Origin of the sequence: Actinomyces glycerinitolerans, from assembly GCF_900098745.1 — a bacterium.
GTDB classification, from domain to species: Bacteria; Actinomycetota; Actinomycetes; order Actinomycetales; family Actinomycetaceae; genus Actinomyces; species Actinomyces glycerinitolerans.
The window spans coordinates 1-57,545 of record NZ_FQTT01000011.1 but is presented as its reverse complement, the minus strand read 5'-3'; the positions used below and the strand labels follow the sequence as shown (position 1 = coordinate 57,545).

Genomic DNA, 57,545 nt, shown 5'->3' with positions numbered 1-57,545 from the left:
CTGCGACCCGGCGTTGTGATCTGGTCTGTGCGGTCCGGGGAAGTTGCGCGTCCGCGCGACGGCTTCCGTTCGGCCCGTGGTCGGCGGGCTGCTCGCCTCGCAAGTGGTGCGTGACCGCTCGAAGGGACTTGCCTACCGGCCGACGCATAAGCAACACCGCTGGCGGTGAAGGGTATTCCCACGACCGGGGGACGGAGTGGGCATGAACCGCACGGAACTCCGCGGTGGCGGGAACAATGCTCACCGGATCCGGTACAGCGCCGCAGCCATGTGCTGCTCTGCGTGGTACCCCCTCAGGGACTCGAACCCTGGACACCCTGATTAAGAGTCAGGTGCTCTAACCAACTGAGCTAAGGAGGCTTAGCCGGTCAGGCGCTTCCGCCTGGCGACGAGAAAGACTTTACGCGTCCGGCGCCGCCGAGTCCAACCGAAATGGGCTCAAAACGCCGTTGTGTGCGTGAAGTCTCAGGGCTGTCAGCTGCGTCTCGGCGCCCCGCCGTCCCCGGACGGAGCGGCGAGCAGGGCCGCGAACTGATCGGTGGCGGTGATCAGTGTGGAGAGGGTCTCCGGTTCGGCGAAGGAGTGACCGGCTGCGGCCGAGACGTGCAGCTCGGCCTGTGGCCACGCCCGGTGCAGGGCCCAGGCGGTTCCCATCGGGCAGACGACGTCGTAGCGGCCCTGGACGATCACGCCCGGAATGCCGTTCTCGGCCAGCACATGCGCGTCGGCGATCAGCTGCCCGTCGTCCATCCAGCCGGCATGGTGGAAGTAGTGGTTCTCGATGCGCGCGAAGGTGGTGGCGAAGGCCGGGTCCTGCACCTCGTCGATGTAGGCCTGGTCGCGCAGCAGCGTGGAGGTGGCCGCCTCCCAGGTGGTCCAGGCGCGGGCGGCGGGGCCGTGCACCGCCGGATCCGGGTCGGTCAGCAGCTCGTGGTAGCGGTCGATGAAACCGCCCGGGGCGGCGCCCTCGCCGGCTCCGGCCGCATACGCCTCCCACTCGTCGGGCCAGATCATGTCCGCGCCGTCGCCCTCGTAGAACCAGTCGAGCTCGCGCTTGCGCAGCGTGAAAATGCCGCGCAGTACCAGTGCCAGTACGTGGCGCGGGTGCCGTTCGGCGTAGGCCAGCGCCAGCGTGGAGCCCCAGGAGCCGCCGAATACCAGCCAGGACTCGATGCCCAGGTGCTCGCGCAGTCGCTCCATGTCGGCCACCAGGTGCCAGGTGGTGTTCGTGCTCAGGTCGGCATTCGGCTCCCAGGCGTGCGGCAGGGAGCGGCCGCAGCCGCGCTGGTCGAACAGGATGATGCGGTAGCGCGCGGGGTCGAAGCAGCGGCGGTGCTCGGGGGAGCAGCCGCCGCCGGGCCCGCCGTGGACGAATACCGCGGGAATGCCGTCCGGGTTGCCGCAGGCCTCCCAGTAGATGCGCTGCCCGTCGCCGACGTCGAGCAGACCCGAGTCGTAGGGCTCAATGGGCGGATAGAAGGTGCGTTGCCGGTCTGCCGTAGAGAGGGCCGGTGCGGCGGTGTCGTGCATGGGCTCATTGTGCTTGATCGCCGTCGTGACTGTTCCACGCGGACCCTCGGCGGGCGGTACCGTAGACACGTGAACGCCCCGATCGTGACTCTTGCGACCTCAGCCGACTACGCGGACCTCGATGAAGACGACCGCGGGCTGCCCGACGCGCTGCGCGAGCGCGGCATCGAGCCCCGGATCGCGGTGTGGAACGACCCCGGCGTGAACTGGGCCGACGCCGGCGTGGTGGTGCTGCGCTCCGTGCGTGACTACGCCAAGAACCGCAACTACACGGACTTCCTCGCCTGGGCCCACTCAATCAGGCGGCTGATCAACCACGCCGACGTCGTCGACTGGAACTCGGACAAGCACTACCTCAAGCGCATGGCCGAGCTGGGTGTCCCCATGATCCCCACCACCTGGCTGGAGCCGGACGCCGGCTACTCCAAGCACCAGGTCCACACCCGCTTCCCGGCGCACGGCGACTTCGTGGTCAAGCCCGCCATCTCCTCCGGCGGTCGCGGCACCGGCCGCTACACCGCCACCGACGCCAAGTCCCGCGCCGACGCCATCAACGACACCATGCACCACCTCGGTCGCGGCCGCAGCGTCATGGTGCAGCGCTACCTGGAGGAGGTCGACCGCAAGGGCGAGGTGTCCCTGGTGTACTTCAACGGCGTGCTGTCACACGCGGTGGAGAAGGCGCCCATGCTGCACCCGTCCTTCCGCTCCGTGGACGAAGTGCACGAGGAGATTGTCACCGCCCGCGAGCCCAGCGAGCAGGAATGGCTGTGGGGCGAGCGGGTCCGCAAGGCCATCCACACGATCATTAAGGAGCGTTCGGGTCGGGACATTCAGCTGCTGTTCAACCGGGTCGACGTCGTCGGCGACGGACAGGGCGGCTTCTACCTGATGGAGGTCTCCCTCATCGACGCCGGCCTCTACCTCGGTTCTGCGCCCGCCGCCCTGGACAACTTCGCCGACGCCATCGCCCAGCGCGTCTTCTGGTAGGGCTGGGGCTGCCGCGCAGGTGGCTCACGGCCCATGGCCCGACGGCAATCAACTGTGTGGGGTTGATTGAGGTTGAATCAACCGAAAATGGTTGTGTTTTGGGGATGCTGATGGGAGCATGCAGGCATGTACGTGCTCACAGTGGACCAGGTTGCGAGCCGAGCGGGCGCGGATGAAATCCCGGACCTCATCCGCTTGCTCGCTGACGTTCCTGCACTGGCTCCCTTCGAGCGGACAGTCGGAGACGAGGCACAGGGGGTGCTCGAAGACGCGGCCGCGGCCGTTGCATGTGCACGTCGTCTCCTGGCGGCCGGCGGATGGCACATCGGTCTGGGGATCGGTACCGGTGCGCTAGGTGAGCACGGGTCGCGCTCGGGAGGCGGAGCAGCATTCATCGCCGCACGGCAAGCCGTGGAGGAATCCAAGTCGTCTCGTGTGTCGCTCGCAGTCCGTACCGGTGCCGCCGATCGGGAGGCACGTACGGCGACGGCCGATGTCGAGGCGGTGCTGCGGCTTCTCGGCGTGCTGATCGGTTCCCGCACCAGGGCTCAGCGCTCGGCCCTGGCCCTTCTTGACGCCGGGCTCAGCGGCAAGGACGCGGCGAAGCGGCTGGGGGTAAGCGGCCAGGCCGTCTCCAAGCATCGGGTCTCATCGCACTACGACGAGGAAGTCGCTGCCGTGCCGGCCATCGAGCGGCTCCTCGACCGGGCGCACCGGCTGTCAATGGGGCTGGAGACATCGGCAGATATGGCGGGTGACGTATGACTCAGGCCTTGGCGAGTGTGGTTGTAGTCCTTTCCTGTTTTCTTCTCTCCATTTTCGGTGGTTGGGGGATCGTCGCACTGGTCTTGCGCTGGGCGCGCGTGCCCGAGCTGCCGCCGTCACGGGAACCTACGCCCGCAGGTTCGACTGCGCCGGTCTTGTCTCCGAGAGACGACTCCGAGTCCCCGGTTCTTCGCGGTGGCACCTGGATCGGAGTGCTTGAGCGCCTGGCGACGACGGGTGCCCTCCTGTCCGGGCATGCGACGCTGATTGCCGTGGTCGTTGCGGTAAAGGGGCTTGGGCGCTGGGCGGATCTGAAGGACAACCCCGGGTCGACGGAACGATTCATCATCGGCACGCTCGCCTCCCTGACATGGGCCGGCATATGCGGGATCATCGGCGCGGCGCTGCTGGGGTAGCACCGGACGGGTTCCGGCGGGCACGGGTCAGGGATGACTCAGGGTCGTCTCCTGCGTGAGGATGAGGCGCTGGCGGTTTGCGTCGGGTAGACATGGGCTCATGCGCACACTGCTCAACATCATCTGGGTGGTTTTCGGCGGTTTCTGGCTGTGGCTGGAGTACATGTTCTTCGGCATCATCGCGTGCCTGTTGATCGTGACGATCCCCGCCGGCATCGCCTCCTTCCGCATCGCCTCTTACGCCCTGTGGCCCTTCGGCCGGGAGGTTGTGGAGATGCCGCATGCCGGGGTGATGAGCGGGTTGTCCAACGTCATTTGGTTCCTTGTCGCCGGGATCTGGCTCGCCATCGGGCACATCACCACGGCGGCCGCGCAGGCCGTCACCATCGTCGGCATCCCGCTGGCCGTCGCCAACCTGAAGATGATCCCGGTGACCTGCTTCCCCTTCGGCAAGCAGATCGTGCCCGGCCGCGGCATCATCTGAGCCGCCCCGCCTGTTGTAGTCGCCTCGGGTGCGCGATCCTGCCCGCCGCAGCCTTGTCCGCCGAGGACACCCAGTAGTAGCCGACTCTTCGGCGCTCGGGCCGGAGTTCTCAGGTGGGGATCACGCCGGCTGGCGGCGCGGTTCGCACCGGGTGGGACTGCCTTCGATCTCTTCGAGGGCTTCTGCGCGATCACGGAGCCTGCGCAATCCGCGCAACACGGCTGTGCGATGCTTGCGGCTGACTATCCACCCCGGGAGCCGCTGCTCCATGCCCCTGCCCACGTCTGTGTCACGTTTACGGCGCAAGTCCGCCGCCAGATAGTCCATGAGGTACTCGGCATGAGCCCGATTGGCGACCCACAGGGAATGGCCGGCGCACGAGTCTGTAAGGAAGAAGGGCAGACCGTAAAGGGCGTCGTACCCGTCGGAGACCCGAGTGGAGACGGAGACGCCGGTCAGCTCCTGACGGGCGCCGCAGGCGCAAGTGCGTGATGGGCGGGAATGGGCGGACAGCCGAATCCTTGTCTTCTCGCGCCGACCGTCATAGAACTCGGCTTGCAGGACGCGGGCGAAATCCTGACATTGCAACGGGCCGCCTACATCACCGAGGCCACAGCACACAGCGACTTCGGTCTCCCGCCCCTGACACAGACCCTGGCCGAGCTGCAGGAGGAGCTCTCCGACCCCGCCGTAACGGCGCGCGGTATCCGAGATCGCGGCCGTCTCATCGCGGCCATGCGCCTGCGCCACAAAGGCGACGCGGTTGAACTCGGGCGCCTCATCGTCGCTCCCGACCGCCAGGGACAGGGCCTGGGCACCCTCCTGCTGCGCCATGCCGAGGCGGTCTTCCCGGATGCGCGTGAGATACGGCTGTTCACCGGCGAGCACAGCGCCGCCAACATCCGACTCTACGAGCGGCTCGGCTACCGCGAGGCTGGGAGAACGACCGCAGGTTCCTACCAACTCGTCCACTTCACCAAGCCGCTCACCCGAGCCGGCCGGCGGAGGGCCTCCTGAGCGTCCGGTGCCGCCTGGCAGCCGGCGGCGCTCAGCTCTGCGGGCCGACACGCAGCAGGTGCACAACGGCGGCATCGGCCTGGTCGCATTCGGCCAGGTCCACCAGGGCTGTCAGCCGCCAGTCGTGGTCGCCCGCCGAGTCCTCCAGGATCTGGGTGGCCAACCACACGCGCCGCCCCGAGCCGGCCAGCGCCTCGCGCAGCCGCTCCGACACCCCGGCCGCCGCCAGGGCCGCATCATCCGGTGCCTCATCCAGGGGCGCCAGCGCCACCGCCCGGGCAGGCGTATCCGTGCTGATCCAGTCGTACTCGTCCCAGTAGCGGCCCAGCGCCTCATCCCAGCGGTCCTCGCCCCAGCCGGAGGCGGCATCCAGCCGTCCCAGCCCCTCGACGTCGTCGCGCGCCATGAGCTCCACGCGGCGGAACATCTCCCGGCGCACCGCCACTCGGAAGGCGTGCAGGTTGCGGGTGAACGGCAGCCTGCCGTCGGCGTCGGCCCCGAAGGCCCGCTCGGCCCCGGCCGCCCCGTCGGCGGCCTCCCGCTCCAACAGCGCCGCGCCCTCCTGGGCGTGACCGGCCTGGGCGGCACCCAGCGCCTCCCATTCGTCCAACAGGGAGGAGTCCACGGCGCGCACCAGGTCGCCCAGCCAGTCGGTCAGTTGCTCCACCTCCTCGGTGCGGTGCTCCTCGGGCACCACCTGCCGCAGCGCCCGGTAGGCGTCGGTCAGATAGCGCAGCACCACCCCCTCGCTGCGGCCCAGGTCGTAGCGGGAGATCAGGTCGGAGAAGGTCATGGCGCTCTCCACCATGTCCCGCACCACCGACTTCGGGCTCAGCTCGTACTCGGCCGCCCACGGGTTGGACTGCTTATACATCTCCAGCGCCGGAGCCAGCAGGTCCGCCAGCGGCTGTGGCCAGGTGATGTCCTCCAGGGCCGCCATGCGCTCCTCGTAGTCCATCCCCTCGGCCTTCATGGCGGCCACCGCCTCGCCGCGGGCCTGCCGCTGCTGGGCGTACAGCAGCGGCCGTGGATCGTCCAGGGTCGACTCCACCACCGAGACCACGTCGAGCGTGTGCTCGGGCGAGTCCAGATTCAGCAGATCCATGGCCGCCAGCGCGAACGGGGCCAGCGGCTGGTTCAGGGCGAACTCGTCGGGCAGGTCCACGGCCAGGCGCAGCCGGGGGGCGGCCGTCGGCGGCGGCCTGGGCGGAGGAGACGTGCTCCAGCACCCCGGCGGTGCGCAGGGACAGGTAGATCTCAATCGCCCGGCGCACGTGCCTGCGTCGGGCCGCCTCCGGCTCGTGCACGCGCTCCAGCAGCTGCGCCATGGCCCGCACCGGATCGCCGTCGCGCTCCATCAGGTTCAGCACCATGGTGGTGGTGACCTGGAACTGGCTGGTCAGCGTCTCCGGGGCGGCGTCGCGCAGCCGCTCGAAGGTCTTGTCCGTCCAGTTGACCCGACCCTCGGGCGCCTGCTTGCGCACGATCCGGCGGCGCTTGCGCGGGTCGTCGCCGGCCTTGGCCAGGGCGCGGGCGTTCTCGATCACGTGCTCGGGCGCCTGCACGATCACATACCCGTGGGTGTCGAAGCCGGCGCGCCCGGCCCGCCCGGCGATCTGGTGGAACTCTCGGGCGGTCAGGTGCCGCTCCTTGGCGCCGTCGAACTTCACCAGGCTGGTCAAAACCACCGAGCGGATGGGCACGTTGATGCCCACGCCCAGGGTGTCCGTGCCGCAGATCACCGACAACAGGCCGGTACGGGCCAGGCGCTCCACCAGCCGCCGGTAGCGGGGCAGCATGCCGGCGTGGTGCACGCCGATGCCGGAGCGCAGCAGCCGCGACAGGGTGCGCCCGAAACCGGGCCCGAAGCGGAAGTCGCCGATGGCCGCCGCCAACTCCTCCTTACGCTTCTTCACCCCAAGGTCCACACTCAGCAGCGCGGAGGCCCGCTCCACCGCCTCCTTCTGCGAGAAGTGCACCAAGTACACGGGCGCCTTGTCCTGCCCCACCAGCCGCTGCAGCAGGTCGCCGATCGGCTCAATCGCATACTCCCACTCCAAGGGCACCGGCCGCACGGCGTCGTCGACGACGGCGACCTCCCGGCCCGTGCGCTCGCGCAGGTCCCGTACGAAGAAGGACACGTCCCCGAGCGTGGCCGACATCAGCACCATTTGCGCCTGCGGCAGCTCCAGCAGCGGCACCTGCCAGGCCCAGCCGCGCTGCGGGTCGGCGTAATAATGGAACTCGTCCATCACCACCGTGTCCACGTCCAGCGCCTCGCCCTCGCGCAGGGACTGGTTGGCCAGGATCTCCGCCGTGCAGCAGATGATGGGAGCGGCCGCATTGATTGAGGTATCGCCGGTGACCATGCCGACGTTGTCCGCCCCGAACAGGCCCACCAGCTCGAAGAACTTCTCACTGACCAGCGCCTTTAGCGGGGCCGTGTAGTAGGAGCGGCCGCCACGCGCCAGGGAGGCGGTGTGCGCGGCCAGGGCGATCATCGACTTGCCCGAGCCGGTGGGGGTGGCAGCGATGACGTGCCGACCGGACAGGATCTGGCTCAGGGCCTCATCCTGATGCGGGTACAGCGGCCGCCCGGTGGACTCCGCCCACTCGGCGAAGGCCAGGTAGACCTCCTCTGGCTCCGGGACGCGCTCCGGGTCGTCGGCGGGGATGAGGGCGTCGAGCATGACGTTGAGCGCGGGCGCGGTAGAGGCGGGCATGCGGCCATCGTCTCACGGTGCCCCGCCGGTTCCGGGACGGCCGCCCCGGTTGACGCTCCTTGACGGTCTCCCGGCTGACGGATACGGATGTGGCAGGCTTGCAGGACACCATCACCCACACGATTGGACCGGATATGGACCCCGCAGCCGAGTAGAAGCATTTCTGGCGGATTATGCCGCCGCCCACGCGCGGGTGAAGCCGCTGTTCTATCCGCCGGATGACGAGGAGATGACCGCCGGCCGGCACTCCGCCGGTCCCGGGGGAGCCCGCAAGCGGAGCAGGGAAGGCGGCGAGAAGCGCTCTGAACCCGATCCCTTTGACGCCTGGAGCCAGGCTTTGCACGCCGTCGAAGCGGCCCACCGGACCGAGCGGTCCTGGGTTAAGCGCGTGCGCGGTTTCTCCTCGGAAAGCGACTACAGTCCACAGACCTGCAAGGTGGAGCGGGCCGAGGAGTACGGGAACTGGGCCCGGGTGCGGGTGGCGCGCACCGGCGGCCGGGGCTGGCCCATTGTTGAAGTCGTCCTGCGCAACGACTCGCGGGACTGGCTGATAGACAGGATCGACGAGTACCACGAGGATCCCGGCCAGCCCCTGGTGCCGCAGGAGCTTCGCGACAGCTGGCTGCACGCGCCGGACGGGACGGCACCCTATGAGGACATTAGTCTCAGCCCGGACGCGGACGGCCCCAACCCCGGCGCACTGTTCCACGACGGCTGGTCCCGCGTGCCCGTGGACACGTTCGAGCTGGCGGAACAGGTGGATGAAATCGAAGGCCCCCTGTGGCAGCAGGCGATCGCCGAGGCCCAGCGCCGGGCACAGGTACTGGCGGTCAGGGTGCAGACCATCGGGGGCTTTCCGCACGCGGGCGTGTTCGCGGTGGGCGACGCCGGCTCGGGCGCGAACATGATGTACGCGTGTGCGTTGCGCGTGCCGCCGGGGGATGCCACCGCCCAGGCGCTGCTGGCGACGATTGAGACCGACACCGGCTCCTACGAGCGAGTCGCCGCCGTCCGGGTGCTGCTCGCCGACGCCGAGGCCGTGCACTGGCGTGCGGCCGCGCTCCTCCCAGGGTGCGGGACCGCTGTGGGCGTGGACTCGGGCACCGCCGCGATCGTCGACGCCGCCGCATACATACGTCTGACGCGGCGGCAGTGGTGGAATGCCTGGAATCCGTTCCCGGAGCGCCGTTGGGAGGATATGACGATGTTCGACTATGGCGCCGGGCCCATCGGGGTCATGACGAGCTCCGGATGGGGGGACGGCACCTACGCCGTCTACTGGGGTTCGACCGCGATGATCGTCCGGTGCAGCTCATGATCGACTACGGAGTCGTCCGGGAGGCGGTGGCGCCGCCGCTCGCACAGTCGCAGCCCTGAGTCCCAAGTCGACGGCTCGACCACCCTGGCAATGCCGACGGCGTATGAACATGTGGACGGATGTCGGGTCGCGGCGGGGTTTGTGCGATGATGCCGCGCGTTCCCGTCTCCCCACGCGGAAGGTCGCAAGCCCATGGAAGCTCTCGCCGACAGTCTGCTTTCGATCGCCGACTGGATCACCGCCCACATCACCATGTGGGTGCTGGTCGGCACCGGCCTGTTCCTGACGATCCGCACCCGCGCCGTCCAGGTGCGCCACCTGCCCAACATGTTCCGGGCGGTGAGCTCCTCGCGCGCCGGCGCTCACGGCGGCATCTCCTCCTTCCAGGCCTTCGCCATCTCCCTGGCCGCGCGCGTGGGGGTGGGCAACATCTTCGGCGTGGCCGCCGCCCTGCTCATGGGCGGGCCCGGCGCCGTGTTCTGGATGTGGGTGGTGGCCCTGGTGGGCATGGCCACCGCCTTCTTCGAGGCCACCCTCGCCCAGATCTTCAAGGTCCGCGCCGACGACGGTTCCTTCCGCGGCGGTCCCGCCTACTACATGCGATCCGGCGTGGGCAGCCCCGCGTTGGCCGGCGTCTACGCCGTCATCACCCTGGTCACCTGCGGCTTCATCATCACCTCCGTGCAGTCCAACGCCGTGGCCGGCACGCTTCTAGGCGCGATCGGCGACGACGGCTCCGCCATCGAGGGCTTCGGCGGCTTCTCCGCCGCCCAGCTGGTCATCGCCGCCCTGGTCTTCGTGTTCACCGCCATGGTGATCTTCGGCGGCATCCGCACCGTCGCCCGCGTGACCGAGTGGATGGCCCCGATCATGGCGGGCATCTACATCGTCCTGGTGTTCATCATCTGCCTGATGCACCTGGGCCGCTTCGTGGAGGTGCTCGGCCTGATCATCTCCTCCGCCTTCGCCCCCCAGCCGCTGGTCGGTGGCCTGGGCGGCGGCATCCTCGCCGCCGTCGTCAACGGCACCAAGCGCGGCCTGTTCTCCAACGAGGCCGGCCAGGGCACCGCCCCGAACGCGGCCGCCACCGCCACCGTCGCCCACCCGGTGCAGCAGGGCCTGATCCAGTCCCTGGGCGTGTTCATCGACACGATCGTGGTGTGCACCGCCACCGCCTTCGTCATCCTCATCGCCGGACCCGAGGTCTGGGGCGCCAACGGCGCCAACCCCTCCACCCTGACGATCATGGCCGTCTCCCACGAGTTGGGCGGCTGGACCATCCTGCCCATCGCGGTCCTGATCTTCGTACTCGCCTACTCGTCGATCATCGCCGCCTACGTGTACTCCGACACCAACATGTCCTTCCTGACCGGCGGCAAGACCTGGGCCACCTGGACGGTGCGCGTGGTCTCAGTCGTCTCCGCCACCGCCGGCGCCGTGCTGTCGCTCGACGTCGTCTGGAACGCCGTCGACATCGCCATGGCCGTGATGACCGTGACCAACCTCGTCGCCCTGATCCTGCTGTCCAAGTGGGGGGTGGGCGCCCTGCGCGACTGGGAGGCCCAGCGCCGCGCCGGGGTTGAAGAGCCCGTCTTCGTTGGACACGACAACCCCCACCTGCCGGCCGACGTGCCCGGCGACGTTTGGAACTGACCGCCTACCGCCACCCAGCCACCGCCCCCTAGAGCCCCACCCGCAAGGAGCCCCGATGTCTCAACCCGCCATGAGCCTCGCGAACCTGGAGAACACCCTCAACCAGGTAGACGACATCTTCTACACCTACTTCCTGGCCGCCCTGCTGATCGCCGTCGGCATCTACGTCACCATCCGCACCCGCGCCGTGCAGCTGCGGCATTTCGGCTCCATGCTGCGGGCCGTGGCCTCCTCCCGGTCCGGCGCCCAGGGCGGCATCTCCTCCTTCCAGGCCTTCGCCGTCGGCCTGGCCGCCCGCGTCGGGATCGGCAACATCGCCGGGGTGGCGCTCGCCGTCGTCGCCGGCGGCCCCGGCGCCCTGTTCTGGATGTGGGTGGTCGCCCTGATCGGCATGGCCACCAGCTTCACCGAGTCAACCCTGGCCCAGATCTTCAAGGAGCGCGGCCGCGACTTCACCTTCCGCGGCGGGCCCGCCTACTACATCAAGAACGGACTCGGCTCCAAGACCTGGGGCGCCATCTTCGCCGCCATGTGCATCGTCAGCGTCGGGGTCACGGTGGTGATGGTGCAGACCAACTCCCTGGCCGGCGTCGTCAACGCCACCGTGTCCACGGTTGAGCCCTGGATGGTCGGCGTGGCCCTGGTGCTGCTGACCGGTCCGGTGGTGCTCGGCGGGCTGAAGTCCGTGGCCCGCGTTACCGAGGTCGTTGCACCCCTGATGGCCCTGGCCTACGTGCTGGTCACCATCGTGGTGATCCTGATGAACCTCGGTGAGATTCCCACGGTCTTCTGGGAGATCTTCCGCGGCGCCTTCGGCCGGGACCAGGCCCTGTTCGGCACCGCGGGCGGCATGCTTGCGGCCGTTCTCAACGGCGTGCGCCGCGGCCTGTTCTCCAACGAGGCCGGCCTGGGTACCGTCCCCAACGCCGCCGGCACCGCCACCACCAGCCACCCCGTCCGCCAGGGCCTGATCCAGTCCTTCGGCGTGTTCGTGGACACCGGCCTGGTGTGCACCGCCACCGGCCTGCTGATCCTGCTGGCCACCGACACCTACCAGCCCGGCAACGAGGGACTCGTCGGCGCCGTCCTCACCCAGCAGGCCGTCGCCGAGCACCTGGGGCAGTGGACCACCTGGCCGATCGTGGTGCTGATCTTCGTGCTGGTCTTCTCCACCGTGCTCGGCTGCTACTCCTACTCCCAGGTCAACGTCAACTACCTGGGCGGCGAGCGGCGCGCCGAGCAGGCCTTCGGCATTCTGCTCACCGCCGCCGCCTTTGCCGGCACCGTCCTGACCCTGCCGATCGTGTGGGCCCTGACCGACATCGCCCTGGGCCTGCTGGGCGTGATCAACCTGGTGGTGATCGTGCGCCTGTTCCCGTGGGTGCGCGGCGCCCTGCGCGACTACGAGGCCCAGCGCGCCGTCGGCGTCATCCCGGTGTTCGTCGGCCACGGCAACCCGCTGATGCCGGGGGACACCCTGCCCGGCGTGTGGGAGGATCCCATCGCCACCGTCGACGGCCGGCTCGACGCCGTCGACGACGCCCGACTGACGGGGAACTGACCCATGGACACCCTGAACGAACTACTCACCGGCGCCTCCAATCTGCTGTTCGGCACGATCCTGATCTGGCTGCTGCTGGGCGCGGGCGCCTGGTTCACCATCCGCACCCGCGGCCTGCAACTGCGGCACCTCGGCTCCATGATGCGCTCGGTGGCCGGCTCCCGGTCCGGCGCTCGCGGCGGCATCTCCTCCTTCCAGGCCTTCGCCGTGGGGCTCGCCTGCCGCGTGGGCACCGGCAACATCGTCGGCGTCGCACTCGCCCTGGTCCTGGGCGGTCCCGGGGCCGTGTTCTGGATGTGGGTGGTGGCCCTGCTCGGCACCGCCACCGCCTTCGTGGAGGCCTCCCTGGGGCAGCTGTTCAAGGTGCGCCGCGGCGACGGCACCTACCGGGGCGGCCCCGCCTACTACATGGCCCGCGGCATGCGCCTGCCGGTGCTCGGCGGCGTGTTCGCCGTCGTCTTCATGGTGGCCAACGGCCTGGCCATGCCCATGGTGCAGGCCAACGCCATGACCGCGGCGCTGGGCGCCTCCACCGGCCTCAACCCCTGGTGGGGCGCGGCCATCGTCACCGTGCTGGTCGCCCCCGTGCTGCTGGGCGGGCTGCGCTCGGTGGTACGGGTGACCGAGTGGCTGGCCCCGATCATGGCGGCCCTGTACCTGCTGCTGGTGCTGGTCATCATCGTCACCCACCCGCTGCAGGCCGCCGAGGCGATAGGCGACATCTTCGCCGCCGCCTTCAACCTGCGTGCCGGCCTGGCCGGCACCGCCGGCGGCATCACCGCGGCACTGCTCAACGGCGTGCGCCGCGGCCTGTTCTCCAACGAGGCCGGCCTGGGCGGGGCGGCCTGCGCCGCCGGCTCGGCGACGGTCGCCCACCCGGCTCAGCAGGGCTTCGTGCAGGTCTTCGGCGTGCTGGTGGACACCCTGTTCGTGTGCACCGCCACCGCCCTGGCCATCCTGATCGCGGGCCGTTCCGACGGCGCCGTATACACTCCCGGCGTCACCGGCCTCAAAGATCCAAACGTCTCCGGCACCCTGACCCAGACCGCGATCGGGGCCACGCTGGGGGACTGGACCAGCTGGCCGATGACGCTGCTGGTGTTCGTGCTCGCCTACTCCACCATCCTGGGCGCCTTCTCCTACGCGGAGGTGTGCCTGGACTACCTCACCCGCACGCCCTGGGTGACGACGGCGCTGCGCGCGGCCGCCGTCGCCTGCGCCTTCATCGGCGGTGGGATCGCCCTGACCACCGTGTGGACGCTGGCGGACGTGCTGCTCGGCATCGGCGCCGTCCTGAACCTGATCGCCCTGGTGGCGCTGACCCCGTGGGCGGTCGGCGTGCTGCGCGACTGGGAGGACCAGCGCGCCCGGGTCGTCGCCGGGGTGCAGAGCGCCGCGGACGTCCGCTTCGTCGCCGTCGACAACCCCTACCTGCCCAGGCCGCTGCCCGGTGACGTATGGGATGACGACGCCGTGAGATCGCCAACATTACAGGCGGATGACGCCGTGAACTAAATACAGTGAGGACCGTTCCGCCTCATCCGCAGGCTTCGGCGCCTGCGGTTCCGGGACGGCTCAAACCGTCAAGGGGCGGTCCGCGCGACCAGCCCCCGCGCCCTCCCGCCGGCGCATCCCGACTACGTCCGGAGACCCATGAATCCCACCGTTCTGCCGACCGCCGGCTTCTTCGACGGCCCCGCCAAGGTACTGGAGAACATCTCCGATCATCTCTACGGCGACCTGCTGGCCTGGCTGCTGATCGCCGCCGGCCTGTACTTCACCTGGCGCACGCGCGCGCTGCAGCTGCGACTGTTCGGGCAGATGCTGCGAACCATCACCTCCTCCCGCGGCGCCGTCGGCGAGGGCATGTCCTCCTTCCAGGCCTTCACCGTGGGGCTGGCATCCCGCGTGGGCACCGGCAACATCGTCGGCGTGGCCATCGCCATCACCATGGGCGGGCCGGGCGCCGTGTTTTGGATGTGGTTGGTGGCCCTGGTGGGCATGGCGACCGGATTCGTGGAGTCCACCCTCGCCCAGCTGTTCAAGGTCGCTCACCCCGATGGCACCTTCCGCGGTGGCCCCGCCTACTACATCCACAAGGGCCTGGGCTCCAAGACCTGGGCGAGCATCTTCGCCGTGGTGATCACCTTCGTGTTCGGCTTCGCCTACGAGGCCACTCAGGCCAACGCGATCTCCAACGTGCTCAAGGGCACCTTCAACATCGAGCCCTGGGTCACCGCCATCGTGCTGGTGCTGATCACGACGCCCGTCGTCTTCAAGGGCATCAAGCGGGTTGCCGCCATCACCGAGTGGTTGGCCCCGCTCATGGCTCTGATCTACGTGATCATCGCCGTAGTGATCCTGGTGCTGAACGCCGGCGCCATTCCGGGCGCCCTGCTGTCCGTGTTCGAGGGCGCCTTCGGGGCGAACCAGGCATTCTGGGGGCTCAGCGGCGGCTTCATGGCGGCGGCCCTGAACGGCATTAAGCGCGGCCTGTTCTCCAACGAGGCCGGTGAGGGCTCTGTGCCGAACGCGGCCGCCACCGCCACGGTGCACCACCCGGTGCAGCAGGGCTTCATCCAGTCCATGGGCGTGTTCGTGGACACCATCGTGGTTTGCACCGCCACCGCGCTGATCATCCTGCTGTCGGGCGTCTACGACCCGGCCACCGCCGACGTTGACGCCGCCGGCACGCTGACCGTCAACTCCGTCAGCAATGTGCTCGGCCCCTGGGCCCAGTACCTCATGGCCGTGGTGGTGTTCGTCTTCGCCTACTCCTCGCTGCTGGGCAACTACGCCTACGCGGAGGTCAACATGGACTTCCTACGTGGCATGGGGCGCCGCCACTACGGGGTGCGCGCCATGATTGTGGTCGCCGCTGCACTGGGTGCGGTCGCCTCGCTGACCTTCGTGTGGAACCTGTCCGACGTCGTCATGGGACTGATGGCGATCATCAACATCATTGCGGTCCTCAGCCTGGGCAAGTGGGCCTTCGGGGCGCTGCGCGACTGGGAGCAGCAGCAGGCGGAGCTGCAGGCCGGGCTGCGGGACAAGATCTACTTCGTGGCCACCGACAACCCCTTCCTGCCCGCGGAGCTGCCGGGCGACATCTGGACCGAGGAGTCCGCGGTCCAGCGCGACCTGGACGCGGTCGAAGTCTCTGCCGAATAGGCGGGCGGATTCGGCCGGCCCGCGCGGCGCGACGGTGCTCGCGGGCCCGTGCGGTACCGCCGCACTCGTCCGCCCGCGCGGCGCGACGGTGCTCGTCCGCCCGCGCGGCGTCAATCATCTAGGGTCATGCCATGAAGATCGCACGCTTTTCCACGGGAGACGAGCTCCGCTACGGCATTGTTGACGGCCTGCCCACCGATGAGGCGGCCCCCTCGGGCGAGTCCGCCGGCCGCCTGCTGGTGCTCAAGGGCGACCCGCTGTACACTGTCCCCGAGGCGACCGGCGAGGTGGTGCCCCTGAACGAGGCGCGCCTGGTCTCCCCGGTGATCCCACGCTCCAAGGTGGTGGGCATAGGCAAGAACTACGCGGCCCATGCCGCCGAAATGGGCGGGGAGGCCCCGGCCGACCCGATCGTCTTTCTCAAGCCCAACACGGCCGTCATCGGCCCGGACATGCCCATCGTGCTGCCCGACTGGTCGCGCGAGGTCCATTACGAGGCCGAGCTCGCCGTGGTCATCAAGACGGTCGTCAAGGACGCCTCCCCGCGCGATGCCGCCGCCGCGGTGCTCGGCTACACGGTCGCCAACGACGTCTCCGCCCGCGACTGCCAGCGCCAGGACAGCACCTGGACACGAGCCAAGGCATTCGACACCTCCTGCCCGCTCGGGCCCTGGATCGAGATTCCGGAGCCCGCGGGCGAACGCTCCGCCTTCGACCCCGCCGACGCCGTGGTGCGTGCCCGCGTGGATGGGCGGGTCGTGCAGGAGGGCAACACCGCCGACATGATCCATTCGGTTCCCGAACTGATCGCCTACGTCTCGCGCATTTTCACGCTGCTTCCCGGCGACGTCGTACTCACGGGCACGCCCGCCGGCGTCGGTGAGATCCACGCCGGCCAGCGGGTCGAGGTCGAGGTCGAGGGAATCGGCTCCTTCGGCAACCCGGTCGTGCGGCGCTGAAGCGGGCGTCCCGCCTCAGGAGCGCAGGCGGGCGACGGCGTCGACCAGGCGCTGGAGCGCCTGCCGCATGATTCCGCGCCCGGTGGCCAGGTTGAGCCGGCAGAACGACTCGTAGCCGGCCCCGAAGGCGGCCCCGTCGTTCATGACGACCCCCGGCTCGCGGCGGAAGTAGTCGGCCGGGGTCACGCCGTCGGGCAGCTCCAGGCCGGAGCAGTCCAGCCAGGCCAGGTAGGTGCCGGACGGGACCGTGAGCTCGAGGCCGTCAACCTCGGCGAGTGTCTCGGCCACCAGCCGCCCATTGTCGCGGATGTATCCGCGCGCGCAGGCGTTCCACTCCTGCCCGTCGCGCAGTGCGGCCACGGTCGCCTGCGCGCCGAGCAGCGACGCCTCATTGGCCAGGTGCTTGGACAGGGGGCTGTCATTCCAGGCCCGTCGGGCTCCGGCGGAGGCGATCAGCTGCGCGCACTTGAGGCCGGGCGTGTTCCAGCCCTTGGAGGCGGCGGTGGCGGTGAAGGTCAAGTCCGGGTCGGTGCCCGGGCGTGAGGCGTAGGGGACGTGCACGGCCTGCGGGTCCAGGATCAGCGAGTTGTGGATCTCATCGGCGAAGACCGGCACCCGGTAGCGGGCGGACAGCGCGGCGACGGCGTCCAGCTCGGCGGGCGACAGCACCCGCCCCACCGGGTTCCAGGGGTTGCACAGCACCAGCAGGCCGGCGCCGGCGGCCATCGCCGCCTCGATACCGTCCAGGTCCAGCGCCCAGGTCGTGCCCGCGGCGGCGTCGGCGGCCGCGGTGCGCAGGGACGGCACCTGCACGCATTCGCGTCCGTACAGGCCAGGGTAGGAAAGGAAGGGCATGTAGGCCGGGGTCGGCACGATCACGGCGCTGCCCGGTCGGGTGTGGTGGGCGATCACCGCGCCCAGGGCGGACAGCACGTCCGGCAGCAGGCTCACGTCCTGCGCATCCACCCGCCAGCCGAAGGCCTCACCCTGGATGCGGGCTGTTTCCTCACGGACGGACTCGGCAACCTGCGGGGGCAGGTAGCCGTAGGAGCCGTCCGTCACCGCGCGCTGGAGGACGGCGGTAACCGAGGGCGCCGTGCCCAGGTCCATCTCCGCCACCCAGGCGCCGATCACGTCACCGGGGTACATGGTCCACTTCAGTGAGCCGCGCCGCCGCATCACCTCGGGCGTCAGGGCATCGAAGGCGGCCGTGGTGGCGGCGGCATTGAATACGGGCGGGACGGCGTCGGGCGCAGGGCTGGCGGTACTCATGCGGGCAGTCTATGAAGACCGCCCGCTGCGGTGGTGTGACGGGCAGTGGCAGCAGCGGCGTCGGCGGGCGCGCGTGCGAGCCGGGCGTGGCGTGAACCATCGCCGGCAGCGCCGTAGGCGGCCGCGTGTGGGAGCCGGGCGCGCGGGCGGCTAGGGTTGGCCCATCATGAGTGACGACACCGCCAAGGCCCCCGCCTTCACCCCGCCCGCCCCCGGATCCTCACCGATCCGCGTCCGCTTCTGCCCCTCGCCCACGGGCACGCCCCACGTCGGGATGGTGCGCACCTGCCTGTTCAACTGGGCGTACGCGCGGCACACCGGCGGCACCTTCGTGCTGCGCATCGAGGACACCGACGCCGCCCGCGACTCCGAGGAGTCCTTCGAGGCGATCCTCGACTCGCTGCGCTGGCTCGGCCTGGACTGGGACGAGGGAGTGGCCAAGGGTGGCCCGCACGCCCCCTACCGCCAGTCTCAGCGCACCGAGCTGTACCGGCAGGTCGCCGACGAGCTCCTGCAGGCCGGCTACCTGTACGAGTCCTTCTCCACACCCGCCGAGATTGAGGCGCGCCACCGCGCCAACGGCGAGGACCCCAAGCTCGGCTACGACGGCTATGACCGCGACCTGACCGAGGCGCAGAAGGCGGCCTTCCGCGCCGAGGGGCGCCGGCCCGTGCTGCGCATGCGGATGCCGGACGAGGACATCACCTTCAACGACCTGGTGCGCGGCCCGGTCACCTTCAAGGCGGGCTCCGTGCCCGACTACGTGGTGGTGCGTGCCGGCGGCGACCCGCTGTACACGCTCGTCAACCCCGTTGATGACGCCGCCATGGGCATCACCCACGTGCTGCGCGGGGAGGACCTGCTGTCCTCCACGCCCCGCCAGGTGGTCCTGTATCGCGCCCTGATGGCGATCGGGCGCGCGCAGCGGGTACCCGAGTTCGCCCACCTGCCCTACGTGATGGGGGAGGGGAACAAGAAACTGTCCAAGCGCGACCCGGAGTCGAACCTGCTCATTCACCGCTTCCGCGGCATGGCACCGGAGGGGCTGCTCAACTACCTGGCCCTGCTGGGCTGGTCCCTGTCAAAGGACGAGGACGTGTTCACCCCCGACCAGTTGGTGGCGGCCTTCGACATCCGCGACGTCAACCCCAACCCGGCGCGCTTCGATCCGAAGAAGTGTGAGGCCATCAACGCCGAGCACCTGCGCCGTCTGGAGGGCGAGGACTTCCGCAACCGGCTGGTGCCCTACCTGGCGGATGTCTACCCCGACCCGGCCGATCCCGACTGGACGGCCCGTCCCCTGGTCAGCGCCACTTCCTTCGCCGAGTTGACGCAGCGCGAGCAGGAGATCCTCACCGCGGCGGCCCCACTGATCCAGACCCGTATCCAGCTGCTGCGCGAGTCCCGCGACATGCTCGGCTTCCTGCTGGTTGACGACGCCGACCTGGAGCTCGAGGAGCGGGCCGTGTCCCGGCTGAAGGACTCGGCCCCGCAGGTGCTGGACACCGCCATCGCCACGCTCGAGACGCTGCCCGGGCCGTGGCGCACCGAGGTGCTGGAGCAGGCCCTGCGTGCCGCCATCGTTGACGGCATGGGGATCAAGCCGCGTCTGGCCTTCGGGCCGCTGCGCGTGGCCGTCACCGGCCGGCAGGTCTCCCCGCCGCTGTTTGAGTCCATGGAGATCCTGGGGGCGGAGTCCTCCCTGGCGCGCCTGCGCGCCCTGCGTGCCCGCCTGGGCTGACTGGGCTGGAACCCGCGGAGCCCGCACGTACACGAGTTCTTGGCGTTGACACGAGTTTTAGAGGTTTGCACGTGCGCAGCGCCCGCAAACCTCTAAAACTCGTGTACGCGACGTGAACGCGTGTACTTGCAGGCTCTTCAGTCCCATAGTCCCCGGCGTCGTCGGGCATTGGCGGCGACGGCGGGCGGGAACATGCTCAGGACGTCCTGACAGAGTCGGGCCGCGTCGCGCAGGTGTTCGGCGGTGAACCGTTTGAAGGTCCAACCGGATGACTCCTGGATGAGATCCTGGCGGACCTTTTCATCCCAGGTCGTCCCCGTAACGGTGTATTTTTCGCGGCCGTCGTACTCCGCGGCGATCCGCAGCGCAGGCCAGGCGAGATCGAGGAAGAAGTGGCGCCCCTGGCTAGGAATGTCGACCCGCTGCTGTAGCGCCGCGGAGGGTAGCCCGAGGGCCTCGACCTGCCAGCGCACCACGCTCTCACCTGGGGACTCCGAGAAGGGGCTGGCGATTCGGGCGACCGCCCGCGCACGGACGGCGCCCTTCCGACCGGCCTGTTCCTCCACCGCCTGCAGAAACCTGTTGCGAACCTCCTGCCAGCGATGCTGCGATCCAGCAGGGTCGCGACGATCCGGACGGACCAGGGCGCGCATGGCCGAGTCCACGATGGTGATGGATTGGCACGCCGGCAGATCGAAAGCACAGTCGACCGCGGTGCGCATGAGGTCGGTCACCATGATGCCCTGGATCATGACCAATTGCTCGCTCGGGATCTGCAGTCTGCGTCTGCGCAGGTGCACCGCTCGCACAGCTGCACCCCTCGGCGCTAGGCGGGGAGTTCTTCCGCGGCGGAATTCCATCGCAGGCAGGACGATGGTAGGTGCCGAGGGACGTCTGGGAACGGCGGTCCAAACATCTGGTTCGGCATCGCGCACCCACAGACCGTGTACCAGCGCGGCGGACTCGTGAGTGAGGGCAGTGGCGGATCGGCGCGTCTCCCATGCGCCCCGACAACGCGCCAGGCTGACCTCGCGTTTTTGCCGCCACACCTCGGCCTGTTCGGAGGGGCTGAAGTACACGCCACGCATGAGGCGCATGAGGCCGGGGCGGCTCGGCAGATGTGGCAAGTTACTTACCGCCGACAGGATGACCGGTGGGAGAGACGGCGGCGTCGGATAAGCGTCCATGCGCCGATCCTGCGGTCGGGGTGTGCGCAGTGCCACCAGGGGCGGCGAGTTCTGTGGACAAGGGGTGCACGAACCGCACCTGTGGACGCCGGTGAAGAGACCGGCGACCGGCCGATGCTCCGGCCCGTAGTCGACATACACGAGTTCTCGGCATTGACACGAGTTTTAGAGGTTTGCACGTGTACAGCGCCTGCAAACCTCTAAAACTCGTGTTCATGAGCCAAACACGTGTGCGTGCGGGCGGGCGCCGGGGCGGTGTGGCGCCATGGACTACGTACCGGACGCTGTGACCCGGCGCGGTGTGGCGCCATGGACTACGCACCGGACGCTGTGACCCGGGGCGGGGCGCACGCGCTGGGCGTGGCTGCCCGCCGTGGTGGCGAACAGGTCCGGGCCGGGGCGGGGCGCACGCACAGGGTGTGGCTGCACTCACGGCGATCTGACTTGGCGTTGGCGGGGAGGCCGTGTAGATTACCGATCGCTGCCCGGGCGTAAGCCGCGCGGGTGCACCAATCTCTTGGGGTATGGTGTAATTGGCAACACAGGTGATTCTGGTTCATCCATTCTAGGTTCGAGTCCTGGTACCCCAGCCGAGTGCTGAAAGCCGCCAACCAGCCCATCGTATTGATGGGCAGAGTACGGCCTCAGTACCTCGAACAATTCAATACGCACGCCCCGTTCGTCTAGCGGCCCAGGACACCGCCCTCTCACGGCGGCAGCGCCGGTTCAAATCCGGCACGGGGTACGAGCCACGGCTCCTCGCGGAGTCAGTTGGCAGGCCCCGTTCGTCTAGCGGCCCAGGACACCGCCCTCTCACGGCGGCAGCGCCGGTTCAAATCCGGCACGGGGTACCACCGAGCGCCGAGGATCCCCTCCGGAAGTCAAGCTCCCGAGGTCGGTGCCGTTCCCGACCCGGCCCACGTGGCCGGTTTTTTGTTTATCCTCCACGCAATACCGGCGATAACCAAGCCCTGCGGCGCAGGGCCTTGGCGCGGCGGGCGCCCCCGCATCCGGCACCGACACCCCGACAACTCCGTGCGGGAGGCCCCCGATGGCTCACCCCGGCCGGGCGAGTGGCTACACTCGCCGCCGTGACCAACTTCCCCAAGCTCAGCGCCCCCGGCCCGCTCCAGGACGGAGCGATGCGCATCACCCCCCTGGGTGGCCTCGGCGAGGTCGGGCGCAACATGACCGTCTTCGAGGTCGACGGCAAGCTGCTCATCGTCGACTGCGGCGTGCTCTTCCCCGAGGAGGACCAGCCCGGCGTCGACCTGATCCTGCCCGACTTCACCTACATCGAGGACCGCCTCGACGACGTGGTCGCCATGGTGCTCACCCACGGCCACGAGGACCACATCGGCGGCGTGCCCTACCTGCTGCGTCTGCGCGAGGACATTCCCCTGATCGGTTCCGACCTCACCCTCGCCTTCGTGGCGGCCAAGCTCTCCGAGCACCGCATCCACCCGGTGCTGCGCGTGGTCTCCGAACACGAGGAGGTCTCCTACGGGCCCTTCGACCTGGAGTTCGTGGCCGTCAACCACTCCATTCCGGACGCCATGGCGGCGATGATCCGCACCGACGCCGGCTCGGTGCTGATTACCGGAGACTTCAAGATCGACTCCCTGCCCATCGACGGGCGCATCACCGACCTGCGCTCCTTCGCCCGCTTCGGCGACGAGGGCGTGGACCTGTTCTGCGTGGATTCCACCAACGCCGAGGTCCCCGGCATGATCGGCCATGAGAACCAGATCGGCCCGGTCCTGGACGGCGTCTTCGCCGACTCCGAGCAGCAGATCATCGTCGCCTCCTTCGCCAGCCACGTGCATCGCGTCCAGCAGGTGCTCGACGCCGCCGCCCTGCACGGCCGCCGCGTCGCCTTCATCGGCCGCTCCATGGTGCGCAACATGGGCATCGCCGCCGAGCGCGGCTACCTGAAGGTACCCGAGGGGGTGCTGGTCAACGCCCGCGACCTCAGCTCCCTGCCGCCCGAGGAACGCGTGCTGATGGTCACCGGTTCCCAGGGCGAGCCCATGGCCGCCCTGTCCCGCATGGCCCACGGCGAGCACCGCTCCGTCACCGTGGAGCCCGGAGACACGGTGATCTTCGCCTCCTCCCTGATTCCCGGCAACGAGAACTCCGTATATCGGGTCATCAATCAGCTCATGCGCCTGGGGGCCCGCGTGGTCCACCAGGGCAACGCCAAGGTGCACGTGTCCGGCCACGCCTCCTCCGAGGAACTGCTGCACGTGTACAACATCGTCGGCCCCCGCAATGTCATGCCGATTCACGGCGAGATCCGCCACCTGGTGGCCAACGGGGCCCTGGCGGTCAAGACCGGCGTCGACCCCAAGCGGGTGATGCTGTGCGAGGACGGCGTCGTGGTCGACCTGGTCGACGGCAAGGCCCGCATCGCCGGCTCCGTGCCCTGCGGCTACGTCTACGTGGACGGCTCCTCGGTCGGCGAGATCGACGAGACCGAGCTCAAGGACCGGCGCATCCTCGCCGAGGAGGGCTTCGTGTCCGTCTACGCCGTCGTCGAGACCTCCACCGGCACGATCCTGGCCGGCCCGGACATTCAGGCGCGGGGCGTGGCGGAGGACGACTCCGTGTTCGACGAGGTCCTGCCCGACGTCACCAACGCGCTCGCCGATGCCCTGGACAAGGGCAACGCCGACGCCCACTCCCTCCAACAGGCCATGCGCCGCACCCTGGGCCGGTGGATCGGCCGCCGGCTGCGGCGCCGGCCCATGATCGTCCCGGTGGTCATCGAAGCATGAGCGCGCTCCGCAGCACCCTGATCAACCAGGGCGACGGTCAGCGGGCCATGCGCCGCCCCGCCTGCTTCATCTCCACCGGCTCCGTGCTGATCGACCTGCCGCTGCACGTCGAGCGCGTCCCCGCGCCGGGCGGCGCCGTCACCGCCACCTCGTCCGGCCCCACGGTCGGCGGCGGCTACACGGTCGTCTCCGCCGTCGCGCGCCAGGGGCTGCCCGCCGCCCTGGCCGCCACCCTGGGCACCGGCCCCAACTCCGCCCAGGTGCGCGAGACGATGATGCACGACGGCGTGGAACTGCTGGTGGACGAGTTGGTGGGCGACATCGGCACCTGCACCACCCTGATCGAGCCCAGCGGGAGGCGCACCTTCATCACCACCGAGGGGGTGGAGGCCGAACCCCAGCTGGAGGACCTGCAACGCATCGAGCTGCGCGAGGGCGACTGGGTTTACGCCACCGGCTACGACCTGGTGCACCGCTCCAGCCGGGACGTGCTCACCTCCTGGCTGCTGAGTCTGCCCGAAGACGTCGGGCTGGTCGTCGACCTCGGCCCCGTGCAGCCGGAGATCCCCGACCACGTGCTGTTGCCCGTCCTGCGCCGCACCACCCTGCTGACCGGGAATCACTTCGAAACCACCCAGCTGACCGCCCGCCTGGGCAGCCCCGAGGCGCTGCGCCGTGCCTGCCCCGACGGCCTGCTGGTGCGTCGCACCGGCGTGCACGGCTGCGTCATGTGGCCCGTGGGCGGCGACCGCATCGAGGTGCCCGGGTTTGCCCGCGACGTGGTGGACACCACCGGCGCCGGCGACACCCACACGGGCGTGCTGGTGGTCGGCCTCATGGACGGGCTCGACGTCGTCGCCGCCGCCCGCCGGGCCAACGCCGCCGCCGCTGAGGCCGTCAGCCGGGTCGGGCCGGCCCGCGCCCCGCGGCGAGACGAGATAGACGCGTTCCTGCGCGCCTAGCCCGGCGTGGCAGGCCCGCCGCCCGCCGAGCGCACGGGTAGCGTTAACGACACCATGGCCAATTCTCGCACCAAGACTTCGCCGCCCCCCGCTCAGCCCGCCGGCGGACGCTACCGCCGTACCGGCTGGGCGTTCGTCGTGCTGGCGCTCGCCGTCGTGATCGGACTGCGCGAGTGGTTCGGCATCTCCGGCGCCGCCGGCGGCGTGCTGCACCACATCGCCGCCGGGCCGCTGGGCGTGCTCGGAATCGCCGTGCCCGTGCTGCTGGCGGTCCTGGGCGTGGCCATGCTGCGTGCCCGCAGCTTCGCCGGCACGCCCGTGCGCGTGGCGGTCGGCTGCCTGGGGGTGCTCACCGGTGTGGCCGGCATCATCCACGTGACCTCCGGCAACCCCGCCCTCGACCACGGGATCGCCCCCCTGGAGCAGGCCGGCGGCCTGCTCGGCTGGGTGGTCGGCTACCCGCTGGCCACCCTGTTCAGTGCGGTCGGCGCGGTGATCCTGTTCGTCCTGCTGATCGTCTTCTCCGCCCTGGTCATTTCCGGCAAGACGGTCGCGGAGATCCGTGAGCGCCTGAACGAACGCCGCGCCGGCGTCGACGACGCCGGCCAGACCGCCCCCAACCTCGCCACTCGCACCCTGGGGCGGGTGCGCCGCGCCGTCGCCGGTGCGGACGAGGAGGCCCCCACCACCCGCTTGGACGCATACGACGGCGACGAGGCCTTCCGCAGCGCCATCGAGACCGACAAGCGCCCGCGTGGCAGCGGGCGGCGCAAGCGCACCAGCGCCCCCGCCGAGCTGCCCGCCGCGCCGACGCTGGCCGGCGACGACTCCGCCACCAGCGTGCTGCCCGATCCGCCCGTCGACGTGCCCCTGGACGACGACGTCCCCGCCGCCCCCGCACGCCGGCCCAAGGCGGTCAAGGCCGCCAAGGGCAACAGCAAGTCCGGCAAGTCCGCGAAGTCCGCCGGCTCCAAGCCGAATGCCGTCCCCGCGCCCCGGAGTGAGCCCGACGCCGTCACCCAGGAGACCCCCGCCGTCGCCGAACAGGACGAACAGGACTTCGCCGACGCCATCGCCCTGGGGCAGATGCAGCTGCCCGACGGCTCCACCTACCGCCTGCCCGACGAGTCCCTGCTCGAGCCCGGCCACGGACACGCCACCCGCACCGACGCCAACGACGCCATCGTCAACAAGCTGCAGGACGTGTTCACCGAGTTCGGCGTGGACGCCACCGTCACCGGCTACACGCGCGGCCCACAGGTGACCCGCTACGAGGTCCACCTGGGGCGCGGCGTGAACGTCTCCCGGGTCACCAGCCAGGAGAAGAACATCGCCTACGCGGTCGGCTCCGACGAGATCCGCCTGCTCACGCCCATCCCCGGCAAGAGCGCCATCGGCGTGGAGATCCCCAACTCCGACCGCGAGATGGTCAAGCTCGGCGACGTGCTGCGCTCCCAGGCCGCCAAGAAGCAGACCCACCCGCTGGTGGTGGGCCTGGGCAAGGACGTCGAGGGCGACTACGTGGTCACCAACCTGGCCAAGACCCCGCACCTGCTGGTCGCAGGGCAGACCGGCTCCGGTAAGTCCTCCTTCGTCAACTCCATGATCACCTCCATCATGATGCGGGCCACACCGGAGGAGGTCCGCATGGTGCTGGTGGACCCCAAGCGCGTGGAACTGACCATCTACGAGGGCATCCCGCACCTGATCACCCCGATCATCACCTCCCCGAAGAAGGCCGCCGAGGCCCTGGAGTGGGTGGTGCGGGAGATGGACGCCCGCTACGACGACCTGGCCTCCTTCGGCTTCAAGCACATCGACGACTTCAACAAGGCGGTGCGCGCCGGCGAGGTGCAGCCCCTGCCCGGATCCCAACGGGTGATCGCCCCCTACCCCTACCTGCTGGTGGTGGTCGACGAGTTGGCGGACCTGATGATGACCGCGCCCAAGGACGTCGAGGCCTCCATCCAGCGCATCACCCAGCTGGCCCGCGCCGCCGGTATCCACCTGGTGCTGGCCACGCAGCGGCCCGTCGCCCAGGTGGTCACCGGACTGATCAAGTCCAACGTGCCCTCCCGCCTGGCCTTCGCCACCGCCTCCCACCTCGACTCGCGCGTCATCCTGGACCAGAACGGCGCCGAGACCCTCACCGGCCAGGGTGACGCCCTCTACCTCGGTCCGGGTGCCTCCACCCCGGTGCGCGTGCAGGGCTCCTGGGTGACCGAGTCGGAGATCCGCGCGGTCGTCGAGCACGTCAAGGGGCAGTTGCAGCCCGACTACCGCGAGGACGTGATCGTCCCGGAGGTCAAGAAGCAGATCGACGAGGAGATCGGCGACGACATGGACCTGCTGCTGCAGGCCGCCGAGCTGATCATCACCAGCCAGTTCGGCTCCACCTCCATGCTTCAGCGCAAGCTGCGAGTCGGCTTCGCCAAGGCCGGCCGACTCATGGACCTGCTCGAGACCCGCGAGGTGGTGGGGCCCTCGGAGGGCTCCAAGGCCCGCGAGGTGCTGGTCCAGCCCGAGCAGCTGGAGGAGACCCTCGCCTGGATCAAGGGCGAGGGCGCCGCCCCCGGCGGCGAGGCGGATGCGGAGGCGGCCGCGCCCGCCGCGGACGCTGACGGCAGCGCCGACGCCACGACGACGACGCTGCCCACCGACCGCTACGGCTCCGACCCCCTGGAGGCCGACCGGGGCCTGAGCGAGTCGGAGTCCTGGGACGACCTGGCCGCCGAGGAGGACTCCGAGGACGCCTGGAGCCTGACCGGCCGCGGCGCCTCCTGGTGAGGTGTGCGGCGGGGATCATCTAGGCTGGAGGGCGATGAACACCACACCCGGCGAACCGGCCACCGCCCCGCAGGCGAGCGCGCCCCCATTGTTGAACATCGCCAACGTCTTGACGGTGCTGCGGCTGATCCTGGTCCCCGTCTTCATCTGGCTGATGCTCCAGCCGGGTGACGGCATGCGGCTGGCGGCCACGATCGTGTTCGTCGTGGCGGCGATAACGGACAAGCTGGACGGTCAGCTGGCCCGCTCCCGGGGCCTGATCACCAGCTTCGGGAAGATCGCCGACCCCATCGCCGACAAGGCGCTGACCCTGTCCGCATTCATCCTGCTGTCCGTGGCCGGGCACCTGTGGTGGTGGGTGACGATCATCATCGTGGTGCGCGAGTTGGGCATCACCGTCATGCGATTCGTGATGCTGCGCCGCGCCGTCATGGCCGCCTCCCGCGGCGGCAAACTCAAGACCACGCTGCAGATGACCGGCATCATCGGGCTGCTCCTGCCCTGGACGATGTTCCTGCCGGATGGGTTCGCCAATGTGCTGGTGGCCCTCGCCTACGCCGCCATCGGTGCCGCCCTGGTGGTCACCGTGGTCACTGGCGTGGATTACGTGCTGCAGGCCCGCCGCATCGCACGTGGGGAGGAGCCCGCATGAGCGCCACCCCCGCCGACCAGAACACCACCGCGGCCTCCGCTCCCGACGGCGATCACAGCACCCTGGTGGAGGCGGCGCGCTTCCTGCTGGCCAAGGCGGAGGAACGCGGTCTGACACTGTCGGTCGCCGAGTCGCTCACCGGCGGCCAGGTCGCCTCCACGCTGGTGAGCGTGCCCGGGGCCTCGGCCGTCGTCGTCGGCGCCGTCGTCGCCTACGCCACCCGCATCAAGGAGCAGGTCCTGGGGGTGGATGCCGCCCGCCTGGCCGCAACCGGGCCGGTCGACGGCGAGGTGGCCAAGCAGATGGCCGCGGGCGTGGCCCGGCTCATGGGCACCGACCTGGGCCTGGCCACCACCGGGGTGGCCGGGCCGGGCGCGGCCGACGGACACCCGGCCGGCACCGTGCATGTGGCCGTCGCCTCACCCTGGGGGACGCTGGCGCGCGAGCTGCACCTGTCCGGTGACCGGGATGCGGTGCGTGACGGCGCCACCACCGCGGTGCTGGCCCTGGCGGGCGCGCTGCTCGAGGCCGCCCCGCCGCCCGGCGCGGACGCCGTCGAGTAGCGCGGGCGAACCGACGGCCGGATAACCTGGGTCTTACCGACGGAACCCCCAGGCTTCTTCCAGATTTGTCGGGAAGGATCGTCTCAACGCCGCCGGGGGAGGACCCGCCGGAGGCGGGAATGAAACCGCCACACGAATGGTTGTGCCACACGATGAACAACGTGACTCACCCCCGCACCACCCGTCCCGCACGCCCGGCGGGCCGCGCACCGATGCGGCAAGCACCCGCGGCGGGGCATGGCACCGCCGTGGACAACGCGACGAACAAGCACGAGAACATCCTTCTGCGCCGCGAGATCGGCGAGGTACTGCGCTCGGTGCGTCAGCACCAGGGACGTACCCTGCGTGAGGTCTCGAGCCAGGCCCGTGTCTCGCTCGGCTACCTCTCCGAGGTCGAACGCGGTCAGAAGGAAGCCTCCTCCGAACTGCTGGCCTCGATCTGCCAGGCCCTCGACGCCCCGCTGTCCGCGGTGCTGCGTGAGGTCTCCGACCGTATCGCCATCGCCGAGGGCGTGGTCGTACCCGACACCGTCCCCGACGAGCTGGTCCGCCAACAGGGTCTGACGCTGCGCTGAACCCGTTCCGGCGGAACGCCTACGTCTTCACATCGTGCCCGGTTGTGGGCCGCTGCGGCGGCCCCTCCCGGGCACGATTGCGTCCCGGAGCCGGCCCTGCGCCATACTGCCCACGGCACTGTCCACGCCGCGATCCGCCCGCAGGGGCGTTGTCGGTGCCGCGCCGACGGCGCCCGCCCATGTCCATCCCGGCGGTGCGAAGCCGCCCACTCGACCTCTAGGAGCCGCATGAAACATTCAGAGTTCTGGCGCGCCGTCGACACCGTGTTCGGCTCCGCCTACGGGCGCTCGCTGGCGCAGGACCTGGTGCTCTCCGGTATCGGCCGCACCAGCGTGGAGGCCCTTGAGGCCGGCGTGCCGCCGCGCGATGTCTGGCACGCCCTGTGCGATGACACCGACCGCAGTGAGGCGGACCGCTGGGTATTCCGCGACGACCCGCGTCGGCGCCGCCGCGACACGCGGTGAGCACCGCTCGCATTCGAACAACTGTTCGCCTACTGTGGTCCACAGGCGACGTTCGTGCACCCCGCGGCCACAGCGGTCGCGGAGGGGTGCTGATTCATGTCAGTGGTCCGGCATAACGTCGTTCGCGAGCCCCGGCGAGGGGCTTCCGCAACCAGGACCAGCCGTATCCGCCGCGGCGGCGAGCCGCATTAGAACAGAGGAATACCAATGCCCACCGCAACTCAGACACAGGACCGCTCCAAGGCTCTGGCCACAGCCCTGGCCCAGATCGACAAGTCCTTCGGCAAGGGCTCGGTCATGCGGCTCGGCGACGACGTCCGCCCGCCCGTCTCCGTGATCCCCACCGGCTCCGTCGCCCTCGACGTCGCCCTGGGCATCGGCGGGCTGCCCCGCGGCCGCATCGTGGAGATCTATGGTCCCGAATCCTCCGGTAAGACCACCGTGGCGCTGCACGCCGTCGCCAGCGCCCAGAAGGCCGGCGGCAACGCCGCCTTCATCGACGCCGAGCACGCCCTGGACCCGGTGTACGCCAAGGCCCTGGGCGTGGACACCGACAACCTGCTGGTCTCCCAGCCGGATACCGGCGAGCAGGCCCTGGAGATCGCGGACATGCTGATCCGCTCCGGCGGGCTGGACATCATCGTCATCGACTCCGTCGCCGCCCTCGTGCCCAAGGCGGAGATCGAAGGGGAGATGGGTGACTCCCATGTCGGTCTGCAGGCGCGGCTGATGAGTCAGGCGCTGCGCAAGATCACCGGCGCCCTGTCCTCCACCGGCACCACCGCCATCTTCATCAACCAGCTGCGCGAGAAGATCGGCGTCTTCTTCGGTAACCCCGAGACCACCACCGGCGGCAAGGCCCTGAAGTTCTACGCCTCCGTGCGCATCGACGTACGCCGCATCCAGACCCTCAAGGACGGCGACCAGCCGGTCGGCAACCGCACCCGCGCCAAGGTCGTCAAGAACAAGATGGCCCCGCCCTTCAAGCAGGCCGAGTTCGACATCCTCTACGGCCAGGGCATCTCCCGCGAGGGCGGCATCATCGACCTGGGCGTGGAGAACGGCATTGTGCGCAAGTCCGGCGCCTGGTTCACCTACGGCACCGACCAGCTGGGGCAGGGCAAGGAGAACGCCCGTGCCTTCCTGAAGGACAACCCCGAGTTGGCCGATGAGATCGAGCACAAGATCCTGGCCACCCTCGGCATCGGGGAGCCCGGCCGTGAGGCCCGCGAGGCCGCCGCGCAGGAGGAGGCGGAGAAGGCCGCCGCCACCGCCCCGGCGGGCGCGAAGACCGCCGCGAAGGGCGCCGGTGCGAAGTCCGGCGGGCGCAAGTCGAAGGCGGCCGCGGCGGAAGAGGCCGACGCCATGTTCGGTGAGGACGCCGGCGGCTTCTGATGCCCTGGCTCACCCCGGACGCCCACACCGAGCAGGTCGAGGCGGCCAGGGACATCGTCCTGCGCCGCCTCGACCGCTCCGCCGCCCCACGCGCCGCCCTGGCCCAGCTGCTGGAGCGCAAGGAGGTTGATCCCGTCGTTGCCCAGGAGGTGCTGGATCGCCTGGAGGCCGCCGGCGTGATCGACGACGCCGCCTATGCCGCCCGCCTGGCACGCACCCGCTTTGCGGAGAAGGGCGCGGCCCGCCGCGCCATCGCGGAGGAGCTGCGTCGCAAGGGGCTGGGGGAGGGGCACATCCGTGCCGCCCTGGAGCAGATCGACGGCGAGGACGAGGCCGCTGCCGCCCTGGCGCTGGCGCGCAAACGGCTGGCGGTCAGCCGGGGCCTGGAGCCGACCGTGCGCCGTCGGCGGGCCCTGGCCGCGCTGGGACGCAAGGGCTACTCCGCCTCCGTGGCCGCGGGCGCGGTCGAGCGGGCCCTGGCGGAGGAGTAACTCCGGCGTCGCCCCGCCGAGCACCGAAGCGGAGGCCCTGCCCGGGACCGACTGGGGCGGTCTAGGTCCTGTTGTGTAAGTGCTTGGGTGGCGGTGTGCGTGGCTGTTGAGCCGGTCAGTTGGACCCCTGTTCCCCCGTTGGACCCCTGTTCCCCGGTTGGACCGCCGTAGCCGCCGGTTACAGCGGTCCAACGGGGCGTGGGCGGTCCAACGGGGCGTGGGCGGTCCAACCGGGGCGGTGCAAGACCCACTCGCCCCCTTCGACGGGCGCACACAGCCCACTCAAACTGGGGCCCCGTAGCCACCAGATACGACGAACTCGCCATCCGCTACCAGACCACCACCCACATCGCCAGCACCGCCCCACCAGCACAAACGACTCACACAACACGACCTAGCCCTGGTGCCTAGTCCTGCCCGGCCGTGCTCTGCGGTCGACGTCACTGCTGCGCCGGCAGCAGATCGCGGTAGTCGTAGACGTCCACGAACGTGCTCTCGGAGCCGTCCACGATGTTGACGACGTGGTCCGAGTGCACCTCAACCGGGCCGAGGCTGTCCAGTTCCACGGCCTCGGAACGGTCGGCCGGAACCAGCCAGGTGCCGCGCACCTGCGCGTTGGACAGGGCTGATGCGAGCAGCAGGTTGCCGTCGGAGAACTCCCCGACGATCTCGGCGTCCGGGGTGGGGGCGATGTCTGCCAGGCACTCCACGGACATGTCGCCGAGGGTGACGCGAGCGAGGCCGGCATACAGTGCCGTGTCGGAGATTGTCGGGTACTGGTGGTTGTTGCCCAGCTCGCAGGCGCTGGTGTCGACCTCGACGACGGCGCCCGTCTCATCCACCAGCCACAGGTCCTCATCGTGCTTCAGACCCAGGTGCGTGGGGCCGGGGATGAACCGGATGGCGTCACTGTCGGCGGTCAGCAGCTCGGTGGAGCCGAGCTGCACGATGTTGTTGCTGCCGTCATTCTTGTCGACGAGTGTGAACAAAGGCACGCTGTTCCACTGGGATACGCCGCTCAATTGGAAGTCGCCCTCAGCCGAGATCAGGTCGCCCCAGGCTAAGCCCGCCAAGGTGAGGTCGGCGTCGACATGCAGCACGCCGGAGGTCGTCGAGTCGTCCTCCATGACGATAGCGCCCACGAAGTCCTCATTCGTGCGCACGGACACGCCCGCAAGATCGGAGGCGGTGACCATCAGATCCTCGGAGACGGCCCTACCGGTCTCCACGTCCAGCCAGGTGACCTGACCGGACATGGCGTCGGTGTTCCTAAGGATGATGGCGCCGTCCTCGCTCGGCGCGTCCGGGCCGGAGAACCAGACCGAGACGACCCCGATTGCCGGGTCCAGGCTCAACCGCGCCTGCATGTCGGCGGCGCCGTCGGGCACCGCCACGGCTGCGGACCAGGCCTCGGTGCCGTCCCACAGGGTGCGACGTACCGTCAGGTCCGCGGAATCGTCTGTGCGAGGGTCGATGTAGGTGATTCCGAGCTCGTCCGCGCGGACCGTGCCCGATTCGGCCTTGAAACTGAACGTGGTCGCGGTCAGGCCTACCGCCTCGAAATTCGCGTTACCCACCAAAGGGGCCTGCGTGCCGTAGGTGGCGCGGCTCGGCGAGGCGGCAGCGGAGGAGTCGGCCTCCGTCGCTGTGGGGGAGGAGCATGCCGCCGCGGCGGTCAGGGCGGAGACGGCGACCAGTGCGGTCGTACGGCGGGAGAGACTACGAAGTCGCATCACTCAAGTTCCTGGGTCAATGGCTGAGACAATGGGCAGTAAAACAGCCACGTCACGGTTTCGCAAGCGTTATTTGCTCGGACATTGGCGGAGGTGCGGGAGGCATTGCGGCACGTGACTAGTGCTGGTATCGGCGCGTTTGGGCGCGGGTGTGAGGCGAATCATGGGTAGCGGCGCCGAGGCCGCTTTCTCCTTACGTAAGGCAACCCTTACATTTTCCCTATGAGACGTCCCGTCGCCATCACCCTCGGCGCCGCCGGCCTGGCGGCCGCAGGCGCCGCCCTCGCCGTCACCATCCGCTCGCCGCGTCCGCACGTGCCCGCCGTCGCCGTCGACCAGGGCCGCCACCGCCCGCCCCGCGTGGTCATCGCGGGCGGCGGATACGTCGGCTTCACCACCGCCCGGGCGCTGCGCCGGCGGCTGAACACCGACGAGGTCGAGATCGCCGTCGTCGACCCGCGCCCATACATGACCTACCAGCCCTTCCTGCCGGAGGTCGCGGCCGGCTCCATCCAGCCGCGCCACGTCGTCGCCTCCCACCGCCGCGGCCTGGACGGCATCACGATCCTGACCGGCTCCGTCACCGGCATCGACCACGCCCACCGCAACATCACCATCACGCCCCCGACCCCCGAATCCACGCGCGTGGTCCCCGAGCCCTACCAGCTCGCCTACGACCACCTGGTGCTGGCCCTGGGCGCCGAGGCCCGCACCCTGCCGATTCCCGGCCTGGCCGAGCAGGCCCTCGGCTTCAAGCAGGTGGAGGAGGCCCTGGCCCTGCGCAATCGCGTCCTGTCCAATATCGAGGAGGCCGCCTCCACGTGGGACCACGACCGCCGCCGGCGGTTACTGACCTTCGTGTTCGTGGGCGGCGGCTTCGCCGGCGTGGAGGCGATCGCCGAACTCGAGGACATGGCCCGGGCCGCCGTCGCCAAGATCCCCAGCGTCGAGCAGAGCGATGTGCACTTCGTGCTGGTGGAGGGCACTCGCCGCATCCTGCCGGAACTGACCGAGGAGCTGTCCGGCTACGGCCTGCAGCAGCTGCGCGAGCGCGACATCGACGTGCGCCTGTCCACCTTCCTCAACTCCTGCGTGGACGGGCACGTGGTCCTGTCCGACGGCACCGAGTTCGACGCCGACACCATCGTATGGACCGCCGGCGTCAAGGCCGCCCCGGTGCTGGCCGACTCCGACCTGCCCATCGAGGGGCGCGGGCGCGTCACCACCCTGCCCACCCTGCAGGTGGCCCGCGACGGCGTCGTCGTAGACGGCGCCTGGGCCGCCGGGGACTGCGCGGCCGTGCCCGACCTGACCAGCCAGGACCCGGCCGCCACCTGTGCCCCCACCGCCCAGCACGCCGTCCGCCAGGCGAAGGTACTGGCCGACAATCTGGCCGCCACGCTCGCGGCCGACCCCGATGCGTCGGTGGAGCTGGCCGGTTACCGCCACGAGAACCTCGGCACCGTCGCCTCCCTCGGCATCGGCAAGGGGGTGGCTCGCATCCTGGGCCATAACCTGCGCGGTCTGCCGGCCTGGACCGCGCACCGCGGCTACCACGTGTACGCCATGCCCACCCTGAACCGGAAGGTGCGCATCATGATGGACTGGTTCGCCGCCGCCGTATTTCGCCGCGACCTGGCCAGCTTCGGTTCGGTGGCCGCACCGGGCGCCGCCTTCGCCGCCGCCGCGGAGCACGACGCCCGGCTGGCCCAGCAGCGTGCGCGGGCCCAGACGGACGCGACCAAGGAAACAGCGGAGTAGGCAGGCCTTACCGGGGCCGTCGTCCCGAGCGTTCCGGACGCGGCGGGACCGGCAGCGCTGGGGTCGGGACGTCGGCCACGTCCGCGGCGGTGGCAATACCGGTGACCGTGCTCATCTGCTCGCTGGTGCGGCGGGAGAGCCGGTCGGCCAGGCGTTGCGCCGCCCAGGACATGCCGAAGTTGAGCGCCACGAAGATGACGGCCGTGACGATCAGCGACGGGATCAGGTTCGCCTTGGCGCTGCCCAACAGGCTGCCTGCGGCCAGCAGCTCGGAGTAGGTGATGATGTATCCCAGGGCCGTGTCCTTCAGGGCCACGATCAGCTGACTGATCATGGCCGGCATCATCGCCACCAGTGCCTGCGGCAGCTCGATGAGCCGGCGCGAGCGGGCCGGCGTGAGCCCAATCGCCAGGGCCGCCTCACGTTGCCCGGAGGGCAGGGAGTGAATGCCGGAGCGAACCAGCTCGGCCACCACCGACCCGTTGTACAGGGTCAGGGCCGTGACCACGCCCCAGAACGCGGCCGAGGTGGCCGGCACGAAGGACGCCTGGGAGAACATGAAGTAGAAGAACAGCATGAGCACCAGGACGGGAACCGCCCGGAAGAACTCCACCACCACGGTGCTGATCCAGCGCACCGGGCGGGCGTCGGCCAGCCGACCCAGCCCGAAGACCACCCCGAAGACGAAGGCGGCCACCAGCGCCACGGCGGCGGCCCGCAGCGTCGCCCACAGGCCCGGCAGCAGGTAGTCGGTCCAGGCGGAGACGGTCAGGAAGGGCGCCCAGCGGGCGGCGGTGAACTGGTCCTTGGCGGCCAGGGCGACGATCACCCACGCCCCAAGCGCCACCAGCACCACGATGCCGATCGCGTTGCCGATGCGCTCGCGGCGCCGGGCCCGGGGGCCGGGCAGGTCGAACAGGAGGGACTGGTCGTTCATCGGGCCACCGCCAGCTTCCGGGACAGAGAGGTTGTGAGCAGTCCGATCGGCAGGACGATGATGGTCCAGCCGATCGCGAAGACGGCGAAGATCGCGAGCAGGTGCTGCGGGGAGAACTCGAACATGTCCGACATCACCGAGGCCGCCTGGGACACGCCCGCGGCCGAGGCGACCGTGGTGTTCTTGGCCAACGCGATCAGGGTGTTGCCCAGCGGGGCCACCGCCCCGCGCAGGGTCTGCGGCAGGATGATCGACCCCATGGTCTGCCCGAAGCCCAGACCGATCGCACGGGCGGCCTCCGCCTGCCCGGGCGGAACGGTGTTCAGCCCCGAGCGCAGCGCCTCGCACACGAAGGTGGCGGTGTACACGCTCAGGCCGATGACCGTCAGCCAGAAGGAGTTGCGTGCCAGCCACTGGTCGCCCCAACGGCCCGAGACGACGATGCCGAGCTGTCCGTACACCCCCAGCGAGCAGGCCAGGATGATCAGGGTCAGCGGGATGTTCATGACGATGTTGGTGAAGGCCGCGGCGAAGCCACGCAGCGAGCCCATCGGACAAACCCGCATGATCATCAGGATGGTGCCGAGCAGGGCGGCGCCGATCGCGGAGAAGAGTGTCAGTTCAATGTTGACGAGGAACGCGCCGAGGACGTCGTACTGGGATAGCAGCTCACCCAATGGCTCTTCCTTTCCTTCCTGCCGATTCCGGGCCGCCTACTCGCACAGCGAGTCGTCGACCGTCGGCGGGTTGAGGGTCGCATCGGGGTCGAAGGCGGTGCCGACGTTGTCCTGAAGCAGCCGGCTCCAGGTGCCCTCGGCGATGATGTCGGTGATCGCCTGGTTGACGGCCAGGCAGCGGTCGGGGTTCCCCTGGGGCAGACCGACGCCGTAGTGCTCCTCGGAGAAGGCGTTGCCGACCACCTGCACCTTGCCCGTGTAATTGTCTTGGGCGGCGAATCCGGCCAGGATGATGTTGTCGGTGGTCACGGCGTCGACGGTGCCGGCGGCCAGGAACTCCACGCACTGGGAGTAGGAGCGTACGGGGAACAGCTGGAGGGTGCCCGTGGAGTAGTTGTCGCGGATCGTCTGGGCGGAGGTGGAGCCCTCCACCGAGCACAGGATGTGGCCATCCATGTCATCGGGACCGGAGATGTCCGAGTCGGAGCGCACCAGCAGGTCCTGCCCGGCGATGAAGTAGGGGCCGGCGAAGGTGATCTTCTCCCGGCGCGCGTCCGTGATCGAGTAGGTGCCGATGACCATGTCCACCTGCCCGTTGCGCAGCATGGTCTCTCGCTGGGCGGAGACGGCCTCCACCCACACGATCTCGTCCTCCTGATAGCCCAGTTTGGCGGCGATGGCACGGCCCATGTCGACGTCGAAGCCGGTGTACTCCGAGCCGTCCTTGAGGCCCATGCCGGGCTGGTCGAACTTGATGCCGATGCGGATGGAGTGCGCGGAGGTGTCGCCGCCGGAGCAGGCGGCCAGTCCCGTGACGCCCAGGGTCAGTCCCAGGAGGACGGCGAGCACGGCCCGGGCGCGGCGCGCCGGCCGGGAGCGGGGGCGCCGCCGTGCGGGCACATCGCGCGGGCTGCGGCGGCGTGAGTGGTTGAGGGGATGCATGCCGACCTCCTATCGGTGGGCGGTGCTAGTGGTGAGCGGATGCGGGACTTCAGTGGGTGATCAGTTTGGACAGGAAGTCCTGGGCGCGCTCGGTGCGCGGGCTGGTGAAGAACTCGTCGGGGGCGGCCTCCTCAACGATGGCGCCGTCGGCCATGAAGACCACTCGGTCGGCGGCCTGGCGGGCGAAACCCATCTCGTGGGTGACGATGATCATGGTCATGCCCTCCGCGGCCAGCTCCGCCATGACGTCGAGGACCTCCTTGACCATCTCCGGGTCCAGGGCGGAGGTGGGCTCATCGAAGAGCATCACCTTGGGACGCATCGCCAGGGCGCGCGCGATGGCGACGCGCTGCTGCTGCCCGCCGGAGAGCTGCGCCGGGAACTTGTTCGCCTGGGAGTCCACCCCCACGCGCTGCAGCAGTCGGTGTGCCTCCGCCTCGGCCTCCGGCTTGGAGACGCCCCGCACCTTGATGGGGCCCAGCGTGACGTTGTCCAGGATCGTCTTGTTGGCGAACAGGTTGAAGGACTGGAACACCATGCCGACCTCGGCGCGCAGCCGGGCGAGCTCCCTGCCCTCCTGCGGCAGTTCCTGGCCGTCGATGCGGATGGTGCCGGAGTCGATCGACTCCAGCCGGTTGATGGTGCGGCACAGGGTCGACTTGCCGGAGCCGGAGGGGCCGAGCACCACCACGACCTCCTGCCGGGTGACCGACAGGTTGATGTCCTTGAGCACGTGCAGGTCGCCGAAGTGCTTGTTGACGCCGACGAGTTCCACGAGCACGTCGTTCCCGCCCGCGGCGGCCGGCGCGGCATCCGTGATGAGTGCGTCGGCGGGGCCGGCGTCGGCGGGGCGGTTGGGCGCGGGCGACGGGGAGGTGCTCATGCGGCTCATGACATACCGCGACCGTGTCGGGAATAGTCCGACCATGTTTCCAACCTGTAACAGGCGCTGTGCGCTGGTGTTACAAATCTCACGGCTGGGGCCCGAGGCGCAGGCCCGGGGCGGCCTGGTTCTGCGGTGGGCGCCGCGGCTTCTAGACTGCACACGATGACCATGCTTGATGTTCCCGCCACCGCCGCCCGCGCCGGCGACGACCTGCGCACTTACCACGTGCGCACGCTCGGCTGCCAGATGAACGTCCACGACTCCGAGCACATGGCCGGCCTGCTGGAACAGGCCGGATATCGCCGTGCCGAGGACGTGCCCGAGGCGGCCGCTCGCGCCACCGCCGCCGGCGACGGCGGCGCCGACGTGGTGATCATCAACACCTGCTCGGTGCGGGAGAACGCCGCCACCCGCCTGTTCGGCAACCTCGGGCAGCTCGCCGCCGTCAAGCGGGAGCGCCCCGGTATGCAGATCGCCGTCGCCGGCTGCCTGGCCCAGCAAATGGGGGAGGGGATCGTGGAGCGGGCGCCGTGGGTCGACGTCGTCTTCGGCACCCACAACATCGATGTACTGCCCGCCCTGCTGGAGCGCGCCCGCCACAACCGCGAGGCGGCCGTGGAGATCGAGGAGTCCCTGAAGGTCTTCCCGTCCACCCTGCCCACCCGGCGCGAGTCCGCCTACGCCGCCTGGGTGTCCATCGCGGTGGGCTGCAACAACACCTGCACCTTCTGCATCGTGCCCTCCCTGCGCGGCAAGCAGCGCGACCGGCGCCCCGGGGACGTGCTGGCGGAGGTGGAGGCCGTGGCCGCCCAGGGGGCCATCGAGGTCACCCTGCTGGGGCAGAACGTCAACTCCTACGGTGTCGGCTTCGGTGAACGCGGCGCCTTCGCCGGCCTGTTGCGCGCTGCCGGCGCCGTGGAGGGCATTGAGCGGGTGCGTTTCACCAGTCCCCACCCCGCCGCCTTCACCGATGACGTCATCGACGCCATGGCCGACACGCCGACGGTCATGCCCAGCCTGCACATGCCGTTGCAGTCCGGGTCGGACCGGATCCTGCGGGCCATGCGCCGCTCCTACCGCACCAAGCGGTTCTTGAACATTCTCGAGCGCGTGCGCGAGCGGATGCCCGAGGCGGCCATCACCACCGACCTGATCGTCGGCTTCCCCGGCGAGACCGAGGCGGATTTTCAGGCCACCCTCGACGTCGTCGAACAGGCCCGCTTCGCCTCCGCCTTCACCTTCGAGTTCTCTCCGCGCCCGGGCACCCCGGCCGCAGGCATGCCCGACCAGGTGCCGATCGAGGTGGTCAAGGAGCGCTACGCCCGACTGGACGAACTGGTGCGCCGCATCACCCAGGAGGAGAACGAGCGTCAGGAGGGCCGCGTCGTCGAGATCCTCGTGGCCGAGGGGGAGGGGCGCCGCGACCAGGCCACGGCGCGCGTCTCCGGACGCGCCGACGACAACCGCCTGGTGCACGCCGCCCTGCCGGCCGGACTGGCTGCGGACGACTACGCCGGCGGCGCCCCGCGGCCCGGCGACATGCTCACCGTCCGCGTCACCCACGGCGCCCCCCACAACCTGATTGCCGACTCCGCCCGCTGCGGCACCGTGCCCGACGGGGCGGCCGTGGATGGTGCGGGCCGAGGCGCCGGGGACCGCATCTGGCTGGACGGCGGCCCCGCCCTGTTCGAGGTGCGGCGTACCCGCGCAGGGGACGCCTGGGAGCGGCGCCGCCGCGAGGCGCACACTGCGCCCGATCCGGATGCTGCGCCCGTGGCCATCGGCATGCCCACCATCCGCGTCGGCGCCTGACTGCCGGCTGGGCCGTAGAAGGACCTCGGCACGAAGTGGCCCTTCGTGTTTGGGGGTGTGGTGGGCTGGCGGGTGGCGGCTGGTGTGCTCGGGTCAGCGGTTGGCGCGTTGGACCGCGAAGCTCTACTTGGACCGCCCTAGACGGGTGAGTCCAGGGGATGTGGTCGGCCACGCCGTAGGGGGTTGGGCTGCGTGGTGCGGGAGCGTCCGTGGGTGGCCCGGCCAGGTCGGTAGTAGTTGCGTGCTGAGGTGGGTAGCACTCCATGTGGTTGGGCGCGGCACGTCGGCGGCGAGGTTGGTGGCGGTGCGTGTCTGCGCACTAGCGCCGGTCTGCACGCAAGGGTGATCCGAGCAGACTCGGCTGACCGCCGTTTTCCCCTGGAAATACGCGGAAGTGGTTTCGCGGCCCGAATCCGGTGACATCGCTCCAGTGTGCAACGAGGCCCTCGTTGCACACTGGAGCACTGTCATGACACCCGGGCCGCAGGTCAAATCCGCACAATTCCGCGGATTCTGTCGCGGCGCTCACTTCTGGAGTGTGCAGACTCACCACAGGGACTCGAACAACACCACTGGGCCAGCCGCCGCCCCGGCCGCCGAGTGGGCGCACTATCATTCTTCCGGCCGTGGCGAGGATTCCTGGTGCCGCTGATCTCGTTCGCCAGGACTGTCCCGCCTCTGACGTACGCGTGTCCGTCTCGCGTACGCGTTTTGGAGGTTTCCTCGCGCCTGGGAGTCGGGGTACTCCAAAACGCGTGCGTGAGAGCAGGAATCGTACGCGAGACGGCAGATCGTACGTCGGCCATGCCGACGACCGACTCCGACACCGGCACGCTAGTCGCCCCGCGCCACGTTTCCGCGCCGGAAGAAGTGGTTCGAGTTCAAGGTGTGAGTGGGCAGCTGCCCCGATGGCGGCGTGGACGTGATGGGTCAGGGTGTCTTGTATGGACAGACGCCAGACGTCGGCGGGTCCGGCTCCGCCATATCGACCGACCTCGGCACGTAAGATCTACCGACCTCGGCGAGGGGCGGTGAAGAGTTCGGCGGGCAGGTCGCGCCAGGTGCGTGAGGTGGCTGCCGAGCCGTCCGCACGCAGCAGGGCGAAGTCGTAGTCGAACCCCGCGGCGGCCAGCCGGGCCGGGTCGGCCACGAACAGCGCCGTGGCCAGCCCGTCGGCGACGGCACAGTGGTCCGCCACCGCCCAGGCGGCGACGACGGCGCTCGCCCCCGTCACGGGCAGGCCCGTGCGCGCATCCAGGATGTGGTGCAGTCCCGGCCCCCAGGTGCGGCGGGATACGCCCGAGGCGCATACCGCCCCGGCGGTCAACTCCACGACGCCGACCACCGTGCCGTCCGGGTCGTCGCCCGCGCTTGCGGGCCGCTCCAGGCCGACGCGCACCGGCTGCTGGCAGCGCACCAACAGGTCGCCGCTGGCGTCGATCACATACTCCTCATGGTCGGCCGCGCGCAGCCAGGCGGCCAGAAGGTCGGCCAGGAAACCCTTGCCGGCGGCACCGACGTCGACCAGGGTCGGCCGGCGCAGCAGCAGTCGATCGCCGTCGTGGCGAGCCCAGGCCGCCCAGGTCGGACGCCCATGGATGGCACCGAGTCGGTGGGCGGCGCCGTCGCGCACCACGAAGCTGTAGTCGGCGTCGTAACCGAGCTCCACCAGGTCCGCGCCGGCCAACGGGTCGATGCGCCCGCCGGTGGCCGCATGCAGCCGGTCGTACAGGTCCAGCAGGGGAGTCGAGCCGGTCGGCAGTGCGAGCGCGACCGTGCCGTCGGGCTCTGGCGCGAGCCGCCCGGCGGCGGCCCGACGCACCAGCGACCCTGGGCGAAAGCGGGACCAGATGTTCTCGAAGGCGTCGATGCGTGCCGTGATCTGTCGACGCAGCGCGGCGGGCAGGGGGGAACGGGTGTGGACGGTCCACCGGCAGCCGGTGGCCTCGAACCGCCAGGCGTGTGCGAGCCCGCCCGGAGCGTACAAAGCACTCATTGCGTCTCCCCGGATCGATGCGACTGGTGGATCATGACGGCCTGCCAGGTCTTAATACAACAGCTTTTGACGAATCTATTTATGTAAGCCTAGTCTTTCGTTTGCAGGTCAGGCTCATCTACTATGTAGAAGGCTTGACTAACGTATCCAGTATGTGAAGGAAGCCGCCAGCATGGCCCATGCCCCGTTTCAGGACCGCCCCGCGCCCCCGCCGGTCCGCGGCGCCGTTGCGCTCGGTGCGCTACTGCTGCTGCTGACCGGGCTGGTATCCGGGCTGTGGCCGACGGCGCACGCGGCCGAGTCCGATACGGACTACGACTCCTGGTCGGCGGTGGCACAGGCCATTTCCACCGAGCTCGACGTCGCCGCCGACTCCTACGCCTCGGGCGACACCTCCGGGGCCGCCGCCGCCTTCCAGCGCGCCTACAACTCCGGCTACGTCGCCTCCAACCTGCAGGTCGTCACCACCGACAACCTCGGCGCCGACGTCGTGTCCGAGCAGCAGCAGGCCTTCACCGACCTGCGACAGGCGGCCTACGCCACCGGCAACCAGGAGACCATAGACTCCGGCGTCACCGACCTGTCCGACTCCCTGACGGGCACCACCGCTCAGCTCGACGAGCTGGCCGACCTGGCCGACCCGCGCACCTACGCCGCCGATCAGGCCGCCACCATCGCCACTCAGCGGGCCGAGCTCCAGGCCAACAAGACCCGCGTCAACGAGGGGCGTGGCGAGCGCAGCTGGGCCGAGGTCGCCGCCGAGATGAACGAACTCATCGACGCCGGCGTGGACAAGGCCGCCGCCGGCGACCGCGAGGGCGGGGCCGCCGACGTCAACAACGCCTACTACGGCTACTACGAGAAGCTCGGCTTCGAGAAGACCGTCATGTCCGCCATCTCCGGCGACCGCGTCTCCGAGGTGGAGAACCAGTTCAAGGTCGTGCGCAAGGCCATGGTGGGTGGCGGCGACATCGAGACGATCACCGCCGACGCCGAGACCCTCAAGGGCTACCTGACCGAGGACGCCGCCACCCTGGACGGCGGGGCCGCCGAGAACATCAGCCCCGTCAAGGCCTTCCTCACCGGCTCCTTCGGGCAGGCCTTCCTGATTCTGCTGCGCGAGGGCCTGGAGGCCATCCTGGTGGTCGCCGCCGTCATCGCCTACCTGCTCAAGGCCGGCATGCGGGACCGGGTCAAGTACATCTACGCCGGCCTGATACTGGGGCTGGCGGGCTCCGGCGTGGTGGCGCTGCTGTTCGCCTGGCTGTACGACTCCGCCTCCGCCCACCAGGAGATCCTCGAGGGCGTGGTGGCGCTGATCGCCATGGTCATGCTGCTGTTCACCTCCAACTGGATGCTGTCCAAGTCATCGGTGGCCTCCTGGAACCGCTACATCAAGGACAAGACCGAGGCCTCCATCTCCGACGGCGGCTTCTGGGCGCTGGCGTCCCTGTCATTCCTCGCGGTCTTCCGCGAGGGCGCGGAGACGGTCATGTTCTACGAGGCGTTGTTCACCATGGACCCCTCCGGCTCGGCCAGTATCTGGCAGGGCTTCGCCGCCGGAGCGGCGGTGCTCGTGGTCATCTTCCTACTCATCCGCTTCACCAGCGTGAGGATTCCGCTGCGGCCCTTCTTCGCCATCACGAGTTTCCTCATGGCCGTCCTCGTCGTGATCTTCGCCGGCGGCGGCGCCCACGCCCTCATCGAGGGCGACATCATCCCGGCAACCTACCTACCGGGGTGGCCCACGTACGACTACCTGGGCCTGTACCCCTACCGGGAGACCCTCCTGTTCCAGGCCTTCATGGCCGCGCTCGTCATCGTCCTGTCCGCCGTGTCCGTGCTGCGTCACCGCCGGGTCGACGCCGCCCGGGCCGCCGCGGACGCGGACACCGACGCCGCGGCCGAGACGGCCGGGGCAACCGAATAAGAAACCCACCAACCGCAAAGGAAGACACCCCATGCGATCCCTCAAACTCGTCAGTGCGGCGGGCGCGCTCGTCCTCGCCGGGACCCTCGGCCTGGCCGCCTGCTCCTCCTCCGACGACGCCGCCGACACCTCTACCGACGCTGCCACCGAGGCGGCCGCGGACGCCGGCAACGACGCCGGATTCGAGGAGTTCAACGTCAACGACTCCCAAGTGGACCAGGAGGCCGAGGACCAGATCAGCGTCAACCTGGTCTACTTCCAGCCGGTCGATATGGAGCCCGCCGGCGCCGCCGGCCTGGCCGCCTCCGACGCCAGCTTCCACATGGAGGCCGACGTCAGTGCCCTGGCCGACAACACCCTCGGTTACGGTGCCGGTGACTTCGTGCCCGGCCTGACCGTGGACTACTCCATCGCCCCGGCCGACGGCTCCGGCGAGGCCGTGGAGGGCACCTTCATGCAGATGAACGCCTCCGACGGCCCCCACTACGGCGCCAACATCGCCCTGGAGGAGGCCGGCCAGTACACGGTCACCATCACCATCCACAGCCCGGAGGAGAACGGCTGGGTGCTGCACACCGACCCCGAGACCGGTGTCGAGGGCCGCTTCTGGAACGAGCCCATCGAGCTCACCTGGGACTGGGACTACACCCCCATGGAGTGGTGACCCCGCGGTGACGGCGCCGCCGTCACGTGGCCCGCAGGCACGGGCGTACATGCACAGCTGACCGGTATCGAGAGGAGAGTACGCGGAGTGTTGGAGCGCTTTGTTTCCGTAGTCGGAGGGGCCACCCTGCCCTTCCTGCTGTACGCCGCTCTGGCCGCCCTGCTGACGCCCGCCGTCGTTGAGGGCTGGACGCGCTCGGGCCGCTGGCGCCTGGCCTCCGCCCTGACCGGTACTGCTGCCGGACTCGTCTTCGCCGTCCTGCGGGCCACCGCCGTCATCGACCGGCGCACGGTCGTCAACATCCCCACCCTCGTCGCCTGTGTGGCGATCGACGCGGCCCTGATCGTCGTACTCGCGCTGCTGGTGCGCCGCCCCACCTGGGGCGCGGACGGTCGGCTGGGTGCGGTCGCCCATCCGGTCGCCTGCCTGGCGGTCGGCCTGGCGTTCTTCCGCGCCGTCCCGAACGTGGTGCTGGGGCTGACCGCCTTCATCGAGCCGGGCGAGGAGGTCCTGTCCTCCGAAATGCTGCTGCGCGTCCTCGGATTCATCGGCGGCTGGGTGGCCGTGGCCCTACTCGCCTTCATCTACTACCGCACGGCCCGCCGCGCCCCGGTGCGTCCCACCCGCGTGACCCTACTGGTCTTCGCGTTCGTGTTCGGGGCGATGCACCTGGCGGAGCTGGCGCGGGTACTGCAGTCCACCCACCTGATCCGCCTGAGCGGATCCGCCTTTCGCGCCATGACCTGGGCCACCAACAATGCGGGCGGGATCATCCTGCTCGCGGCGGCCGCCGTGTGGCTCGTGCCCATGGGGTTCGCCCTGGTCCGAGCGGTCGGGCGCACCCCGGCGCAGTCCAATCCGGCCCGCACCCGCGCCCTGCGCGCCGAGCGGCGCCGCTCGCGCCGTTGGGTGCTCGCCTCGGGGCTCGGCTTCGCCGCACTGGTGGCCACCCGGACCGTCGCCGTCGCCAAGGTCAACGAGGTTCCCACCCTGTCCGATCCCGAACCCTACGAGCGCTCCCAAGATGCCGCCGTCGTGTCCGCCACCCTCCTGGCCGACGGCCACCTGCACCGCTTCGCCTACGAGGCCTCCGGCGGCACCGAGGTCCGCTTCATCATGATTCTGAAGAACGGCGGCGCCTATGGGGTGGGACTGGACGCCTGCGAGTCCTGCGGGCCGGCCGGCTACTACGAGCGCGACGGCAAGATCATCTGCAAGCGCTGCGACGTGGCCATCAACCCCGCCACCATCGGCTTCAAGGGCGGCTGCAACCCCATCCCCATCGACTTCACCGTCGCCGACGGCGCCGTATCCGTGCCCCTTTCCGCCCTGGAGGACAGCGCGGAGGTGTTCGCCTGACGTGTTCTTCGCCCGCCTACTGCACCGCTCCTTCACCCGCCAACTGTGGCGCCGCTCCCTGGTCGGTCTGACCGTGGCGCTTTGCGCCTCCATCTCCGTGGCCATGCTCGGCGTCGTGCTCGACGTCGGCGACAAGCTGAACGCCGAGCTGACCGCCTACGGCTCCAACATCGTGGTCCAGCCCAAGGCCGACGCCGTCGTCTCCAGCCTGTACGAGACCGAGGAGACCACCGAGGCCACCGCCTTCATCGACGAGGCCGAGGTGCCGAACATCAAGACGATCTTCTGGGCCTACAACATCGTCGACTTCGCCGCCGAGCTCACCGGCCGCGTCGACGTGGCCTCCGCCTCCGCCCAGGCGCAGGATCTGGCCATCACCGGCACCTGGTTCGACAAGGAGCTGAATCTGTCCACCGGGCAGACCACCACCGCTGGAGTCACCACCCTGCGCTCCTGGTGGACCCTGGAGGGCGCCTGGCCCGCCGACGACGCCGACGAGGCGGTCGTCGGCTCCACCCTCGCCCAGCGTCTGGGCGTCACCACCGGCGACACCCTCACCCTGTCCACCGCGAGCGGCGAGCGGGCCCTGACCGTCACCGGCGTGTACACCTCCGGCGACGATGACGACGACTCCCTGTACGCCCCGCTGGCAGTGGTTCAGGAACTCACCGGGCACGTCGGTCAGGTCGACGAGGTGGAGGTCAAGGCGCTGACCACCCCGGAGAACGACCTGTCGCGCAAGGCGGCCCGCAACCCCAATGTGCTGTCCGCCTCCGAGTGGGAGACCTGGTACTGCACGGCCTACGCTTCCTCCATCACCTACCAGATCGAGGAGGTCATGCCCGGCGCCGTCGCCAAGCAGGTGCGCCAGGTGGCGGCCGTCGAGGGCAAGGTGCTGGAGAAGACTCAGGCGCTGATGATCCTCATGACCGCTCTCAGCCTGGTCGCCGCGGTGCTGGCCGTCGCCTCCCTGACCAACGCCTCCCTGGTGGAGCGCACCAGCGAGTTCGCCCTGCTCAAGGCGGTGGGCGCCTCCTCCGCCTCCATCAACCGGCTGATCCTGGCCGAGACCGCCGTCATCGGGGTTATCGGCACGGCCGTCGGCGCGGCGGCCGGATCCGGGATCGCCCAACTGATCGGGCGGGTGGTCTTCGGCTCCTCCATCACCATGCGGCCCATGGTGTACGTGCTGGTGTCGGTGCTGGTGGCGCTGGTGCTGGTGATCGCCACCGCCTCCTCATTGCGGACCATCCTGCGGATTCAGCCGGCAACCGCCCTGCACAAGCGGTGAGGAGGAACATGAGTACTCGCTCCGGCATCGGCCGGCCCATGACCAATCGACGCATGTTCGCCACCATGCTCATCGGCGCCATGCTGCGGCGCCGCTCCCGCGCCCTGTCCGCGATCGGCTCATCCGTGGTGGGCGCCGCCACCCTGTTCTGCCTGGCCTCCATCTGCCTGGCCGTACCCGCCCAGATGAGTGCCGAGATGCGCCAGTACGGCGCCAACCTGATCGTCACCCCCATTGACGCCGAGGCGGCTTCAACCACGAATGACTCCGCCACGACAGCCGCCACGGACGCGGCCGCCGCGACGGCGAACGCCGACGGGGCGGGGGAGAGCCCGACCTCGACCGCACGCATCAGCGCCGCCGACTTGGCGCTGGTGGACGCCGCCGTCGCCGCGGCCACCGACACCACCACCGAGCAGCTGGCCACCGCCGCCTACCGCTACGAGACCATCCGCATCAACCGTTCCCCCTACCTGCTGGCCGGCATCGACGTCGACGCCGTGCGCGCGCTCAACGGCCACTGGGAGATCGACGGCGACTGGCCGCAGGCCGGGCAGGTGCTGATCGGGCTCAATGTGGCCGAGAACGCCGGGTTGAAGATCGGCTCCACCGTCAACGCCGAGTACCTGTCCAGCGACAACCTCGCCTCCGTCGGGGAGGGCGACGGCGATGCCGGGGCCTCGGCCTCCAGCTCGGCGACCGCCGCCACCGGCGACCCGGCCAAGTCCGATGAGACCGCCGCGGGCCAGGCCCAGTGGCGGGTGTCCGGCATCGTCGACACCGGCGGGGAGGAGGACGACATCGTCTACGTCCCCACCGCCGCGCTCGAGTCGCTCACCGGCACCGTCGACGCCGGCTACGACGTGGTGGAGTTCTCCGTCGACACCTCCGCCGCCGGCGTGGATGAGGCCGCCGCCGCGGTGACCGATTCCGACGCCGCCGGACGCGTGGCCGCCCAGCCGGTCTCCAAGATCTCCAGCGGGGACACCCGCATCATCACCATGCTCAACACCCTGTTCTGGGTGGTGGCCGTGGTGGTGCTGGGCCTGACGCTGGTGGGGGTGTCCACCACCATGACCGTCGTCGTGGCCGAACGCCGCAACGAGATCGGCCTGCGCAAGGCGCTGGGCGCCTCCGGGGGGTCCATCGCCACCGAGTTCTTCGCCGAGGCGGCCCTGCTGGGACTGATCGGCGGGCTGGTCGGCACCGCCATCGGTTATGGGCTGGCCGTCGCCGTCGGCCTGGGTGTGTTCGACCGCCCCATCGGCTTCAGTTGGTGGCTGGCGGCCGCCTCCGTCGCATTGACTACGCTGGTCGCCGTCGTTGCCTCATACTCTCCGGTGCGCCGCGCCTCGCGCATCGACCCCGCGCTCGTCCTCAGAGAGGAATGACATGACCGACACGCTCACCGCGCCGCGGACCGGCTCGCCGGACCAGGGCGCCGATGTGCTGCTCGAACTGCAGCACGTGTCCAAGATCTACGGCGACCTGCACGCCGTCGACGACCTCAGCCTGCAGGTGCCGCGCGGGCAGTGGCTGTCCGTCGTCGGCTCCTCCGGCTCCGGCAAGACCACCCTGATGAACATCATCGGCTGCATGGACACGCCCACCCGCGGCTCCGTGCTCCTGGACGGGCGCGAACTCGGGCGGCTCAACGCCTCCCAGCTGACCGACATCCGTAAGCACGTCATCGGCCTGGTCTTCCAACAGTTTCATCTGATCCCACACCTGACCGCCATTGAGAACGTCATGGTCGCGCAGTACTACCACTCCATGACCGATGAGAAGGAGGCGCTGGCGGCCCTGGAGAACGTGGGCCTGGGGGAGCGCGCCCACCACCTGCCCTCCCAGCTGTCCGGCGGCGAGCAGCAGCGCGTGTGCATCGCCCGCGCACTGATCAACCATCCGCAGCTCGTACTCGCCGACGAGCCCACCGGCAACCTCGACGAGGCCAACGAGCAGCTGGTCCTGGACATCTTCGCCCGCCTGCACGCCGCCGGCACCACCCTGATCGTGGTCACCCACGACGCCCACGTCGCCTCCTGCGGACAGCGCCAGATCCTGCTCAACCACGGGCGCCTGGTGGGGGAGAAGCACAACGTCGGCGGTGCCGGGCGCCGCGAGAGCGACATGCTCGACTTCGGACAGGGCGAGCCGGACACCCGGGCGGGCGACGCCTCCGCGCTCCGCGGCGAGGAGGCGCAGTCATGAGGCGGCGCGCGCTGGCCGCCGTCGGCGCCGTTCTTGCCACCGCCGGCCTGACCGGCTGCGGTGGCGGGGAGGTCACTCCCGCGCAGGACGAGTACGCCGGCCGCGCCCAGACCGAGAACCCGACGGCGCAGCCCGCCACCACCGCCGGAGCGGAGGCGCCCACCGCCTCCGCCACCCCCACCGGGGGCCCCTACGCCGACGGCGAGTACACCGTCAGCGAGGCCTACGGGGTGGTGGACGACGTGGTGGAGGAGGACTCCATCGACGTCACCCTCAGCCTGCAGGGCGGCTACATCACCGACGTGTCCGTCACCGGGCACGCCCTGACCGGCACGTCCAAGAACTACATGGCGGACTTCGTGGAGGAGATCGACGACGCGGTGGTCGGCCGCAGCATCGAGGACGCGCACGTGACCGCCCTGGCCGGGGCGTCCAAGACCTCCGCGGCCTTCAACGACGCCGTCGACGCCATCGCCGCCCAGGCCGCCGAGGCCTCCCGATAACGAAACGCGCGGGCGGCGGGAGAGGTTGGGGCTCGGCTACCATCCGCGGCCCTCGTGCCTCGGGCCGCTCCCGCCAGCCCCGCCACGCCTTCGCCCCAACCTCTCCCGCCGGTTGCGTGCCGCGCAGCCGTCCGCGAAGCCACATGGGAAACACTCGGGCTGCCCGTTACGCTGGTGTCATGCCGCAGTTCGAACCCGCCAGCGCCGCCGACGCCCCCGCAGCCCCGGCTCCGGTGGACGTCGACCGCGTCATGGACTGCGTGCGTCGCCTGGGCCTGCGCTTCTTCCTCGACGATGAGGGCGACGTCGGTATCCCCTGGCGCTACGTCACCGTCCACGCCATCTTCCAGGGCGACCGCGCCCTGCAGCTGCGCGGCGTGTGGCACCGCATCGCCGACACCGAGCACCTGGCTGAACTGCGCCGCCTGGTGGAGGACTGGAACGCCACCCGCATCGGTCCCAAGGCCTACCTGACGATTGCCGACGGCGGCGTGGTGCGGCTGCACGGGGAGGTCACCTATCCGCTGGGCGCCGGCATGACCGACGCGCAGCTCGAGGACTTCATCTTCACCGGCTGCCGGCTCATCGTCGCCCTCATGCGGGAGGCGGAGGATGTCTTCCCGGACCCCATCCGCGGAAGGCTGGAGCCATGAGCCGTCGGCCCGGCCGGCGTTGGACCGGTTTTATCGCCCGCCTGTTCGGCAAGTCCTGGGATGAGCGCGTTCCCGGCGACCAGGACAACCCGCCCGACGTGCGGCAAATCCACCGCGAGGGCGGGCGTCGGCTGCGCCACCCCGGGCCGGTGGACCTGTCCGACTTCGACATCGACTACCCCGAGCGCGTCGACACCCGAGCCGACTCGCAGTCCGGCTCGGCGCAGGTCGCCCGCGGCCGCGGGCTCGACAACGGCGAATTGCCCACCCCACTGACCCTGGATCGCATCGAGGCCATGCTCACCGGTCCGATGGGCTACGGGGTGCGCCGGCACCGCGAGGATGGCCACGTATGCCTGCTGGGCACTTGGGACGGCTTCCCCTTCGTCATTGAGATTCCCGAGGGCCACGACGACTGGCTGCTGGTGTCCGGCGACTGGGAGAAGCCGGCCGGTGGGAGCGAACGCGACGAGCTGGCGGCCTCCGTCAACGACTGGAACCGCGACAAGTACTTCCCGACCGTCGCCCTCGTGGACACTCCGGCCGGCCCGCTGGTGCGTGCCACCTACCTGGTGGGGATGGAGCCGGGCGTCACCGACGCTCAGCTGCGCCTGCATCTGGACACCGCCCTGTCCTCCTGCACCCAGGCCCTCAGCCGGGTCCAACCCCTGCTGCCCGAGCTGTGAGCGCCCAGATCCCGCCGGTGCAGGTGGCGGTGGTCGGTCCCACCGCCACCGGTAAATCCGAGCTCGCCCTGGACCTGGCCGATGCCCTGGGCGGGGCGGCCGAGATGGTCAACGCCGATGCCTTCCAGCTCTACCGCGGCATGGACATCGGCACCGCCAAGCTCCCCTTCGCCGAGCGCCGCGGCTACCCCCACCACCAACTCGACGTGCTGGACGTGCGCCAGGAGGCCAGCGTCGCCGGCTACCAGTTCCATGCCCGCGCCGACCTAAAGGGCATCACCGAGCGCGGCAACCGGGCCGTCATCGTGGGCGGCTCCGGGCTGTACGTGCGCGCCGTCACCGACGCCCTGGACTTTCCCGGCACCGACCCCCGGCTGCGTGCCGCGCTGGAGGAACGCGCCCGAGTCGAGGGCACCGCCGCTCTGCGGCAGGAGCTGCAACGGGTGGACCCGGAAGCCGCCGCGCGCATTGAGCCGGGCAACACGCGGCGCATTGTGCGCGCCCTGGAGGTGGTGCGGCTCACCGGCCGTCCCTTCTCCGCCTCGCTGCCCCGCTACGCCGACCTCGTCCCCACCGTGCACCTGGCGCTGCGCTGGGACCGCGACGTCCTGAACCGGCGCATCGACGTGCGCGCCGAGACCATGTTCGCCTCCGGCCTGCTGGAGGAGACTGCCGGCCTGCTCGAGGACGGCCTGCGGGAGGGCCCGACCGCGCCGCGCGCCATCGGCTACGCCCAGGCCATCGCCGTACTCGACGGCCGCATGTCACGATCGGAGGCGGTCGCCGCCACTGCCGCCGCCACCCGCAAACTCGCCTCCCGGCAGCTGAAGTGGTTCCGCCGCGACCCGCGCGTGCACTGGCTCGACGTCGCCGCCAACGGGGTCACCTGGGCGAGTGGGGAGCGTGCGCGCATCGTCGCCGAAGCCGCCCGCCTCGTGCAGGCGGCGGAGACCCACGCCCGGGCCGGACAGTGACAGCTCCGGTTAGGCAATAGGGTGACCCCATGACCATTGCCCCCGGCCTGGCCGGCCGCACCCTCATCAAGGGCCACGCCGCCGGCTCCGACCTCCTGCTGCTCGTCGACCCCGAGCGGGAGGCCGCCTTCACCGCCGCCGACGTCGCCGCAGTCTGCGACCCGCACACGGGCCTGGGCGCCGACGGCCTGGTACGGGTAGTGCGCACCGCCGCCCTGCCCGGAACCGGGGCGTTCCGCGCCGCCGTCCCCGAGGCCGAATGGTTCCTGGACTACTACCGCCCCGACGGCGCCCCCACGGCCGGCGCCGCACCCACCTACGGCGACGCCTGCCGCCTGCTGGCCGCCGTACTGGACGCCGAGGGCCTGGTGTCCCTCGCCGACGGCGCTGCCATCACCATCGGCACCCGCGGCGGTGCCCGCACCGTCACCCGCCTGGGCGAGTTGTGGGCCGTCGACGTCGGCCCCGCTCACCTGGCGGAGGTGACCGATCCGGCCGCGGACGCCGCCGCGGAGGGCTGGGACACCGCCGTGTCGATCCCGGGCCTGGCCGGGGAACGGGCCGCCCTCAGCCTGAACCTGTCGGGCCGGCACGCCGTCGTCGCCGTCGAGCAGGAGGCCGAGTTGGATGCCGCCGAGCTTGGCGATCCCGCCGCGAGCGAGTCGATCGCCTACACTCCGGCGCCGCTAACGCCTCCGACCCTGGAACTGTTGGTGCCGCTTGGCGAACACGCCGACCCGGAGACCGGCACCACCGTCGGTCGTGCCCGCGTGCGCGTGTTGACGCCGGGCGTTGGGGAGGTGCGCGCCAGCGCCGAGGCCAGCTGCGCGGCGGCGCTGGCCCTGCATGAATGGACCGGTAACGGTGCGCCCGCGGACTATCTGCTGCGCCTGCCCGGCGGCGAGGTCGGCGTGCACGTTGGCGCCGCCCCGCTCACCGACGGCGCCTCCCCGGTACTCACCGGACCGGTGAACCTGGTCGGGCGGATCACCCTTGCTTGAGCGCACGGCGGCCCCCGCCCCGGCCACCGTGAACACCGCCCGCCCCACGCCCGGCGGAGGAGCCGGCCCGGCGACCATCGCCACCACCGGACTGATGCTGTTCGCCCTGTTCTTCGGCGCCGGCAACCTGGTTTTTCCACCGGTCCTGGGCGCGTCGGCCGGCGCACACCTGCCCGCCGTGTTGGTCGGGTTCCTGGCCACCGGGGTGGTGGCGCCGCTGGCGGCCGTGGTTGCCGTGTCCACCTCCGGAGAGGGGATCGTGGGCCTGGCCCGGCGCGTGGGGCCGCGCTTCGGTGCGCTGATGCCGCTGGCGGTCTACCTGTCCATCGGTCCGCTGTACGCGGTGCCGCGGGTGGCCACCGTCTCCTATGAGCTGGCCATTCGCCCGCTGCTGGGCCTGGCAGGGGTCGACGCGGGCCACTGGGCGCTGCCGGCCCATGCGGCAGTCTTCTTCACTGCGTCTGTGGCGGTGGCGGCCCGGCCCAGCCACCTGGCCGACACGATCGGCCGCTGGCTCACCCCCGCGCTGCTGGCGCTGATCGCCGTGCTGTGCACGGTGGTGGTCGCCTCCCAGCCGGTGGTGACGCGTTCAGCCGCGCCGGACTACGCCGCCGCTCCCGTCGCCACCGGGCTCACCCGCGGCTACTTGACCATGGACGTGCTGGCGGCAACCGTCTTCGGCATCGTGGTCATCACCACGCTGCACGGCCGGGGCCTGCGCACCCCGCGCGCGGTGGTGCGGGCCACCGCCGCCTCCGGGGCCCTGGCCGCGGGCCTGCTGGCAGCGGTGTATGTGGGGCTGGCCCTGATCGGTGAGCGCACCCCGGGCGCCGCCGACGACGGCACCGCCCTGCTGCGTGCGGCCGCGGCCCGGGCACTGGGCGACTGGGGGGTAGTGATCTTCGCGGCCATCGTGTTGCTGGCCTGCCTGACCACCAGCGTGGGGCTGCTGTCCGCCTGGGCCGGTTACGCCACGGCGGCGCCGCCCGCCCTGCCGGTCCCGGCGCGGCTGCGCCCGCATGCGCAACTGCTGGCCGGCGCGGTCATCTCCTTCGGCCTGGCCAACCTGGGCCTGCGCGCCATGATCGCGGTCATCACGCCGGTGACGCTGCTGCTGTATCCCGTGGCGATCACGCTGGTGCTGGTCGCGCTCATCGACGCCGTCGCCCCCGGACACCTCCGGGCCGCCTACCGGGTGCCAGTGGGCGTGGCCGGGCTGCTGGGGCTGGTTGCGGCCCTGGCCGGCTTCGGGGTGGATGCTCCCGCACAGCTGCTGGCGGCCACCGGCCACTGGAATGACACCACCGGTTGGATCCTGCCTACGCTCGTGGCCGGCGCCCTGGGGATTGCTGCGGACCTGCGCTCCGGGCGCTGGGGTCGCACCGCCTCCGGGCACTGATGGAGCACCGCCTGCCCAGGGGATACGGGCACCTGCGGGAGTTCGCCCAGGGATTGGTGTCAACACACCGGCCGTTTGACTATAGCCGTGGCGGCCTACTCCCCGTAGGCTGGGGCGGTGTCCGCGCGTGGCGGGCGCACCCGAAAACGGGAGGGAATCCAGGTGGCACGCAGCGCTGAGAGCGTCGACCTTCTCAAGTGCTCCTTCTGTGGCAAGAGTCAGAAGCAGGTCAAGAAGCTCATCGCGGGACCAGGCGTCTACATCTGCGACGAGTGCATCGAACTGTGCAACGAGATCATTGATGAGGAACTGGGCGCGTCCAGCTCCGGTGTCCCGCTCGAACTGCCCAAGCCGCAGGAGATCTTCGACTTCCTGAACCAGTACGTCATCGGCCAGGAAGACGCCAAGCGCGCCATGAGCGTGGCCGTATACAACCACTACAAGCGCGTCCAGATGCGTGAGCGTGCTGTCGCCGAGGGGGACGGGCTGGAGCTGGGCAAGTCCAACATCCTGCTGCTGGGGCCCACCGGCACCGGCAAGACACACCTGGCCCGTACCCTGGCCCGCCTGCTGGACGTGCCCTTCGCGATTGTCGACGCCACCGCCCTGACCGAGGCCGGCTACGTGGGCGAGGACGTGGAGAACATCCTCCTCAAGCTCATCCAGGCCGCAGACGGCGACGTCAAGCGCGCCGAGAAGGGCATCATCTACATCGACGAGATCGACAAGATCGGCCGCAAGGCGGAGAATCCCTCCATCACCCGCGACGTGTCCGGGGAGGGCGTGCAGCAGGCCCTGCTGAAGATCATCGAGGGCACCACCGCGTCGGTGCCGCCGGGCGGCGGACGCAAGCACCCCCACCAGGAGTTCCTGGAGATCGACACCACGAACATCCTGTTTATCGCCGCCGGCGCCTTCTCCGGCATCGAGGAGATCGTCCGCCAACGCCGTCGCCGCGAGGCCGGCGCCCAGAACGTGGGCTTCGGTGCCACTCTTGCCAAGGAGCAGGGTGAGGACGTGTTCGCCACGCCGGTGCGTCCCGAGGACCTGCACAAGTTCGGGCTCATCCCCGAGTTCATCGGTCGGCTGCCGGTGATCGCCACCGTGCACGACCTGGGCGTGGACGAGTTGGTGCGGGTGCTGACCGAACCGAAGAACGCCCTACTGACCCAGTACAAGTACCTGTTCAGCCTCGACGGTGTGGAACTGGAGTTGACGGACGAGGCCATCCGGGCCATTGCCACCCTCGCACTGGAGCGCAAGACCGGTGCTCGCGGGCTGACCAGTATCGTGGAGGAGGTGCTCGGGCAGGCCATGTTCGAGGTGCCCTCCATGCCGGAGGTCGGCCGCGTCGTCGTCGACGCCGACGCCGTGCGTGGCATCGGCAGCCCCCGTTACGAGCACGGCAGCGGCACACTGTCGGCCACCTCCAAGGGCAGGACCCGCACCGCATGAGCAGCCAGCCGCCGCAGCCGCAGGCAGGACCGGGGGCGCCGTCGGGCGCGCCCGCCCCGGTGCCGCCGCAGCTGGCGGCCTACCGGGCCACCATTGACAACCTCGACGCCGCCCTCATCCACCTGTTGGCGGAGCGCTTCCGCTGCACCCGGCAGGTGGGCCGGCTCAAGGCGGAACTACACCTGCCACCCTCGGATCCGGCTCGTGAAGAGCAGCAGGTGGCCCGGCTGCGGGCGCTCGCGGAGGAGGCGGGCCTGGACCCGGTGTTCGCCGAGAAGTTCTTCGCCTTCATCGTCGCCGAGGTGATCCGCCACCACGAGGCCATCCGGGACGGCAAAGAAGGAGACGAGTGAGCCTTTCCCGGCTCCCATGCGTCCTTCGTGGGGCGCAGAACCGATAGGACTGACGGCGGCTTTCCGAGTTCTTCGTGCTTGAGGGTACCCTGGGCTGTCGGTGGTGGTTGGCGCGCGTGTCCCGGTAGCGCGGCACGTGGCGCGATTGGTGGGAGTGCGCGTTGGCTGGGAGAGCGCGCGGTGGATCATGCCCGACGGTTCGCGCCCTCGCCCGACGGTTCGCGTGTTGCGGTCGGCGATTCGGCAGTTCCTGCGACGGTTCGTGGGGTAGATGCCCGAACCAGCTAGAAGACCGGGACGCGCCGGGCTGAAGCACTACGTTCGCGTCGATGACCCGTTATGTGCCCGGTGGTGGTGATGCTCACCCCGCCCCTATGTATGTGTTGCACGACCCGGGGCCGCGTTCCACGACCTTGGTGTGTGTTGCACGACCACCCCGGGGTCGTGGAATGTGCACCAGGGTCGTGCAGTGTCGCCCAGGGTCGTGCAAAGACACCGCCCCCGCGGGCCGCCGGTCCAAAGCACGAGCTCTGGGCGTGGGCGTGGTGTCGACGATCAGACCTGACTCCTGACAGGTCGCTGGGGTGATCGGGGTTTTTCGTTGGTGTGGTGCGGTTGGGTTGGTGGTTGTGGGGCACTAATCCGGTGGGCGGTAGAGTGATGGTGTGTGAGCCCGTATGTTCGTAAGGTGCGTACCGCTTCTGGTGCTACGGCGGTGCAGATCGTGGCTAAGGAGCACGGGGTGCGCCGGGTTGTGGAGCACCTGGGCTCGGCGCACGATGAGGCGGAGCTGGCGGCCCTGATTCAGGCTGGGCGGGAGAAGATCCGGGGAGGCCAGGGGGGTGCTGGACCTGGCCGGCCTGACACC

At 70.0% G+C, this 57,545-nt stretch carries 46 protein-coding genes, 4 tRNA genes and 2 pseudogenes; 41 read left to right on the top strand and 11 right to left on the bottom strand.

Annotated features, from left to right (window positions below; all coding sequences use genetic code 11):
• Positions 1-283 precede the first annotated feature (283 nt).
• Both ACGLYG10_RS08775 and pip read right to left on the bottom strand, forming a co-directional pair.
• Positions 284-360: transfer RNA gene (locus ACGLYG10_RS08775), tRNA-Lys, on the bottom strand.
• 114 nt (positions 361-474) lie between these two features.
• The gene (gene pip / locus ACGLYG10_RS08770) at positions 475-1,530 is read right to left on the bottom strand and encodes a prolyl aminopeptidase (RefSeq protein WP_073330684.1); all 1,056 of its coding nucleotides are present in this window, start codon (positions 1,528-1,530) and stop codon (positions 475-477) included.
• 69 nt (positions 1,531-1,599) lie between these two features.
• Here pip and ACGLYG10_RS08765 point away from each other — a divergent pair, with 69 nt between their 5' ends.
• From ACGLYG10_RS08765 to ACGLYG10_RS08740, 5 genes are all read left to right on the top strand, one after another.
• The gene (locus ACGLYG10_RS08765) at positions 1,600-2,520 is read left to right on the top strand and encodes an ATP-grasp domain-containing protein (RefSeq protein WP_073330681.1); all 921 of its coding nucleotides are present in this window, start codon (positions 1,600-1,602) and stop codon (positions 2,518-2,520) included.
• 126 nt (positions 2,521-2,646) lie between these two features.
• On the top strand, positions 2,647-3,285 hold the full coding sequence (locus tag ACGLYG10_RS08760) for a hypothetical protein (RefSeq protein WP_073330678.1): 639 nt from the start codon (positions 2,647-2,649) through the stop codon (positions 3,283-3,285).
• A 155-nt stretch (positions 3,286-3,440) separates the two neighbouring features.
• Complete coding sequence (locus tag ACGLYG10_RS16375; protein WP_199912493.1) at positions 3,441-3,701, top strand: hypothetical protein; 261 nt, start codon at positions 3,441-3,443, stop codon at positions 3,699-3,701.
• A 100-nt stretch (positions 3,702-3,801) separates the two neighbouring features.
• The gene (locus ACGLYG10_RS08750; protein WP_073330672.1) at positions 3,802-4,185 is read left to right on the top strand and encodes a YccF domain-containing protein; all 384 of its coding nucleotides are present in this window, start codon (positions 3,802-3,804) and stop codon (positions 4,183-4,185) included.
• Positions 4,186-4,686: 501 nt separating this feature from the next.
• Positions 4,687-5,202 (top strand): GNAT family N-acetyltransferase, encoded by a 516-nt coding sequence (locus ACGLYG10_RS08740; RefSeq protein WP_073330669.1) that lies wholly within the window; start codon positions 4,687-4,689, stop codon positions 5,200-5,202.
• 31 nt (positions 5,203-5,233) lie between these two features.
• Here the strand turns inward: ACGLYG10_RS08740 and ACGLYG10_RS08735 are convergent.
• Positions 5,234-7,892: pseudogene (locus ACGLYG10_RS08735) on the bottom strand (DEAD/DEAH box helicase).
• A 226-nt stretch (positions 7,893-8,118) separates the two neighbouring features.
• Here ACGLYG10_RS08735 and ACGLYG10_RS08730 point away from each other — a divergent pair.
• The 6 genes from ACGLYG10_RS08730 (at position 8,119) to ACGLYG10_RS08705 (ending at position 16,587) form a co-directional block, all read left to right on the top strand.
• Entirely contained in the window at positions 8,119-9,243 is a 1,125-nt protein-coding gene (locus tag ACGLYG10_RS08730; protein WP_073330666.1) for a DUF4241 domain-containing protein, read from the top strand.
• Between the two features lie 192 nt (positions 9,244-9,435).
• Positions 9,436-10,896 carry an alanine/glycine:cation symporter family protein gene (locus ACGLYG10_RS08725; RefSeq protein ID WP_073330663.1) on the top strand — a complete coding sequence of 487 codons (1,461 nt, stop codon included), beginning with the start codon at positions 9,436-9,438 and terminating at the stop codon, positions 10,894-10,896.
• 70 nt (positions 10,897-10,966) lie between these two features.
• On the top strand, positions 10,967-12,457 hold the full coding sequence (locus ACGLYG10_RS08720) for an alanine/glycine:cation symporter family protein (protein ID WP_073331353.1): 1,491 nt from the start codon (positions 10,967-10,969) through the stop codon (positions 12,455-12,457).
• Positions 12,458-12,460: 3 nt separating this feature from the next.
• Positions 12,461-13,972 carry an alanine/glycine:cation symporter family protein gene (locus ACGLYG10_RS08715; RefSeq protein WP_073330660.1) on the top strand — a complete coding sequence of 504 codons (1,512 nt, stop codon included), beginning with the start codon at positions 12,461-12,463 and terminating at the stop codon, positions 13,970-13,972.
• Positions 13,973-14,110: 138 nt separating this feature from the next.
• Positions 14,111-15,628 carry an alanine/glycine:cation symporter family protein gene (locus ACGLYG10_RS08710; protein WP_073330657.1) on the top strand — a complete coding sequence of 506 codons (1,518 nt, stop codon included), beginning with the start codon at positions 14,111-14,113 and terminating at the stop codon, positions 15,626-15,628.
• 131 nt (positions 15,629-15,759) lie between these two features.
• Positions 15,760-16,587: a fumarylacetoacetate hydrolase family protein gene (locus ACGLYG10_RS08705; RefSeq protein WP_073330654.1), complete on the top strand. Its 828-nt coding sequence runs from the start codon at positions 15,760-15,762 to the stop codon at positions 16,585-16,587.
• A gap of 15 nt (positions 16,588-16,602) precedes the next feature.
• On the opposite strand, the gene ACGLYG10_RS08700 is transcribed toward ACGLYG10_RS08705, so the two are convergent.
• Positions 16,603-17,859, bottom strand: coding sequence for a MalY/PatB family protein (locus ACGLYG10_RS08700; protein WP_073330651.1), 1,257 nt, complete (start codon positions 17,857-17,859; stop codon positions 16,603-16,605).
• Positions 17,860-18,025: 166 nt separating this feature from the next.
• On the opposite strand from ACGLYG10_RS08700, the gene gltX reads away from it, so the two are divergent.
• Positions 18,026-19,600, top strand: a complete 1,575-nt coding sequence (gene gltX, locus ACGLYG10_RS08695) for a glutamate--tRNA ligase (RefSeq protein WP_073330649.1) — start codon at positions 18,026-18,028, stop codon at positions 19,598-19,600.
• Positions 19,601-19,737: 137 nt separating this feature from the next.
• Here the strand turns inward: gltX and ACGLYG10_RS08690 are convergent, their stop codons facing one another.
• A complete protein-coding gene (locus ACGLYG10_RS08690) occupies positions 19,738-20,352 on the bottom strand; it encodes a hypothetical protein (RefSeq protein ID WP_139240925.1) in 615 nt (204 codons plus the stop codon).
• Between the two features lie 953 nt (positions 20,353-21,305).
• On the opposite strand from ACGLYG10_RS08690, the gene ACGLYG10_RS08685 reads away from it, so the two are divergent.
• From ACGLYG10_RS08685 to ACGLYG10_RS08630, 12 genes are all read left to right on the top strand, one after another.
• Positions 21,306-21,377, top strand: a tRNA-Gln gene (locus tag ACGLYG10_RS08685).
• Positions 21,378-21,459: 82 nt separating this feature from the next.
• A tRNA-Glu gene (locus ACGLYG10_RS08680) sits at positions 21,460-21,532 on the top strand.
• Positions 21,533-21,565: 33 nt separating this feature from the next.
• Positions 21,566-21,641, top strand: a tRNA-Glu gene (locus ACGLYG10_RS08675).
• Positions 21,642-21,929: 288 nt separating this feature from the next.
• The gene (locus tag ACGLYG10_RS08670; protein ID WP_073331347.1) at positions 21,930-23,564 is read left to right on the top strand and encodes a ribonuclease J; all 1,635 of its coding nucleotides are present in this window, start codon (positions 21,930-21,932) and stop codon (positions 23,562-23,564) included.
• A gap of 47 nt (positions 23,565-23,611) precedes the next feature.
• Complete coding sequence (locus tag ACGLYG10_RS08665; protein ID WP_073331344.1) at positions 23,612-24,526, top strand: PfkB family carbohydrate kinase; 915 nt, start codon at positions 23,612-23,614, stop codon at positions 24,524-24,526.
• A 54-nt stretch (positions 24,527-24,580) separates the two neighbouring features.
• Positions 24,581-27,313 (top strand): DNA translocase FtsK, encoded by a 2,733-nt coding sequence (locus tag ACGLYG10_RS08660; RefSeq protein ID WP_073330646.1) that lies wholly within the window; start codon positions 24,581-24,583, stop codon positions 27,311-27,313.
• 34 nt (positions 27,314-27,347) lie between these two features.
• Positions 27,348-27,965, top strand: a complete 618-nt coding sequence (pgsA, locus tag ACGLYG10_RS08655) for a CDP-diacylglycerol--glycerol-3-phosphate 3-phosphatidyltransferase (RefSeq protein ID WP_073330643.1) — start codon at positions 27,348-27,350, stop codon at positions 27,963-27,965.
• Positions 27,962-28,528 (top strand): CinA family protein, encoded by a 567-nt coding sequence (locus ACGLYG10_RS08650; RefSeq protein WP_073330640.1) that lies wholly within the window; start codon positions 27,962-27,964, stop codon positions 28,526-28,528. The genes pgsA and ACGLYG10_RS08650 overlap by 4 nt, the downstream gene beginning before the upstream one ends.
• A gap of 152 nt (positions 28,529-28,680) precedes the next feature.
• Complete coding sequence (locus tag ACGLYG10_RS08645; protein WP_170866493.1) at positions 28,681-29,103, top strand: helix-turn-helix domain-containing protein; 423 nt, start codon at positions 28,681-28,683, stop codon at positions 29,101-29,103.
• 228 nt (positions 29,104-29,331) lie between these two features.
• The gene (locus ACGLYG10_RS08640) at positions 29,332-29,568 is read left to right on the top strand and encodes a DUF3046 domain-containing protein (RefSeq protein ID WP_073330637.1); all 237 of its coding nucleotides are present in this window, start codon (positions 29,332-29,334) and stop codon (positions 29,566-29,568) included.
• A gap of 207 nt (positions 29,569-29,775) precedes the next feature.
• A complete protein-coding gene (recA, locus tag ACGLYG10_RS08635; protein ID WP_073330634.1) occupies positions 29,776-30,963 on the top strand; it encodes a recombinase RecA in 1,188 nt (395 codons plus the stop codon).
• Positions 30,963-31,454, top strand: a complete 492-nt coding sequence (locus ACGLYG10_RS08630; RefSeq protein WP_073330631.1) for a regulatory protein RecX — start codon at positions 30,963-30,965, stop codon at positions 31,452-31,454. The genes recA and ACGLYG10_RS08630 overlap by 1 nt, the downstream gene beginning before the upstream one ends.
• A 440-nt stretch (positions 31,455-31,894) precedes the next feature.
• On the opposite strand, the gene ACGLYG10_RS08625 is transcribed toward ACGLYG10_RS08630, so the two are convergent.
• On the bottom strand, positions 31,895-33,187 hold the full coding sequence (locus ACGLYG10_RS08625) for a hypothetical protein (RefSeq protein ID WP_073330628.1): 1,293 nt from the start codon (positions 33,185-33,187) through the stop codon (positions 31,895-31,897).
• Positions 33,188-33,409: 222 nt separating this feature from the next.
• Here ACGLYG10_RS08625 and ACGLYG10_RS08620 point away from each other — a divergent pair, with 222 nt between their 5' ends.
• Positions 33,410-34,948 carry an NAD(P)/FAD-dependent oxidoreductase gene (locus ACGLYG10_RS08620; protein WP_073330625.1) on the top strand — a complete coding sequence of 513 codons (1,539 nt, stop codon included), beginning with the start codon at positions 33,410-33,412 and terminating at the stop codon, positions 34,946-34,948.
• 7 nt (positions 34,949-34,955) lie between these two features.
• Here the strand turns inward: ACGLYG10_RS08620 and ACGLYG10_RS08615 are convergent, their stop codons facing one another.
• From ACGLYG10_RS08615 to ACGLYG10_RS08600, 4 genes are read right to left on the bottom strand one after another with little or no spacing between them, the layout of a single operon-like run.
• Positions 34,956-35,885, bottom strand: a complete 930-nt coding sequence (locus ACGLYG10_RS08615) for an amino acid ABC transporter permease (protein WP_073330622.1) — start codon at positions 35,883-35,885, stop codon at positions 34,956-34,958.
• A complete protein-coding gene (locus ACGLYG10_RS08610; protein WP_073330619.1) occupies positions 35,882-36,562 on the bottom strand; it encodes an amino acid ABC transporter permease in 681 nt (226 codons plus the stop codon). The genes ACGLYG10_RS08615 and ACGLYG10_RS08610 overlap by 4 nt, the downstream gene beginning before the upstream one ends.
• A 36-nt stretch (positions 36,563-36,598) precedes the next feature.
• Positions 36,599-37,504 carry a glutamate ABC transporter substrate-binding protein gene (locus ACGLYG10_RS08605; protein ID WP_083565803.1) on the bottom strand — a complete coding sequence of 302 codons (906 nt, stop codon included), beginning with the start codon at positions 37,502-37,504 and terminating at the stop codon, positions 36,599-36,601.
• 49 nt (positions 37,505-37,553) lie between these two features.
• Positions 37,554-38,387, bottom strand: a complete 834-nt coding sequence (locus ACGLYG10_RS08600; protein ID WP_083565802.1) for an amino acid ABC transporter ATP-binding protein — start codon at positions 38,385-38,387, stop codon at positions 37,554-37,556.
• 165 nt (positions 38,388-38,552) lie between these two features.
• On the opposite strand from ACGLYG10_RS08600, the gene miaB reads away from it, so the two are divergent.
• Positions 38,553-40,202 (top strand): tRNA (N6-isopentenyl adenosine(37)-C2)-methylthiotransferase MiaB, encoded by a 1,650-nt coding sequence (miaB, locus tag ACGLYG10_RS08595; protein ID WP_073330616.1) that lies wholly within the window; start codon positions 38,553-38,555, stop codon positions 40,200-40,202.
• Between the two features lie 1,009 nt (positions 40,203-41,211).
• On the opposite strand, the gene ACGLYG10_RS08590 is transcribed toward miaB, so the two are convergent.
• Positions 41,212-42,198 (bottom strand): FAD:protein FMN transferase, encoded by a 987-nt coding sequence (locus tag ACGLYG10_RS08590; RefSeq protein ID WP_073330613.1) that lies wholly within the window; start codon positions 42,196-42,198, stop codon positions 41,212-41,214.
• A gap of 172 nt (positions 42,199-42,370) precedes the next feature.
• On the opposite strand from ACGLYG10_RS08590, the gene ACGLYG10_RS08585 reads away from it, so the two are divergent.
• The 15 genes and pseudogenes from ACGLYG10_RS08585 to ACGLYG10_RS16370 all read left to right on the top strand — a co-directional run.
• Positions 42,371-44,128, top strand: coding sequence for an FTR1 family iron permease (locus ACGLYG10_RS08585; RefSeq protein ID WP_083565801.1), 1,758 nt, complete (start codon positions 42,371-42,373; stop codon positions 44,126-44,128).
• Positions 44,129-44,159: 31 nt separating this feature from the next.
• The gene (locus ACGLYG10_RS08580; RefSeq protein ID WP_073330610.1) at positions 44,160-44,792 is read left to right on the top strand and encodes an iron transporter; all 633 of its coding nucleotides are present in this window, start codon (positions 44,160-44,162) and stop codon (positions 44,790-44,792) included.
• Between the two features lie 87 nt (positions 44,793-44,879).
• The gene (locus tag ACGLYG10_RS08575; protein ID WP_073330600.1) at positions 44,880-46,151 is read left to right on the top strand and encodes a DUF2318 domain-containing protein; all 1,272 of its coding nucleotides are present in this window, start codon (positions 44,880-44,882) and stop codon (positions 46,149-46,151) included.
• Position 46,152: 1 nt separating this feature from the next.
• Positions 46,153-47,442 carry an ABC transporter permease gene (locus ACGLYG10_RS08570; protein WP_073330597.1) on the top strand — a complete coding sequence of 430 codons (1,290 nt, stop codon included), beginning with the start codon at positions 46,153-46,155 and terminating at the stop codon, positions 47,440-47,442.
• Positions 47,443-47,450: 8 nt separating this feature from the next.
• Positions 47,451-48,833, top strand: a complete 1,383-nt coding sequence (locus tag ACGLYG10_RS16860; protein WP_211483006.1) for an ABC transporter permease — start codon at positions 47,451-47,453, stop codon at positions 48,831-48,833.
• Position 48,834: 1 nt separating this feature from the next.
• Positions 48,835-49,653: an ABC transporter ATP-binding protein gene (locus ACGLYG10_RS08560; protein ID WP_083565800.1), complete on the top strand. Its 819-nt coding sequence runs from the start codon at positions 48,835-48,837 to the stop codon at positions 49,651-49,653.
• Positions 49,650-50,156: an FMN-binding protein gene (locus tag ACGLYG10_RS08555; protein ID WP_073330594.1), complete on the top strand. Its 507-nt coding sequence runs from the start codon at positions 49,650-49,652 to the stop codon at positions 50,154-50,156. The genes ACGLYG10_RS08560 and ACGLYG10_RS08555 overlap by 4 nt, the downstream gene beginning before the upstream one ends.
• Positions 50,157-50,335: 179 nt before the next feature.
• A complete protein-coding gene (locus ACGLYG10_RS08545) occupies positions 50,336-50,809 on the top strand; it encodes a YbjN domain-containing protein (protein ID WP_073330589.1) in 474 nt (157 codons plus the stop codon).
• Complete coding sequence (locus tag ACGLYG10_RS08540; protein WP_073330586.1) at positions 50,806-51,495, top strand: type III secretion system chaperone family protein; 690 nt, start codon at positions 50,806-50,808, stop codon at positions 51,493-51,495. The genes ACGLYG10_RS08545 and ACGLYG10_RS08540 overlap by 4 nt, the downstream gene beginning before the upstream one ends.
• A complete protein-coding gene (gene miaA / locus ACGLYG10_RS08535) occupies positions 51,492-52,469 on the top strand; it encodes a tRNA (adenosine(37)-N6)-dimethylallyltransferase MiaA (protein WP_139240924.1) in 978 nt (325 codons plus the stop codon). Before ACGLYG10_RS08540 ends, miaA begins: the two co-directional genes overlap by 4 nt.
• 29 nt (positions 52,470-52,498) lie before the next feature.
• Positions 52,499-53,470 (top strand): diaminopimelate epimerase, encoded by a 972-nt coding sequence (locus ACGLYG10_RS08530; protein WP_073330584.1) that lies wholly within the window; start codon positions 52,499-52,501, stop codon positions 53,468-53,470.
• A gap of 28 nt (positions 53,471-53,498) precedes the next feature.
• Entirely contained in the window at positions 53,499-54,869 is a 1,371-nt protein-coding gene (brnQ, locus tag ACGLYG10_RS08525) for a branched-chain amino acid transport system II carrier protein (RefSeq protein WP_073331327.1), read from the top strand.
• 162 nt (positions 54,870-55,031) lie between these two features.
• Complete coding sequence (gene clpX, locus ACGLYG10_RS08520) at positions 55,032-56,324, top strand: ATP-dependent Clp protease ATP-binding subunit ClpX (RefSeq protein ID WP_073330582.1); 1,293 nt, start codon at positions 55,032-55,034, stop codon at positions 56,322-56,324.
• A complete protein-coding gene (locus ACGLYG10_RS08515) occupies positions 56,321-56,677 on the top strand; it encodes a chorismate mutase (protein WP_083565799.1) in 357 nt (118 codons plus the stop codon). Before clpX ends, ACGLYG10_RS08515 begins: the two co-directional genes overlap by 4 nt.
• 667 nt (positions 56,678-57,344) lie before the next feature.
• Positions 57,345-57,545 (top strand): annotated as a pseudogene (locus ACGLYG10_RS16370) (hypothetical protein); the annotation flags it as partial.

Excerpts from the sequence above, each read along its gene's own strand:
- pip (WP_073330684.1), bottom strand. The coding sequence starts at position 1,530 with ATGCACGACACCGCCGCACCGGCCCTCTCTACGGCAGACCGGCAACGC.
- ACGLYG10_RS08760 (WP_073330678.1), top strand. The coding sequence starts at position 2,647 with ATGTACGTGCTCACAGTGGACCAGGTTGCGAGCCGAGCGGGCGCGGAT.
- ACGLYG10_RS08750 (WP_073330672.1), top strand. The coding sequence starts at position 3,802 with ATGCGCACACTGCTCAACATCATCTGGGTGGTTTTCGGCGGTTTCTGG.
- ACGLYG10_RS08740 (WP_073330669.1), top strand. The coding sequence starts at position 4,687 with ATGGGCGGACAGCCGAATCCTTGTCTTCTCGCGCCGACCGTCATAGAA.
- ACGLYG10_RS08725 (WP_073330663.1), top strand. The coding sequence starts at position 9,436 with ATGGAAGCTCTCGCCGACAGTCTGCTTTCGATCGCCGACTGGATCACC.
- ACGLYG10_RS08720 (WP_073331353.1), top strand. The coding sequence starts at position 10,967 with ATGAGCCTCGCGAACCTGGAGAACACCCTCAACCAGGTAGACGACATC.
- ACGLYG10_RS08715 (WP_073330660.1), top strand. The coding sequence starts at position 12,461 with ATGGACACCCTGAACGAACTACTCACCGGCGCCTCCAATCTGCTGTTC.
- ACGLYG10_RS08710 (WP_073330657.1), top strand. The coding sequence starts at position 14,111 with ATGAATCCCACCGTTCTGCCGACCGCCGGCTTCTTCGACGGCCCCGCC.
- ACGLYG10_RS08705 (WP_073330654.1), top strand. The coding sequence starts at position 15,760 with ATGAAGATCGCACGCTTTTCCACGGGAGACGAGCTCCGCTACGGCATT.
- ACGLYG10_RS08700 (WP_073330651.1), bottom strand. The coding sequence starts at position 17,859 with ATGAGTACCGCCAGCCCTGCGCCCGACGCCGTCCCGCCCGTATTCAAT.
- gltX (WP_073330649.1), top strand. The coding sequence starts at position 18,026 with ATGAGTGACGACACCGCCAAGGCCCCCGCCTTCACCCCGCCCGCCCCC.
- ACGLYG10_RS08690 (WP_139240925.1), bottom strand. The coding sequence starts at position 20,352 with ATGATCCAGGGCATCATGGTGACCGACCTCATGCGCACCGCGGTCGAC.
- ACGLYG10_RS08670 (WP_073331347.1), top strand. The coding sequence starts at position 21,930 with ATGCGCATCACCCCCCTGGGTGGCCTCGGCGAGGTCGGGCGCAACATG.
- ACGLYG10_RS08665 (WP_073331344.1), top strand. The coding sequence starts at position 23,612 with ATGCGCCGCCCCGCCTGCTTCATCTCCACCGGCTCCGTGCTGATCGAC.
- ACGLYG10_RS08660 (WP_073330646.1), top strand. The coding sequence starts at position 24,581 with ATGGCCAATTCTCGCACCAAGACTTCGCCGCCCCCCGCTCAGCCCGCC.
- pgsA (WP_073330643.1), top strand. The coding sequence starts at position 27,348 with ATGAACACCACACCCGGCGAACCGGCCACCGCCCCGCAGGCGAGCGCG.
- ACGLYG10_RS08650 (WP_073330640.1), top strand. The coding sequence starts at position 27,962 with ATGAGCGCCACCCCCGCCGACCAGAACACCACCGCGGCCTCCGCTCCC.
- ACGLYG10_RS08645 (WP_170866493.1), top strand. The coding sequence starts at position 28,681 with ATGAACAACGTGACTCACCCCCGCACCACCCGTCCCGCACGCCCGGCG.
- ACGLYG10_RS08640 (WP_073330637.1), top strand. The coding sequence starts at position 29,332 with ATGAAACATTCAGAGTTCTGGCGCGCCGTCGACACCGTGTTCGGCTCC.
- recA (WP_073330634.1), top strand. The coding sequence starts at position 29,776 with ATGCCCACCGCAACTCAGACACAGGACCGCTCCAAGGCTCTGGCCACA.
- ACGLYG10_RS08630 (WP_073330631.1), top strand. The coding sequence starts at position 30,963 with ATGCCCTGGCTCACCCCGGACGCCCACACCGAGCAGGTCGAGGCGGCC.
- ACGLYG10_RS08625 (WP_073330628.1), bottom strand. The coding sequence starts at position 33,187 with ATGCGACTTCGTAGTCTCTCCCGCCGTACGACCGCACTGGTCGCCGTC.
- ACGLYG10_RS08620 (WP_073330625.1), top strand. The coding sequence starts at position 33,410 with ATGAGACGTCCCGTCGCCATCACCCTCGGCGCCGCCGGCCTGGCGGCC.
- ACGLYG10_RS08615 (WP_073330622.1), bottom strand. The coding sequence starts at position 35,885 with ATGAACGACCAGTCCCTCCTGTTCGACCTGCCCGGCCCCCGGGCCCGG.
- ACGLYG10_RS08605 (WP_083565803.1), bottom strand. The coding sequence starts at position 37,504 with ATGCATCCCCTCAACCACTCACGCCGCCGCAGCCCGCGCGATGTGCCC.
- ACGLYG10_RS08600 (WP_083565802.1), bottom strand. The coding sequence starts at position 38,387 with ATGAGCACCTCCCCGTCGCCCGCGCCCAACCGCCCCGCCGACGCCGGC.
- miaB (WP_073330616.1), top strand. The coding sequence starts at position 38,553 with ATGACCATGCTTGATGTTCCCGCCACCGCCGCCCGCGCCGGCGACGAC.
- ACGLYG10_RS08590 (WP_073330613.1), bottom strand. The coding sequence starts at position 42,198 with ATGAGTGCTTTGTACGCTCCGGGCGGGCTCGCACACGCCTGGCGGTTC.
- ACGLYG10_RS08585 (WP_083565801.1), top strand. The coding sequence starts at position 42,371 with ATGGCCCATGCCCCGTTTCAGGACCGCCCCGCGCCCCCGCCGGTCCGC.
- ACGLYG10_RS08580 (WP_073330610.1), top strand. The coding sequence starts at position 44,160 with ATGCGATCCCTCAAACTCGTCAGTGCGGCGGGCGCGCTCGTCCTCGCC.
- ACGLYG10_RS16860 (WP_211483006.1), top strand. The coding sequence starts at position 47,451 with ATGAGTACTCGCTCCGGCATCGGCCGGCCCATGACCAATCGACGCATG.
- ACGLYG10_RS08560 (WP_083565800.1), top strand. The coding sequence starts at position 48,835 with ATGACCGACACGCTCACCGCGCCGCGGACCGGCTCGCCGGACCAGGGC.
- ACGLYG10_RS08555 (WP_073330594.1), top strand. The coding sequence starts at position 49,650 with ATGAGGCGGCGCGCGCTGGCCGCCGTCGGCGCCGTTCTTGCCACCGCC.
- ACGLYG10_RS08545 (WP_073330589.1), top strand. The coding sequence starts at position 50,336 with ATGCCGCAGTTCGAACCCGCCAGCGCCGCCGACGCCCCCGCAGCCCCG.
- ACGLYG10_RS08540 (WP_073330586.1), top strand. The coding sequence starts at position 50,806 with ATGAGCCGTCGGCCCGGCCGGCGTTGGACCGGTTTTATCGCCCGCCTG.
- ACGLYG10_RS08530 (WP_073330584.1), top strand. The coding sequence starts at position 52,499 with ATGACCATTGCCCCCGGCCTGGCCGGCCGCACCCTCATCAAGGGCCAC.
- ACGLYG10_RS08515 (WP_083565799.1), top strand. The coding sequence starts at position 56,321 with ATGAGCAGCCAGCCGCCGCAGCCGCAGGCAGGACCGGGGGCGCCGTCG.